Origin of the sequence: Caldalkalibacillus salinus (assembly GCF_016745835.1) — a bacterium.
Lineage (GTDB): Bacteria > Bacillota > Bacilli > Caldalkalibacillales > JCM-10596 > Caldalkalibacillus_A > Caldalkalibacillus_A salinus.
On record NZ_JAERVL010000036.1, the window covers coordinates 1 to 55,265 of the forward strand.

A 55,265-nucleotide genomic window follows, 5' to 3' on the forward strand; every position below is an offset into this window, starting at 1 on the left:
TGTCAAATAATGAATAGACTTTTATGCAACGCTAGTGATATTTGCTATAGAAAAAAACGCTGTCGATTCCGACAGCGCACTCACGGGGTCGTCTTACTATAATTTCAATCGTGTGGTGATAAAGGCCATTAATCATTAAGGTCATACCGCTTACCATTGATTAAATAAATAATACTTTCAGATATATTTGTACAATGGTCTGCTGTTCGTTCCAAATAGCGGCAAACAAATGCAAGTTGCGTAATTTGTTCTATTGCGTCAGCGTTATGGCTCATGAGCACTAGTAATTCTTGAACTGTGATCCCATACATAGTGTCCACTTTATCATCCGTTTCAGCAACATCTTTTGCCAGTTGCAAATCTTCGTCGTAATAGGCTTGTAAGGACTGTGTCAGCATTGTTTGTGAAATGCTAGCCATCTCAGGGATGTCAACGAGAGGTTTAATTAACGGCTTCTGGCCGATCATTTGCACTGACTTGGCAATATTAACGGCATAATCCCCTATTCTCTCGACATCACTTGAGATTTTTAATGCAGCGATAATCCGCCTCAGGTCCGATGCGACAGGGGATTGTGTGGCAATCATTAAAATAGCTTTTTCATTAATTTCTTCTTCTAGTCGATTAATCTTAATGTCTTGATCTATAATCTTTTCGGCGAGTACGACATCTTGTTCTTTTAAGGCCGTTATTGATTGGTCCAGTGCTTGCTCCGTTCGTTCACCCATTTGTAACAGTAAATCTTTTAACTCTCTAAGGCCAGTTTCAAAATGAGAACGTATCACCGACATCCCTCCTATCCGAATCTACCCGTAATATAGTCTTCCGTTCGTTTATCTTCTGGGTTAGAGAATAAATCACGTGTATCTGAATACTCAACCACCTCTCCATTAAGGAAAAAGGCCGTCTTATCTGATATACGTGCTGCCTGTTGCATATTGTGTGTCACGATCGCAATACTAAAATGCTCCTTTAATTCCTGCACGAGCTCTTCTACCTTAAGCGTGGAGATCGGATCTAACGCTGATGTTGGTTCGTCCATGAGAATCACATCGGGCTCAATAGCCAAACATCGCGCAATACACAGACGCTGCTGCTGTCCACCAGATAGCCCATACGCGTTTTCATGAAGGCGATCCTTCACTTCATCCCATAAGGCAGCTCCCTTTAAGCTCATTTCAACGATTTCCTCAAGCTGAGCCTTGTTCTTAATCCCATGAATTCTAGGGCCGTAAGCAACGTTATCAAAGATTGATTTAGGAAATGGATTGGGTTTTTGGAAGACCATGCCCACTCTCGTTCGTAACTCTTCAACCCGGAAACGAGGGTCAAAAATACTACGGTCTCGATAGATAATATCTCCAGACGTTTTGACAATGGGGACCATTTCAACCATTCGGTTTAGGGTCTTAATAAAAGTAGATTTCCCACAGCCAGACGGACCGATAATGGCAGTCACCTCATTTTCAAGGATGGAGAGGTTGATGTTTTTTAGCGCTTGATCCTCACCATACCATAGGTTTAGGCTCTTAATATCAAATGCACACTTTTTGTCTACATTATTCAATGGTGTACTAACATCGCTCACGACAGGCTGAACCGTCTCATGTTTCTCTTTAGTTAAAACAGCCATTCCTATTACCCCCTTAGATTTAAAAGCGATTCTGGAACTTATTACGGACATAAATGGCAATTGAATTCATACTGATTAGAACCACCAACAGAATGACGATCGATGCTGCTGCTAAGTTCATGTACTCATTAACAAGAGCTGAGTCTACCGTCCAATAGTAGATTTGCATCGGTAATACTGTAAATTTATCAAAAATGCCATTCGGGAACGGTATCAGTAATGCGGGAATGCCGATAACGACTAACGGTGCTGTCTCCCCAATTGCACGGGATAGAGCTAAAATCACACCGGTGATGATGCCTGGGGTCGCAGTGGGCAAGACAACCTGACGGATGGTCTGCCATTTCGTCGCGCCCATACCATAAGACGCCTCTCGCAAGTAGCCCGGTACCGAACGGATAGCCTCCTGACTGGCCACAACGACGATGGGAAGGACAAGGAGGGACATTGTCAGTCCTCCCGCAAGAACGACGTTACCAAAGTTCGTCCCACGTACAAATATCGTCAAGCCGAGCAACCCGAATACAATCGATGGCACGCCTGCTAAATTAGATATATTCGTTTGAATGAAGGTTAAAAAGCGACCTTTTTTCGCATATTCCTCCATATATATCGCTGTACCTACTCCCAGGAGCATTGTGACGGGTGCTACTACGAGCATGAGCCAAGCCGTGCCTAAGATAGCTCCCATAATGCCGGCACGTTCAGGGTTTGTTGATAGTTTCCCTGTCAGGAAACCCAAGTCAATCCAACCTATGCTTTGCATAATAACACGGTAGAATAGAATAATAAGAATGATGAGACCAAACATCGTAGCCAGAAGAAATAATAGCTTCGCAAGGTTGTTCACCATGACTCGTGAGCCCATTCTTTTTTGCACGTGTACAGGGTCAAGACGCTTCATTTTTAAACCTCCCTTCCATCTAGTACTCTTGTCTATATTTACGAGAAATATAATGAGCAAGTAAGTTCATCATTAATGTAAATACAAATAACGTCATGGCAACTGCATATAGGCTATAATAGAGCGTTGTGCCTGCTGCTGCCTCACCGCTCGCAACCTCTACAATATAAGCGGTCATGGTTTGCATGGACTGCGTAATGTCAAACGTGAAGTTTTTCGAACTTCCACTTGCAATTGTGACAATCATCGTTTCTCCGATAGCGCGAGAAATGGCCAACACGAAAGAGGCAATAATGCCAGATAAGGCCGCTGGAACAATCACCTTCCATGTCACCTCTAGTTTCGTTGAACCAAGGGCTAACGCACCCTCGCGTATTGATTGAGGGACTGAACTCATCGCGTCCTCCGACAGTGAGGCCACCATTGGAATAATCATGATGCCCATGACAATGCCTGGGCTAAGAATGTTCGTGGCATCTAAACCTGGAATAAATGTGCGTAAAAAAGGTGTCACAAACGTCAGGGCGAAGAATCCGTAAACAATGGTTGGTATGCCAGCAAGAATCTCCAATATAGGCTTTACCAACCGTCGAACCTTTTCTGACGCATACTCACTCAAATAAATGGCAGACATTAACCCGATGGGAATGGCAACCAGCATGGCGATCAAACTGGAGAGAAAGGTTCCTGTTAAGAGCGGCAGTACACCGAAGGCCGCATTTTGGCCCAGTGGCTTAAGCTCTGTCCCTGAAAAAAACGAGATGAGGGAAACATCTTTGAAGAAAGCGATGGTTTCCGATAGTAAAGTAAATAAAATACCGACCGTTGTAAGAATAGAGATAATGGCAATCATCAATAGAATCTTTGGAATAATCTTCTCTATATATCTGGAAATACTCATTGTTTTCTTATTTTGTTCAATCAGTTGTCTAACGTTTAGACCATTCTCTTGGGTATTGTGCTTATTTGGATGAGCCATGTTTTTATCCATATTGTTGACCCCCTTTTCTCTAGACACAGCACTTGACCTAAACAGGGAAAGAAGATGAAAGCCCTACTGCTCTCATCTTCTTTTGTCCTAGTTCTATACTGATGTTTTCATGTGATTGAAACTTTAATTTAAATCACTTGGATCTATTCTTTTATACTTTCAAGTGCTTGTTCTATTTATTGCTGTAGTGCCTCTAGTTCTTCTACCGCTTTTTGTAGATCTTCAGCTGGTAGTGGCGCAAATCCGGTTTCCTCTGCCACCTGTGCAGCATTCTTCATAGTATAAATCGCGAAGTCTAGTACCTGTGGTTTTTCTTTTGCTAAGTTCACATTAAGGTAAGTGAAAACCGGGCGAGTGAAGGGAGCATATTCGCCATCTTCAGCAATCGTATCGAGAGATGGTTCAACAGGGCCGTTACCGAAATCAACGTTAACAGCACTAATTTTGTCTGTGTTGTTGACATAGTAACCGTAGCCGAAAAATCCAATGGCGTATTCATCTTTTGAAACTAAATCTACTAATGTTGAATATTCTTGTTGCAAGTTAACACCCTCGACTAAATCCTGCTCATCTAGAATCTCTTCCCAGAAGAACTCATACGTTCCATGGTTTTCATTAGGACCGTAGGTATTGATCGGTTCATCCGGAAAATCTTCACGAATATCAGACCAATTCTTTTTTTCTCCAAGGAATATCTGAATCACTTCCTCTTGTGTCAGTTCAGTGGCCCAAGTGTTGTCTGGGTGGACAACGAAGGTTAAACCGTCAAGTGCGACCTTCAATTCCTTTACCTCGATACCTAACTCTTCTGCTAGAGCTGCTTCTTCATCTTTAATCTGACGTGAAGCATCGTTGAAGTCCGTTCCGTTTTCATCCACTAAGAATTTCTTAAATCCAGCACTTGTACCTGCACGGCTTACTTCTACAGATACCCCTTCTTCTTCGTTATACATATAGTTCTCAGCCATTAAGGCCATAAAAGGATATACAGTACCGGAGCCATCGATGACAACACTTCCTTGCAATGTATCATCCCCACTTGCACTTGTCCCTTCCGTGTTTCCACAAGCTGATAACGTGACCAAAACAGACAATGCTACTAGCATTGTGGTCCATTTGAATTGTTTCATTACTTATTCCCCCCACCCTTTTTGATTAAATGACATTTGATTACAAACCCAATTATAGTGGGGGTTGTTTAAGCTGAAATGAACCTTATGTTAAGGTTTTGTAAATTCTACAAAAAAAAGGCCTAACGTTGTCATAACGTCAAGCCTTTATACAAACGTAGCTTATTGAATCCATTGATCAACTAGATCACGGTTCTCTTCAATCCAAGTTCTAGCGCCCTCTTCAGGACTAGACTCATTAATCATGGTCATGAGCTCACCTAATGTGTCATCATCCATTTTCCAATTGTTCATCCATTCTACGACTTCTGGATGATCTTCTGCAAACCCTTGGCGTGTGGCATAATAAATATCGTCTGGTTCTCCGTAAACAAGGTTAGGGTCTTCCAAGTACTTTAAGTCATACTCCGAGAATACCCAATGTGGACTCCATAGTGTGACGACAATGTTTTCTTCATTATTATAAGCACTTTCTAATTGGCCTATCATAGCCGCCTCAGAGCTAGTGACTAGTTCGTACTCTAAACCGTATTCTTGTATTGTTTCTTGTGTAAGTTGAGTCAGACTAGCACCAGGGTCGATACCGATAATGCGATCAACGCCAAGTTCATCTTTCTTCTCATTCAACTCTTCGATACTGTTAATATCCATGTACTCAGGCACAGCTAAACCCAGCGTCGTGTTATCGTACCATGTTTCATGCAGTTCCAATTGTTCTCCAAATTCCTCATATAGAGGTTCATCCGTATGTGGTAACCACACCTCTGGAGCAATGTCTACGTCACCTTGAGCCGTCGCAACCCACACAGGGGATTTTTCCATTGCTTGAACATCAACTTCATAGCCTTGTTCTTCTAATAAAATCTCCCACATAGCAGATACAGCGACATTCTCAGCCCAATTGTTACGAGCAATCGTCAACTGTTGTGCCTCTCCTTCACCTTCCTGTAGACCTTCATCGTCTGTGCCAGGCGCCTCTTCACCAGCACCACAGCCAGCTAACACTACGGTGAATAAGAGCAATAAAACAAAGTAACGATGTAATTTTAATCGGTTCAAAGCAAGCACTCCTTTACATTTTTATATTTCATACCTTATGTACAATAAATTATACTATCACTTTTATAGGGTGATACACAAGCGTTTACATTCAGGCAGACTATTCAATATGGCTATCGTACCTGCTTACAAAAACAGTTAACCACCCCCTTATATAAAAATACTTCGTATATCTTTATCAATCTCCTACTTCCTAGTCCTAGAAAAAATGCTACACGTCTATCTTCCGAAAAACGAGATAAAAGTAAGCACCATTGAGCACAGTGAGCATGACTAAGCCCACAAAGATATTACTATATATCATGGCCACGCCGTCTGCTTGTGCTATAGGGTTCAATAGCATCTTCGTCTGATTCAGGTCTAGCATTTTCCCTATGATCGCACCAGCAAACGCACCGGACATGAAGTTACATAAATTATAAATACCCATACCAATGCCTATTCTTTCCTTTGGCAATACCGTTGACAGCAGGTTGGCTGTCGATGTCTGAAGAAAAGGGAAAGCGATATAACTTACGATTAACACAATACTTACCAGCCAAGGGGGAGTCCCGGCAAACGTAGATAGTAGGAAAAATCCGGTTACCATCAACCCCAGGGCAAGATAAACGATGCGTCGGCTACCGTATTGGTCCGTTAAACGTCCAGCGAGCCTCCCTATCAGGGCAGCTCCCATTGCACCTGGAAATAGAACGAAACCGATATGCATCGCATCTAGGTGATTCACCTCACTTAAGAATAAGGGCAACATAAACATCATACTAAACATAGCAAAAATACCTAAAAACCCGGCTAATATTGTGGTGCGAAAAGGAACATTAGTGAACACATCTGGACGGATAAATGGATCGTCACTGCGACGTATCTGCCAAGCAAATAACACAAAAAATATGAGACTTAATAGTAAGTATTCCCACTGAAACGTAGTGATAAACAATATTAAAGTAGTGACACCTGCCGCTATGAGCCCAGCCCCTGGCATATCAACTTTGCCAACCTTTTTCTCTTCGTCAGGCATCCATTTCTGAAAAAAGGGCACCGTCACAAGCACAAGCACGGATACAAGAAATAAGTACTGCCAGCTCAAGACACCGACTATAAACCCGCCCATAACAGGACCTATTCCCGATGCGAAAGCCATTGTTGATGAAATAACGCCTAAGACACGACCCTTTTCATTAGGGAAGTAGCGTGATGGTATGATAAACCCTAAGGCAGGGATAGCCGCTGCTCCAGTTGCCTGTACCATGCGAGCCGCGACCACCGTCACATAATTCGGTGCTAGAAATCCTAGTATAGACCCTGTTGAGAATAAAATGAGGCCTATGACGATTAATTTTTTTAGGGGGTAGATATCCGCCAATTTTCCATATATCAACGCACCGACGGCATATAAAATAATATACCCAGTCACAACCCAACTCACCTCGGACGGTAACAATTGGTAGTGAGCTTGTATATCAGGTACTGCAATCATAAACATGGTGCCGTTCATCACAGAAAAGAAAAGGATAATACATAGTAAAAAGACAATTTTTCTTTTTGTTGCCTGGTCCCATTCTACGTGTTCGTTCGCTTGATTCGTTGTGTTTGCCACTGATTCCATCTACTCCTAGCTCATACTTTTATCCCCCTTTAATTTAAAGGGGGATAACGATGACTTTTTATCATTTTAAACTGTTCACTATCATTTTAATCTTATCTAGCTTATAGTGTAGGGTTTAGACATTTATTGTTTTAGGCACTTATTTCGTCGCTCTAAAGACATTGTATCACAAGTGAGACATTTATTGAACTAAGAACCACTATAAGCAAGATTCTTACATATGAGTGTTACCCGTTGCCCCGAACTGTAGTCTTGAAGTTGTGGGCAATCCTTTATTTGTCGTGTAGACCAATCAAAGTATTGAAAACTAAATCCGGTATCTCTTAACATCATTTCTATGGCAGAACGACTTGGATGGCCTATAACAACGCGTTTGTTTCCCGTTGGGGTGTTATCAATCGCTGCACCTTCTCCACTCGAATCCTCCCACTTGAGCTTAATAATTGGTTGTTGGGATGGGCTAATGTGAGTATCTAATATCAAATGTTGAGGATTTAAGGCCTTAATTTTCAATAAAAGGGCCATGTGATGCATCGTATGATAGTAAAAACCGAAACAGAACACTGTATCAACGGTATTCGGTTTGACATGGTTCATTTCTTCAAAGATATCACCTGCTATAAACCGGTACTTTTGCTGCGCGATACCGTACCTTCTCATATTTTCATTCGTTTTTTGGACAAGATGGTCCCGTCCTTCAATGCCGATAACTTGTGTCGCGCCATTCTTAAGTGCAGCAAAGCTCCACCGCCCATCATGACTGGCTAAATCAAGTATACTCTTGTCCTTAATAATGGCTTGATTGTGAGCAATCAGTGCTTGGTAGCGATGATTTAGCCGACTTTTAGTCGCGCCTATACTGCTCGTCTGATAAAAGGCGTTATATCGATCAAAAAATGCCACAGGATGCTGAGCCACTTCTCTCATCCCCCTTCGTTACTAAAATAACTAATGATCAATCATTTCGTTAGAGTATTATATTCCTTGTTGTGAGATAGAGAAACGGCTAGTTGTCCCCTGTGAAAAAATATAATCAGACAGCCTAAAATACTAGTCAGACGTCATATAATTGATTAAAACGAAAATATTTTGACTTACTTAGAATTGACATTGGAACACATCTAAGTGCCATAATAAAGCACCACCAAACAATATGTCATTGATTGGTGGTGCCCCTATAACCTATATTATTCAGCTAGTAATTTCAAAGCCTCTCGGTTAAAGGCTGGAAGATCATCTGGTGTACGGCTAGTGACAATATTTTTACTCACAACCACTTCTAGATCTTTATAATTGGCACCAGCGTTCTTCAAGTCATTTCGTATGGATTTATAACCGGTGATATCTACACCTTTTAATAGATCAGTGTCAATGAGCACTTGAGGACCGTGGCAAATGGAAAGAACTGGTTTTTCCTTCTCAACAAAGGCTTTTGCAAATTCCCCAAAACGATCATCCCCACGTAATAAGTCAGGAGCAAAGCCACCAGGAATTAATAAGGCATCAAATTCTTCTGGATCAACTTGGTCAATGGATTGATCAATGGTGATTTCGGTGTCTTTTTTACCTTTAACCACCTTTCCGGCTTCTTTCTCGATGGTCACAACTTCATGTCCCGCTTCTTTAAAGGCCTTAGCAGGATCAGTGAATTCTACGTCCTCAAATAAATCTGTTATGATGGTGGCTACTTTTTTTCCCCATCGTTATACTCCTCTCCTTCTTTGAGTTCAAGCTTTTGTTACATGGCGTTCATGCTGATAATACCCTGCATTACAGGGTTTACGTAAAAGTATACTTTCTGTACGCTAAGAAGAAAAATAATGTGCTTAATGAATCATATACATTGAACAGTCATCAATGGACCTCATTATTTAACGGTAGCTTTAAACGTGGTCATCGAGGCTTTCAAACGACTGCCTCCTACTAATAAAATGGGCGAGCACATAGGCAATAAAATAGAGGGGAAAAGAGTAAATATGCTCCCAATGGACCGTTTGATAAAAGCCCAGCCACTCAAATAATGGCTCGGCTATCATTGACCCCCCAACACCACATATTATCCCCTTAACAACTGGGTTAACTTCAGGCCTTATTTGAAGTAAGAAGGCGATAAATACAGGAATGAGAGAAACATACCAAGGTAAAAAAGCGGGTATTATGGGTAAGACCTCATAGGAATACCGCCAAAGACCATGCGATACAGCAACCACATCAATACACACCGCTATAAACGCCACTACTGTAACAGCAAAGAGGACACGGTGTGTACTGTCCTTTTTTCTAAGTAAGAGCCATACTACCCATGGTATAACCGTTAAACATACCCCTACCCACCATTGCCAAGTCCAAAGAATGTTGTTGACCCAAAAATCATATACCTCTCGACTGTGCTGGACCATTTCCTGATGCATTTCAATTGATCTTAATTCAATGTATGCTTTATCCATTGATACCCACCTTGTGTTGCGTACACTGCTGTACTTCATTACATAATTTATATTTATTATCTTGCCTTCGACAATGCCTACACATTAATCTACATTGTTTAATACTATTTATGGTACGGCTCACCTCTCACAATCCTAAACGTACGATACACTTGTTCCAACAGTATTAACTTCATTAACTGGTGCGGGAATGTCATCTTGGAAAAAGAAAGGGTCATGTTCGCTCGCCTTAACACATCTTCAGATAATCCATTCGACCCGCCAATCACAAAGCAAATGTGGCTTTTGCCGTAGGTGGGCAGTCGGTCTAGCTCCTCTGCTAATTGCTCCGACGATAGCATTTTACCTCGCATATCCAGTGCTATAACATGATAATCAGGCTTAATATGTTGCAGGATTCTCTGCCCTTCTTTGTGCTTCACTTGCTGCACTTCTTTTTCACTCAATTGTTCTGGTGCTTGTTCATCGGCGACCTCCATTATTTGAGTCTTACAGTAAGCGGTCAATCTTTTTTCAAACTCCGCTATTCCCAGTTTTAAGTACTTTTCCTTTATTTTCCCTACACTTATCACCGATATATTCATGATTTCATACTCCTCCCCGATGTTGACACTATATATTGTTTAACCTATAAATTGAGATATCCACATGTTGACCACAGGTGTGTATAAATACTACAACATATACAAACCTCTCTGTGCCGCTTTTTATAGGCTTATGTTATATAACTTTTCAAAAATAATCCCCAAGCTATACGACCAAAAACTGAGGGGGTTTATCACAAAATTCACACCTCGCCGGCGTTTCCCACGCAGTGAAGCGGACTTCATCCAGCTTATAAATATCAGGGGCATCCTCGTACTCATCTACAAATTGGTCTATTGCTAATTCTAGGTGTTCTATACAACATACGAACATGTCTCTTCGTCCTCCACATTTAGATTACAGTTGTTCTTAGTATAACAAAAAAGGAAAGAGACCATCCGTCAGCCTCTTTCCCTTGCTATAGCTTATCATACATGATTGTTTTTTACCCTTTTACTCCGCTTTGTACATTCTTTAAACGGTTATTAAGATTCAGATGCTTCTAGTGTGACTTCGACAACTTCAGGTAAACCACCCCGATATACTTTCACCTCGATGGTTTCTCCAATAGAAGCTTTATTAAATAAGAACTTGCGTAACTCCATTGAGTTATGAATCGGTTCTCCGTTAATTTCAACGATGACATCAAGTTCTTGAAAACCGGCTTGATCAGCTGGAGACATGGCTTCAGTCCCTCTAATCACAACACCCTGGTTAATGTCCCCCGGTAGCTTAAGGGTTTCCGTCCAATGGCGGCTGTCGACATCTGTTAGATCAATGATGCTAACCCCCATATAGGGTCGCTGAACTTCTCCGTGAGCCACTAAGTCTTCAATGATAGGAATGACGTCATTACTTGGAAGCGCAAAACCCAGTCCCTCGACACCTGATTGCGCAATTTTTAAGCTATTGATGCCAATGACCTGCCCTTGTATGTTGATTAATGCGCCCCCACTGTTACCAGGGTTAATAGCGGCATCCGTTTGGATGACATTAACCTCCCAATCTTGTGATACCTCTACCGAACGTTCCCTAGCACTTATAATACCTTGAGTAACGGTACGTGAAAATTCTAATCCTAGCGGGTTCCCGATTGCGATGGCAGGCTCTCCTGGACGTATCGAATCGGAGTCACCAAACTCTGCTACCGTATCCACATGTGTGCCATCAATTTCAAGTACGGCTAAGTCTGTAAGGGGATCAGCGCCCTTTAATTGAGCATCAACACGTTCTCCGTTGGCAAGGGATACCTCAACACGCTGTGCTCCCTCGATGACATGGTAATTGGTAACAATATGGGCTCTGTCGTCTTCCTTGGCGAAAATGACACCTGATCCTGTTCCACGCTCTACATCCTGTACACTACGAGAGAAGAAATTCGTCCCTTCCTGAATGTTAACGACACCAACGATCGCATCGGAAACCCCTTCTACAGCATCGATGACATCATATTCAACTTTGTATTCTAACGTCTGTTGCTGAGCAACGGCTTGATTCACTTGTGTCGTTTCAGAGGATGTTGTGGACTCATTTTTGGGTACAACATCGTAAGGTAAAAGGTTTAACGTGGCTAACCCAGGTACCAAGACAGCGACGATTAGACCGCCAATGATGGACGATACTAACATTTGAAGCCAGGGCCTTTGGTTTTTTTGACGCAAATCACGTTTCAATTCAGGATGAGAACCAGTTGAAGTGGATGGTTCTCTTTCTTCGTCATAATATCCCATGTTAAAACCCCCTCTGTATAAAAGGATTGTATTCTACCTATTCCTAAAGATATAACAGCGAAGTTAGGGTAAACTGCCAAATTTAGATTACAAAACAGTAACATTACTATGCCATCAACAATTTTAACCACTTTAATATTATTATAACGATCAAATATGATATCTCAATGATCGTTCCTTGAACGTTTTATTACAAAATATAGCGACCGACTCTTAAACGGCTGTTAGCTTGGTCGGTTTGTCCGGAAAAGTATCATGTAACGTTAACCCGTGTCCCACACCGATATCATGATGCTCTAAAGTCTGTTGTACGGTCATTCTGGCCAGGTCAATCATGTTATTATCCTTACTCAAATGTGCCAAGTAAACTTTACGCGTTCGATCGGAGATGATATCAACGAGTGCTTCTCCCGCTGCCTCGTTTGACAAGTGACCTGTATCACCTAGTATTCGACGCTTAGTATTCCATGGGTACCGGCACATTCTAAGCATCTCAACATCGTGATTGGATTCAAAAATCAATACATCTGAGTCTTGTAAGGTATCCTTAATCTTTTCGCTCACGTAGCCCATATCTGTAGATAAGCTTAACTTCTTCCCCTGGTAGTGAAAACAAAAAGCCATAGGCTCTATCGCATCATGAGATACTCCATAGGAAAGGATCTCCAAATCCTCTAATTTTATAACTTTGTCCCGTTCAAATTGAAACTTTTGCTCCGTCTCGATTTGGCCACAAAGCCTGTCAATCTCAGTCCAGGTCTTTGAGTTGGCATAAATCGGTATATGATATCGTCTGGCTAGAACGCCTAAGCCTTTGACATGATCAGAATGCTCGTGTGTCACTAAAATGGCGTCAAGGTTCTCAGCCCCTTCGCCTATTTGCTGTAATAGCTTTTCCAACTGTTTACCGGTCAAACCGGCATCCACAAGCACCTTCACTTTGTCTGTACACACGAATGTGGCATTCCCTGTACTTCCACTGGCTAAGACGGAATAACGTAAACTCATAAATAAATAACCCCTTTTACTGTTGCATAAAATCAGACTCTATAGCCCCTGTATAGGCGTTAACGAATGCCTGCATGCGTTGGTCGTTGACTTCAATAATAATACGCCACACAGGTGTTAGCACTTGGTTTTCTCCTTCATGGACCTGGCTGTAATAACCCAGCTGCGCCTCCTTTATCGTGGAAAAAGGAGGGATAACCTGGTTATCGAGGAGCGTCCGAATGCTGTGAAACAGAGGTAATACGGTTTGTTCTGTCCCAGAGTTCACAACGTGATAATAGACTTGTTCATACCCTGTCACAACCGTAGGACCGCCACTCTCCATATTAAAAGATAGCGTCCCTAGGAAAATGGGAAAATCATTATAATATTGAACATACTCTATGCTTTGATGATTGGTGTGATCATAGACGTATTGGTCGCCATAAGTGACAGTAGACAGGATATCCTCTTCAAACGCGTCCTCGTCAAAAGGATCAAAGATATCAATAGTATCCGTAAAGGAAGCAGTAAGTTGGTCCTTTTGCACGTGAATCTGCTGCCCCTCGTTCCCCTTAATCTCAAGTAGCTCATGTGTGAGGACCGTTGCATTGAGCTGGGGCATATCCAAAGGCTCACTCGTTAATTCTATTTCCGTTTCGATGTCGCGAAGACTCAAAACCTCCTCTATCGATCCTTCATTCAGATAGGCAAGCTCCATCACACGTGTTTTCTTTTCCCATAACTGATAACCTAGGAAAATGTTGAGGACAAGGAAGGCAGCGATTAGAATCGTTTTCGTTCTACTCCAATCCATCAGGCGCCACCTCCTCTGAAGATGGAATTTGATCGTAAAATTGCGTATCCCCATCGACAAGCTCTACAACCCAGTAAGGTTTATAGCTGATAAATTGATCGTTGATGTCACACAAGTACGCAATAAACATATTTTGTATATCTTCACGTTGGACATGATGGGCTTCTCTTAGGTGTGTCAGTAACGCTACGCCTGAAGGAAGCTCCCTATCCATTTGTTCCATGACTCTATCTAAGGTAAACAAAGAACGATAGTACCCTGCGATGCGATCCTGTTGCCACTCCAATTTGATAGAATTGAGGTCCATATCCTGACTGTCGTGAGGCAACACAGGAAAGCTTCCTATATACCTCCTGAATTCTACATTGGCTTCAGCCCTAAATGGAAATGGTTGATAGTCATAGAGATGATAGGTTTCGTCCCAGCCACTATGTTGATTCACAAATTGGATACTTCGTTGTATAGCTGAATTGAGAGGAGCTGGTAACGATGACGTATCTGTCACAGGGTGTAAGTAATACATACTTAGCTCGTCCCTATGTATCTGTAGACCTCTCGTCCCATCCGTATAGAAATAGTCGCCTGTACGGTCTTCCATCTGTCTTACAAGTGCACGGTCTAAAAAGAGGTAAGAGATCATGGGCTCTGGAGATATCCTCTGATAAAAGTAACGATACTCCGTCACGTTGATTGGCGACAATGGTACGTAGCTTACAGGGTGAATGTCTTCAGCTGGACCGAGCGTTACGAGCTCATATCGACCTAAATTTTCCCCCAAAGTAAGATAATGATTCAACTCCGACACACTGATATTTGTGTTCGCCCGAAACATCTTTTGTTCCTCATATGACGTAAATAGAGCAAAAACCTCTGTGGTGATCGGATTACTGTAAAGCAATACGTGATCTATACTGGACATATCACTATTATCCAAATTCATATGAATCATTTCCGATAAAATACTCGCCGGAATACTGGTAGCAAAGGATAACCCTAGCCCTTGATAACGAGTGGCCATATTTTTCAACTGGTCCCCTTGGGCGTGTTCGACCTCCCGGAAACCATAAAACTCCCAATGCTTAATTTGACTGTGAATCACAGAGTACTGAAACATATCAGGATAAGCAACAGCGTGATGATTTTCACCGAAATGGTAAGCCAATTGACTAGGTTTGACCACTTCACTTAGTTCCCGCTTATCTGCCAATCCTTGATGAACCACGTCCTCAGGCGGTAAAAGGTAATCATAGTCTGGTTGGTATGTCCAAATTTGCCACGTCAAAAAAATACTCAAAAGCACTAATAAAGTTAAAAGACCTGTTTTTATTCGTTCTTTTATCATGCTAGATCACGCCCTTGCGTATGCCTATGTGCCACAGGTAGGCGTATGAAGACAGTCGTTCCTTGACCTAGTTCACTATCGATCCAGATCTCTCCTCCGTGTACCTCAATGATATCCTTTGCGATGGAGAGACCTAATCCCGTTCCTCCCATTTCTCTAGACCTAGCTTTATCCACCCTGTAGAAGCGCTTGAACAAATGTTTGATATCCTCTTGTGGGATGCCCACACCCTGGTCAATGACTTGTAATAGAACCGTCTCACCTTCGTCTTGGGCATAAACCTTAATGTCCCCTTCAGGGTTGGAGTACTTAATCGCATTTGAAATGATGTTATCAAATACTTGAATCATTTGGTCACGATCGCCCTCAACCAGTATCTTTTGGTTTAAGTGGAGATCTGCTGATAGACGTCTTTGACTTAATGCAACGGAAAAACGGTCAATGACTTCGTCGAGTAGTTGCGTCACGTTGATGGCTTGACCCGCACCCAATTGTTCTTGGGCGTCCATTTTAGATAATTGTAAAAGGTCGTTGACCAAACGAATCATTCTATCCGTTTCCGTATGGGTGACTTGTACAAACTTCGGCGCTAGTTCCGGGTCTTCTATCACGCCATCCTCTAGGGCTTCAAGGTAGCTTTTTACCGTCGTAAGCGGCGTTCTTAATTCATGGGACACATTGGCTACGAAATCCTTTCTCTCCCGTTCTAGCTTCTCTTGTTGGGTCACATCAAGTAAGACAACAATCACGCCTTGAAAAGGCTCTCCTTCTTTTTGTAAGACGGACATGTTCACTTGCAGGAGCTGCTTTTTCTCTTTTTTTGTCCCCACTTCAACAATATAAGGTCTATGTGAAAACTTTTGAGGCTGATAAAAAGCTTCAGGTAACGGAAGAATATCACTTAAATAAAGCCCTGACACTTCTTCCTCTTTCACCTCTAACATGCCCAGTGCAGTGGGATTGATCAGCATGATTCTCCCTTCATGGTCCGTCGCAATCACACCATCACTCATATGAAATAATATTGAAGCCAATTTACTCCGTTCTTCCTCGTTCTCATTGAGGGCTTTACTTAAGCGATGAGATAAATCATTAAACGCATGAGCGAGCTGCCCTATCTCATCCTGGCCATAAATATTAACCTTCCGAGAAAAATCCCCATCTGCCATAGAGGTTGCTTGTCTGGTCATTTCTTTTAGGGGGGAGGTGATGGTTCGAGCTAAAGTCACACCTAATGCGGCAGTCAGCACTAACGCAATGGTTGTACCGGTCACTAGAATTTTATTAATGTCCTGTACTGTCTGATAAACCTCTTCCATTGAGGCCATGACGTAGACTGCACCTACCACACCATCTGCAACCTTAACGGGCAGGGTCAGTATTCTAGTACGATGTCCATTGTTTGGATTCACTCTAATGTCATCATCTCGCGTGCCTGAAAGAGCACGCATCACTTCTCTTTGTGTATTTCTCTGTCCAAGTGTGCCTTGCTGATCAGACGTTGCGATGACAATACCGTTCTGGTCTAAAACCTGCACATCAATATTTGGCGTTGAGAAGATCTGATCCATCATCAGATGAATATTGTCTTCATCCGTCCCCTCTGATGTTGTATCCATTCTCTCAATAAAATGACCCTGTATGCTGTAAGCGAATAAGCTTGCTTGTTGTTCGATCATCTTTGTGAAGTTATTGACATAATGCGTTTCTAGTGACTTCATGAAGTACGCACTAATGACTTGCATCGCCATAAGGATAAGGAGTGTATAGATAACGATAATTCTCCAGTGGATACTCTTATAAAAAGTGAACCGCTGACTTAGGGGTTTCTTCATAAGCCTGTAGTGCCTCGTACTAGGGAGTATCCAACGCCTCTCCTCGTCAAAATATACACCGGTTGACTCGGATCATCCTCCACCTTTTCTCTCAATCGCCTTACAGTAACATCCACGGTGCGGGCGTCTCCATAGTAATCAAAGCCCCATACTTGCTGTAAAAGATGTTCTCTTGTCAACACATGGTTAGCATGTTTAGCCATATACAACAGTAGTTCAAATTCGCGATGCGTGAGATCTATAGGCTTTTCATTTTTATATACGGTGTAAGATTCAGGTTGGATTCGTATATCCCCTATTTTAACATTCTCATGACTCTCTGTTTCGCCTTGAGGGTGGCGTGTACGTCTTAAATTTGCCTTGACTCGGGCCATTAGCTCGCGTGTACTAAAAGGCTTTGTGACATAATCATCAGCCCCTAATTCTAAACCTAGTACCTTATCAACTTCGGAGTCTTTTGCCGTGAGCATAATGATTGGGACATTAAGCTTATCTCGTACGGCACGACACACTTCCATACCGTCTAACTTTGGTAGCATAATATCTAGTAATATAAGATCAGGTTGCTCTTGATACGTTAATTGAACTGCCTCTTCTCCATCAAAGGCACAAAAAACGTCATATCCTTCTTTCTTTAAGCTAAATTGTAATATGTCAGCAATCGGTTTTTCATCGTCAACGACTAGGATCTTGTTCCCCATAGCAGCTCCCCCTTTTTTGCCGTTCAAAAAACCTACTCTATGTCTCATTATACATGAAACACAGAGTAGGTTTACACTAGAAGATATTCACTTACCTGCCTACGTATCTCAAAGGGTTAACAGATGTGCCATTTCTGATGACTTCAAAGTGTAGGTGCATACCTGTAGAACGTCCTGTTGTTCCCATCACACCAATTCTTTCCCCTTTTTTAACGACGTCCCCGACGCTCACACTCATCGATGACAAATGAGCGTATAACGTTTTATAGCCATTACCATGATTAATCACAATAAGGTTTCCGTACGTGCTGTGGTATTCAGCCTTCTCAACGCGGCCATTATCAGAAGCCAATATCCCTCTGTCACTTACACCGGAGATATCGATCCCTTTATGCATTCGTCCCCAGCGTTGACCAAAACCACTCGTTAAAGTTCCACCTATGGCAGGCCATTGGAACTTCCCAGATCCTCTTGAAGGCTTTTCCTTGGTCCCCACCAGTATGATCTCTTCGACAGGTTCTTCTAAAATTTCTTCTTCTATTTCTTCTGTACGAATCGTCTCACCGTTCACTTTCGTCAGTTCAAACAGGACTAGACGTTTACCATTTTTACCTTCTTGCTTCGTTTTTCTCTCTCCACGGTACAGATCAGACGTCTGTTCCGTTACCGTTTCATACTCGATCACTTTTTCCTTCTTCAATCTCTCAGTGGTTTCCACCGTTAAAACGGGCTCTTCTCCCACAACCACAATGTCTTGATCAATTTGTAATACAGTATCTTCATTAAGATCAGGGTTTAAATCGAGCAACTCTTGTAGACTAAGGTCATGTTTACTCGCTATAGAGCCTAACACGTCACCTTTCTGGACGTGGTAGATTTTCTCTTCTGACCTCGCCCCCTTCACCCTCGTTTCTAACTCATCTTCACTAATGACCTGGCTTGGATGAACGGTCGTTGTTTCAAGCTGTATATCTTGTTTGATTTGAGCCTCTATCATCTTAGGACGATTGAGCTCCAAATCTTTTAATGCTACATGCAATTGAAAGTCTTCATCAACTATCGAATCATCCTTTTGCATGAGTGGACGACTCTCTACCGCCTTATCTTCTTGTTCTTCATCCTCAACGGAAGCAACGGAGAGAACCGGTTTTTTCGTTTCTCGTGTGCTTTCTTCCTGTAATGCTAAAAATTCTTGCGAAACAAACTGTCCTTTGTAATCGTCTATTACTGTAGAAAGCGCTTCCTCATCTGAAACATACCCTATCAATTCCCCGTCAATCACCACCTTAACGGCGGTTGCCTTTAATGAAAACTGTTCTTCTAAAGCTTGAAGAGCTGCTTCGTTGTCATACTCAGGGCGATATAATGTTTCTTCTTCAAAATATATATCATCATCTCGTTGCAGATTAACGTGAGCATATTTTGATGCTTCCTCATCCATTTTCTTCTCCAGCCAATCATAAATAACATCCTCATCAGTGACGATACCTATCTTCTGGTCATGCACATATACATGATAAACCGTATCTACTTGAGATTGATAATATGTATATCCTATACCACTTCCGCCTAATGCCACAGTTAAACTGGTCAGTGCGATAAGTGACCTTTTTTTATTTTGGTTCATCTTTGCTCTCGTTTGGTCATACTTGTCTGCAGCCCAGCGCTTTATGCTAGACATGTAATCTTGAAGGGTAGACATAGTGACCTCCTTTCGGATATTAGGAAAGAACGTGTGTCAAATTATGCCTTTGGACGACAAACGTCTGTATTATTCACTAAGACTATTATCCTACTAACCCACCTTTGATAACTTTAGCATAGAGATTTTGAACAGACAAGGTAAAAATTTGAAAAAAAGTGCATTAAAAAGGCCCCTCTTTCTAAATGACACACTTTGGACATAGATAGAAAGAGGGGGTTTGACTGATAATAAAGCGTCAGAAATTTTTTCATTTTTTATTTTGTGTCTGCAACTTAAGACTTAATTTCTTACTGGACATGTGGCAAAAATGGCACTAGTAAAGCCTGACTCTAGCTATGCGTATACGCCTCGGATAAGATTCGTCTGTGCACGGTCTGGCCCCACAGAGAAAATGGACAGCGGAATACCTGTTACTTGGGATACCCGCTCAACATAATGACGTGCATTCTCCGGTAGGTCCTCTAAACTTTTTGCCCCTGTAATATCCTCTGTCCAACCCGGCATCTCTTCGTATACGGGCTTACACTCTGCAAGTATGTTGAGGTTCGCAGGAAAATGCTCAATAATCTCCCCTTTATATTCATAAGCCGTGCATATCTTCAGGGTTTCAATTCCTGTTAATACATCAATACTGTTGAGAGACAAGTCAGTGATGCCACTAACACGGCGGGCATGACGGACGACAACACTGTCAAACCAACCGACTCTTCTTGCTCGGCCTGTGGTTGTACCGTACTCCTTACCAACCTCGCGAATCTGGTCACCTATTTCATTATCCAGTTCTGTTGGAAAAGGCCCGTCTCCTACACGTGTCGTATAAGCTTTAGCGACGCCAACGACATGTCTGATTTTGCTCGGCCCAACACCAGAACCGATACACACACCACCTGCGATCGGATTAGACGACGTCACAAACGGGTATGTGCCCTGATCAATATCTAACATGACTCCTTGCGCTCCTTCAAAAAGCACACGTTGACCATCATCGAGCGCATCATTTAAAATAACAGACGTGTCAATGACGTAAGGCTTTAGGATTTCAGCGTAGTCCATATACTGCTGATAAACGTCATCCAAATCAAAGCCTTCCTCATCATACATACGTTCGAGCACTCTGTTTTTATCCTCCAAATTCCTCTTTAGCTTTGCTCTGAATGCTTCGGGATCAAGTAAGTCCGCAATTCGTATCCCCGTTCTGGCCGCTTTATCCATATAGGCAGGCCCTATCCCTTTACCTGTTGTCCCTATTTTTTCCTTCCCTTTACTCTTTTCTTCCGCTTGGTCCAATTTAATATGATAGGGCAGAATGACGTGAGCACGATTACTGATTTTCAAATTATCAGTCGAAAAACCATGATCATGGATGTAATTGATCTCTTCCACCAATGCTTGCGGATTAATCACCATGCCATTTCCAATGACACATATTTTATCATCATAGAATATACCCGAAGGAATAAGATGTAATTTATATTTTTTCCCCTCAAAAATAATGGTGTGTCCTGCGTTATTACCACCCTGATAACGTGCAATAACCTCTGCTTTTTCTGAAAGGTAATCTGTAATCTTACCTTTTCCTTCATCTCCCCACTGTGTTCCTACAACAACAACACTTGACATGGGAGACACCTCCAATTCTATTGTGAGCATTTTTGACCTCTTAAGTGTATCAAATACACCCTCATACTTCAACAAAAACACGAACGTTACCCTCAATATGTATCATATTTGTTCGCTTTACAAATACTTTTGGGCAATAAGGACAACATAATCCCCCTTCCGCATAAGTGAATTGATGGGAAGAGGGAAACAGCTAGGCCCCCATCGGAGGCGCTTGTGGTTCATCTTGTCTACTTAAATTAACGAATTTATTATATTCCTTGAGAAAAGCCAGCTCTACTTTTCCTACAGGGCCATTACGTTGCTTAGCGATGAGTATTTCAATCACATTCTTATTTTCTGTTTCCTGATCGTAATAATCATCCCGATACAAAAAGGCGACAATATCCGCATCCTGCTCAATCGAACCTGATTCACGTAAATCAGATAACATCGGTCGTTTATCTTGCCGCTGTTCTACGGCACGACTAAGCTGAGACAATGCAATAATGGTACAATCTAATTCCCGGGCAATATTTTTCAATGTACGGGATATAGCCGAAATTTCTTGTTGTCGATTTTCTTTTCCTGAGCCGTGTATGAGTTGCAGGTAATCGATAAGGATAATACCAAGCCCATGTTCTGCTTTTAAGCGTCGACACTTAGACCGAATTTGACTGACCGTAATTCCTGGCGTATCGTCAATGAAAATATTAGCCTTTGACAGGGTGGCAATAGCCATCGTCATCTTTTCCCAGTCTTCCTCCATAAATGAGCCCATACGCATGCGATTGGCATCAATATTACCTTCAGCACATAACATACGTTGAACAAGTTGAGAGGCAGACATCTCCAAGGAAAAGATAGCAACCGTCTCATTTGCTCTTGCGGCGACATTCTGGGCTACGTTAAGCGCAAAGGCCGTCTTACCTACTGAGGGACGTGCCGCTAATATAATCAAATCTGAGCGTTGAAAGCCTGAGGTCATCTCATCAAGATCCCTATAGCCTGAAGGAATGCCCGTTAAGTCACTGGTGCTATTGTGTAACTTTTCTATCCGTTCGTAAGTTTCAACGAGGACATCTTTAATGGCTAAAAAGCCATCATGAGTTTTACTCCCCGCAATATCTAATATACTTTTCTCAGCTTGGTTCAGGATTTCCTCAACCTCATCCTGTTCAGCATACCCACTGCTTGCAATTTGTGTCGCGACTTTAATTAAGCGACGTAAGAGGGATTTTTCCTCCACGATTTTAGCGTAGTACTCCACATTGGCAGCTGTAGGGACGGAGCCAGCCAGATCACTTAAATAACTAAGCCCACCGACTTCTTCTAGCTGTTTACGGTCCTGTAGTTCAGAAGTGACAGTGACCAAATCAACGGGTTGGTTCTCTTCAGACAAGTCCACCATAACCTGAAATATCCTCTGATGACTGGTCCGATAAAAATCCTCAGCACTGATTGACTCAAGTGCCCTTATGAGTGCATCAGGTTCTAGAAATATCGCACCTAAAACCGCTTGCTCCGCCTCAATATTTTGCGGAGGTGTACGATCTAAAAACAGTTCACTCATGACTGTTCCACCACATGAACATGTAGGGTTGCCGTTACTTTAGGATGGAGCTTAACGGGTACTTGAGTCACGCCTAGGGCCTTAATCGGTTCATCTAATTCAATTTTACGTTTATCTATCTTATATTTCTTTTTCTTTAACGACTCGGCGATTTGCTTATTCGTGACTGCACCGAACAATCTGCCGCCATCCCCAGCTTTGGCCGGTATACTTATTTTTTCATTTTCTAATTGTTTGGCTAGCTCTTTCGCTTGCTGTAACTCTTCTTCTTTTTTCTTCTTCTCACTGTTCATTTTTGCTTCTAGTGTACTCATGTTACCTTGTGTCGCTTCTACAGCTAGCTTTCTTGGTAACAGGTAGTTACGAGCATGACCTTCAGCTACCTCTTTTACTTCCCCTTTTTTTCCGATTCCTTTCACGTCTTTTTGTAAAATAACCTTCATTCTGTCTCTCCTCCTTCTAAGTAATCATCTATAACTGATTTAAGTGATTGTAGGGTTTCCTCTATTGTAGCATCTTCTATTTGGGTAGCAGCATTTGTAAGGTGCCCACCGCCCCCCATTCTTTCCATGATCACTTGCACATTCATTTCCCCTAAAGAACGTGCACTTATAGCGATCAGACCGTCCTGCCGTTGATTAATTACGAACGAGGCACCGACATTTTTCATCGTTAACAGGGTGTCAGCAGCCTGCGCCATCAGGACCTGGCTAGATACAGGCGTTTCAGCCACTGCTATAGCGATATGGTCTCTATAAAATTCAGCGCCTGCCACAATCTTAGCACGTTCAACAAAATGATCAATGTCTTCCTTCATTAGTTTCTGTACCAAACTCGTATCGGCACCATGATGTCTCAGGTATGAAGCGGCTTCAAATGTACGCGACCCTGTTCGGAAAGCAAAACTATTCGTATCAACTACAATCCCTGCCAACATGGCAGTCGCTTCTAACTTGCTCATGCTAATATTGCGGTCCTGATACTCTAACAGCTCACTGACAAGCTCACTAGTCGAAGATGCATAAGGTTCCATATAGACGAGTAAAGGCTCTGAGATAAATTCTTCCCCTCTCCTGTGGTGATCAATCACCACTTTCCGGTGAATATGCTCCACCAAACGATCTTCAATCACAAGGGATGGCTTGTGAACATCAACAATGACCAGAAGACTGTGCTCCGTTTTCATATCTAGGGCTTCGCTAGGGGTCACGAAGTATTGGTAAATCTCTTCATGTTCCTTAATTTCATTCAGAAGCCTTTCAACCCCTGGTGCGGATTCGTCTAAATCCAACACAACGTAAGCATCTTTATGATTCGCTTGTACAGCCTTTACAACGCCAATAGCTGAGCCAACAGAATCCATATCAGGATTGGTATGCCCCATGACAAAGACCTTATCGCTTTCCTGTATGAGATCACTCAGCGCATGAGAGATTACCCGTGCGCGGACTCTCGTGCGTTTTTCTACCGCGTTTGACTTACCCCCAAAGAACGTGATCTTTCCTGTTCCACGCTTCACTGCAGCCTGATCTCCGCCACGTCCTAAAGAGATATCAAGACTGGACTGAGCCAAATGGCCTAGGTCAATGAAGTCATCCGAACTCGCGCCCACCCCAATACTAAGGGTAATCGGAATTTTGCTGTTTTTATTGGTTAATTCCCGAACGATATCAAGTATTTCAAATCTATTCTCTTCTAATTTTTTTAGCTTCTGCTCCGTTAATACACCAAAGAATTTATCAGCACTCGTGCGTCTGAGATAGATCCCATTGTCTTTTCCCCACTGGTCAATCGTTTGGGTGACATCACTTAATAATAGGGTTCGACTCTGTTCGTCTAACCCTTGAGACACTTCATCCAAGTTATCTAAATGCAATTGTAAAAAAACCGTTTTGCCTTGTCTGTGTTTAATTTGTAATTGATAATACTGCGTTTGGTCGTATAAATAGATTCTTCTTTCCTCTGGATGATGTCGGAGCGCTAAGCTCATATCACCAAACCGTACATAAGTTTCTCTTTCTTCACTGTCAACGACTTGTTGCAATTTAGGAAGCACGTCATGTAATTCATTCCCAATCGGTGACTGTTCTAGCTGTAACAATTCGTTTAAATATTTGTTATGCCACTGTATCGTACGATCTTCGTCATACAAAATAATCCCCACGGGGAGATCAGATACGATGTCCTCGCCTACTTTTTTAACACGGTATGTGAGCGTGGTAATATAATTCTCAAACTCATCCTCAATGTTTTCTTCAGCTTGGTACAGCTTGTACCCTATCCCCGCTAGTATAGCGATAAGCGTGAGTCCTATATACACAAGATGCCATGTTAGGAGGAGTAGTCCAATGAGGGCTATGGCTCCGAATGCTATGACATACACATACCGCTTACGATGTAAGAGGAACTTCGGCATATCTTTCAGCTCCCTATTCTTTTGGTTTTATTCTCTTTCTTAAACCAAAACCAATTTCTAAAATTCCTATTAAGCGAACAAAGATGTTAAGAGGGATGAGAGCAATAATGGTGATAAAAATCAGTAAAAAACGGTTCATCTTCTTAATATATCCATAATAAGATATCACAGCCAAACCTTGTATTAAAAGTAAAAATTCTAGGATGGGTGTAAGGTTAATAGCCATGATGTACAACGTTCCTCCCGGTTCACCAAGGCTAAAAAGCATAATGGATAATGCCGCTAGATAATAAAAAAGCACTGACTTAGGCAATGTCCATTCTCTTAAAGGAGGTAGAGAAGAAACCGGATGCCCTAATCTTTCATAGATAGGTCTGCCGATCCAATGATGGATGAAAGCAAGCCCTAGTGAGGACATGATAAGGATAGCCGGATAGATATATCCAATGGTTTCTATACTTTCTTTATATAACGATATTAATTCCTCATCAAGTGGCACCTGCAAAAACGGACTGGTACTTTCCGGAGAAAGTAACTGATTTTCTATATCATCCTGTATCACTTGGATCACATTCACATCGAAAACCATATATAACATCACGAGTATCAGAAGGTAATTAATCAGATAAGTGACCATGCCGGACGCAATTGTGCCAAAAGCACTCTGACCCTTCCGATACCAAAATCCCATCACAATCCCTACGAGCGATGACACCCATGTAATTAGAAACAGAACAGGGGTGAGCAGGACGCTCAGGAGTAGTAATAAACTCGTCAAGATGACTGATGATGAGACACCATATCTTAACGTGTATAAAATTATGGGGACAGGTAATATGAGAAATGTCAGCATGCCTACCATAGGCATAAATAAGATCATAAAAGCTAAAATCATAAAAATGATAGTCACAATAAAACCATGTTGTATCGGTTGATCATTTTGATTCATTATTTCACTCCACATTTCCGAACACTGATATGTTTTGTCTAGACAATTATATTAAATGCTGAGCGATAAAGCAAAAAGCGCCCGCCTATCAAGCTAAGAAAAAACGGACAGGGGAGAGAATGATAACCTCCTCCTGTCCGTTATTCAAAAATAAGAACTTAGTCCATACTATATGGTAATAACGCCATTTGGCGAGCACGCTTAATGGCTCTAGTTAGTTGACGTTGATATTTCGCGGATGTTCCAGTTACACGGCGAGGTAAGATTTTACCACGCTCGCTGATAAATTTCTTGAGTAGATCCGTGTCTTTGTAATCAATTTTTTCGATCTTATTGACCTTAAAGAAACAAACCTTACGACGCTTACCGCGACCTCGTTTTGCCATCGTAAACCCTCCTTTTTATAGACCTTGTTGTATCACATGATTAAAATGGTAGGTCGTCATCTGAAATATCAATCGGTTTGCCATCATTAGCAAAAGGGTCATCGTCAAATCGAGTATTTTGATTTTGGTTTCCTTGTTGATTGCCGGATCCGCCACTAAATCCTTGAGGTTGAGCACCTTGGCCTTGATTCTGTCTATTTTGACCCTGACCAGATTCTAAGAACCTGACATTGTCGGCCACGATCTCTGTCATGTATATTCTACGTCCCTCATTATTTTCGAAGTTTCGGATTTGTAAACGGCCCTCAACAGCAGTTAAACGTCCTTTTTTTAGATAATTGGCACAGGTCTCAGCTAAACCACGCCAAGTGACAATATTTATAAAGTCCGTTTCTCTTTGCCCCTGCTGGTTGGTATACGGGCGATCAACGGCTAAGGTGAAAGTCGTGACTGCAACGCCATTCGGTGTATACCTTAGCTCCGGGTCCTTAGTCAAGCGTCCGATTAAGACCACTCGATTCAACATATGTTTTCCCCTCCTACTTCATTTATAAAAGCAACCGATTGTTGAATTATTCGTCTTCTTTAACAGCGATATGACGAATCACGTCTTCACTGATGTTAAATAAACGTTCTAACTCGCTAACTGCCTCAGGTCCTGCTTGAATGTACATGAGTACATAGTAACCTTCACGGTAGTCATCAATTTCATATGCGAGACGACGTCGGCCCATTTCTTCCACTTTTTCTACTTCGCCACCATTGTCAGTTACCACGCTTTGGAAACGTTCAATCGTTGCTTTAGTAGCATCCTCTTCAAGGTCTGGGCGTACGATATACATCACTTCATATTTACGCATTCTATCTTCACCTCCTCTTGGACTTAAGCGGTCCCTTCCTAACGTAAGGGACAAGGAGCAGGAATGCAAAAAACACTCATTACAATTCCTTCAATGCTCACAACTAGACATTATAACAAATGCTTGATATCAATACAAGCATACAAGGTTGGTAGATGCTGTTTATTTCAAAAGAACAGTCTATGATTTATTTTAAGTTCGAACCAATGGTGGATGTTCTAAACATTAAAACGGAAATGCATGACATCTCCATCCTGTACGACGTAATCTTTACCTTCTAGACGTAGTAAGCCTTTCTCTTTGACACCGTTCATTGATCCTATTTCAGCAAGATCGTTGTAATGCACGACTTCAGCTCGAATGAAACCACGTTCGAAGTCTGTATGGATCACGCCTGCCGCTTGGGGTGCTTTGGTTCCCTCTCTAATCGTCCACGCTCGAACCTCTTGTTCTCCTGCTGTGAAGTACGTCTGTAGGCCAAGTAGTTGATACGCCTCACGGATTAATTGATCTAGTCCAGATTCATCAATGCCGAGTTCCTCTAGAAACATGGTTTTTTCTTCACCTTCAAGCTCAGCGATCTCAGATTCGACTTTGGCACTGATAACAACGACACCAGAACCTTCTTCAGCGGCGTACGCTCTCACTTTTCTAACGTATTCATTTTCTGCTACGTTTGTAATCTCTTCTTCGCTAATGTTGGCCACATAAAGGACAGGTTTTTGTGTTAGTAGATGAAATTCCTTAATCAACTTTTCTTCGTCTTCACTGAGCTCGACACTTCTAGCAGGCTTTTCATTTTCAAACGCTTCTTGTAAACGTTCTAGTATATCCAGCTCCTGCTTTGCTCTTTTTTCTCCCGACTTCACATTCTTCTTTACACGATCAATGCGCTTTTCCACAGATTCTAAGTCGGCTAAAATAAGCTCCAAATTAATGGTCTGGATATCGCGTACAGGATCTACACTTCCTGACACATGTGTCACATTTTCATCTTCAAAGCAACGTACGACATGTGCGATCGCATCAACTTCTCTTATGTTGGCTAGGAACTTGTTTCCCAGTCCTTCACCTTTACTTGCCCCTTCTACTAGTCCTGCAATATCAACGAACTCGAACGCTGTAGGGACGGTCTTTTTCGGTGTAACAATCTCCGTTAATGTCTGTAAGCGATGATCAGGTACTTCAACGACACCGACGTTCGGATCAATCGTACAGAAAGGATAGTTTGCAGATTCCGCACCCGCTTGGGTTATAGCATTAAATAAAGTGGATTTCCCGACGTTTGGGAGACCTACTACACCACATGACATGCCCATTCTATGTCAACTCCTCACTTATATTTAAATGTTTCATGACAATGTTAAACACTATTTAGAAGTATATCTCTCATGTTTAATGAAATCAATATGAGAACATTTCCCTTCTGTAGATAAGCCTAATTTTGGCCCTTTTGCCTATTGGTCTGAATAGGATAATACCGTATGAACATACACACACTTTGGAGGAGGTTACATGAAAATGCATCATCATCATCATCAGCCACAGCATCACTTAGCGTGGCATGAAACATTAGAGTTACACGAACTTTTAGCGTTTCAGTCCGTAGGCGTATTTAAGTTAAAAAACAGCATTGCACAGGTCCGTGACCCGCAACTGAGACAGCTATACCAAGCTGCGATTCAGGCCATGAGTCAGAATCTGCAAGAGTTGCTCCCATTCGTATCGCTTGCCCCTCGCCAAGATGAGCGTCATAAATTTGATGACACAGGCTTTTTTGCAGGGGATTTGTTAGCTTTGGCTAAGACACTCGTACGTAATTATGCCATTGCCATTACAGAGACAGCCACGCCTCAACTTCGAGAGGTTCTAACCAAACAACTACTAGGCGCTATTCAGTTGCATGAACAGGCTTTCCTATATATGTGTGAGAGAAGCTACTACCCCGCTTACGATTTAGAGGCACTCCTCGCCAACGATGTGAAAAATGCCACAATGGCCCTTGAGCTTCCTTATTAATCATGAAGACCCAAGAGCTCTCCTCCTTTACGAGGGGCTCTTTTTTTATGTTTTTTTGCTTTAATAAACATTGTGTTACAATGATGTCGGGGTGAATAACATTGAATAATACCGTCAATAAAATAAAAACATACACTCGGCCTGTCGTGAAGCATTTGACTTTTAAAAATATCGTTTTTTCATTGATGTTAGTTATTTTCTTCACTGTGGCCTTTGTTTATTTACGCTCTATATGGGACGTCTTTATAACTGATGTTTTACAGAAGGGCTAAAAAAAGGAAAAAGGACATGAGAAAAAAGCGTCATTGTAGCTCCCTGGCCTTACAGGCAAGAGCAGCTTCTTACCTATATAAAAGGTACACTGTGCCACCCTGCTAATTGAACAGTTATCCAAACAGAAAAGAGAAACACCCCCTTAGAAATGGGGGTACATCGGTAAGTATATATGATATAGAACAGACTATAGATTATAGCTTTTCAATCCCCACCAGACAATCATATAACGTACTCCCTAAACCAACGTCTGATATCGTATCAGGTGTAAGTTGGTTAGGTGAGCCACCATAAGCGCCCCATCTCCCTTCATCTACACGAATAGTATCTGCATGTATCCCCGGTACGATCTTGACGATTCCCTCAATGCTTCCTCTATCGTTATAAAGCCTGATGAGATCACCTTCGTTTAAGTTTTCACGTTCAGCAATTGACGTTGATATGTCTATTCTTGGCTCTTGTAGTGCAGAGACAAGATGAAAGTGCTGAGAATGTAAAGATTTTTGTGGGTGAATACTTAACATCGTATACGGATACTGAGCATAGCGCTCGGGATCACGCCATTTTGATTCATGAGGTAGTTGCAGTTGGACCATCGGTTCTTTTCCTTCTCTTTCAAGCTTAAGCGAATAAAATTCATACTTGCCCGAAGGGGTTGTAAACTGCTTATTAAACCAAGGCACATCACTAATAGGAAGCTTAACCGCCCCTTTTTCTTTCATCACTTCCAGTGTGACACCTTGTTCATTTAATAAGGACAGCCCCATCTCCAACCACTCATCCACTGTATAATCAAACTCATCTCCAAACCCTAAACGGTTGGCGAGCTCCGTCCATATCCAGCGATCAGGTTTAGCCTCTCCATAAGGCGGCACACTCGCCTGACCGTAAGTGACGACGTTGTGAAACATGGAAGCATAATAGAGATCCTCTTCTTCAAATACGGTCGTACAGGGCAAGACATAATCTGCTAACTGCGCCGTGTCAGTCAAGAACTGGTCCACAACAACCTTGGTTTCGATCTGTTCAAAAGCCTTTTTGACGAGATTCGTGTTAGGGACCTGTACAACAGGATTTCCTCTGGTGACAAAAAGCATCTTAATGGGTGGATCATTAGCTGCTAGAATATCCTCTGCCTGTGTCATACGCGTGAAGGTACGATGTTGTTTTCTTTTATCAGGTCGTGTTAACGCTGTCGTGTTAAAGGACTCTCCCACTGCAAGCTGCGCATAGTTTGCCCCTCCACCTTGAATACCGATATTTCCTGAAACGGCCACGAGTGCATCGATGGAACGTATGGTTTGACCACCATTACTATATCGCTGTAACCCTAAGCCCATTAAAGTGCATGTGGGCTTCCCTTCACTGTAGGCTTGTACAAGTGTTTCAAACATGTCAGGTGTCAGCCCTGCCTGCTCTAAGATCGTATCCGTCTGTACAGTTGCCAGAACATCCTTATTAAAAGTATCAAAACCGTACGTATATTGACTAAGGAAAGCATCATCTGCTTGACCATCGTCAACGAGTCTTTTCGCTATCGCTAGTGCGACCGCACCATCCATTCCTGGACGAAGCGTGATGTGTGTATCCGCCATTTTAGCAATACCCGTTTTTAACGGATCAATCACAATTAACTGGGCGCCCCTTTTGCGCGCTTTTTTTACAAAAGGAAGAATATGCATGTTCGTTGCAGTGATATTACGTCCCCAGACGACGATCGAGCGGCTATGAACGATATCCTCAGGTGAATGGCTATAGGCGCTCCCGAAGTCCACCTTCTGGGCCTCAATCCCTGCGCCCCAGCACAAACTTCCTACCAATTCTGTGATACCGCCATAACAGTTGAAAAAACGCTGGTCTAAGTTTTTTAATAAACCGTTATTGGAATAATCATGGCTGTGTAAAACCGCCGTGGTTCCCACCTCTTCTTTAATCGTTTGCATCTTATCTGCGATGTCATCTAACGCTTGGGACCAGGTTACCTCTTGAAAAACACCGTCTACCTTCTTCAGAGGTGTTAGAATGCGTTCTGTATGATTCACACGGTCCCCTAACATCATGCCCTTGCCACAAATTTTCCCCTTTGTCATAGGATGGTCTGGATCTCCCTCAACCTTAACCACCTTTTGATTTTGTGTTGTGACAACAAATCCACAAGCGTCCCAACAGTTTAACGGGCAGCCTGTTTTGACTTTCTTCTCTCTTTGAGTCAATCTCCCAACTCCTCTCCACTCCACTCACCAAACTTTTAGTATGCCGCTGTTTTTAATCTCCCTGATACGGTTCAAGTATTTTTTTTAGCTTTTGAACGAATTTGGCTCGTGGGAGTAACACACTGTGCTCGCATTTCATGCATTTTATACGAATATCCATACCCATGCGGACAATCTTCCAGCGATTTTCCCCACAGGGATGTGGCTTTTTCATTTGGACGATATCGTAGAGTTTAAACTCTTTTTGCTGCATCGTTCATCCCCCTACCTTTTACGAACTTTTTATCATCTTACCGCATTTTGCGCTGCTTCGCCAACGGATAGAGTAGGATTGTCATCAGGATGAATAGATTCAGCACACCGTAGAGAGGATATAAGACTTTTATTAAGTTTGTAAAACCAAAGACCGTTAAAGGGATAATACATAGGATAAAAAAAGCAGCTGTTAACCACTGCGGTCGTTCCTGGCTTTTAAAGCGAGTCACAAGTCCGAACATGCCACTAATCGCCGTAGTGAAGATGGCCAACCATAATATAAAGGTAACCCCGATCATAAGCTCATCCGAGAAATACCGCAGAATGGCAAAAAGAGGCACTTCATACAGCATAATTTCATTACCCAGGTTTAATAGAGACTCGTTATATAAGAGCGCGATGCTACACAGCCCAACCGCACTCCCTATGCTAGCCACCTTTATTTCTTTGGCTTGCATGCGTGAACCGATAGCAGACAACACAGCAATGAGCGGTAAGATATTTAGCGCCGTGAAAGCTATAGCGGAAGGAAAAATCTGCTCACCAGCGGACACTTCGGCTCTCTCACCAAATCCTCCCCAAATAAATAACCCGCAAACAAGCATCAGAGTCATAATCATGATTGGAATGAGAATACTATTTAAGGAAATCATCACTTCAACATTTCGTAGAAACACGAGCCATACCAATACACTTATCAGGGCCACGCCAACCCAATATGATATAGACCAGTATTGTAAAGTTGCCCCGCTTCCAGCGAACATCACCACCGTCGTAGAAAGTAAATAAAAAAAGATGAGGACATCATACACTCTACCCAATGTTTTCCCGATTAACGCCTCTAGCACGTGGACATAATGTGGGGCTTTCAGTTCATGGCTAATACTCATGATAATGTAACAGCTGATTGAGAATAGCAACATGGATAACAAAACATAGATACTACTCCCTGTACCATAAGAGGTGAAAAATTCCCATATCTCTCTACCTGAAGCAAATCCTGCCCCAATCGTTGTCCCAATAATAAGGAAAGAGACCTTCAATCCGTTCCAAACATATGCATGGTTATTCACCCAAGTTTCTCCCCCTTTGTCTTGTCCTTGAATACAAATAGACTAAAGTATAATTTTTCTTTCCCCGTCCTATACTGGTTAATAAACCATATAAGATTGCTATTCTCTTAGTAATCAAAAGGAGGTCTTATGAGTATCCAGATGCACCCTCCTACACCATTGTTCCGAGACTCTTACGACAGTCATTACATGGTTCACCGTTTGTCTCAAACGTTATATTCAACTTTATTAAACAAGCATGATTTTTATGACATTGTTATCGTTTGTATTGGTACAGACCGCTCTACTGGCGATGCTCTTGGACCGATCATTGGATCAAAACTATCATCACTGACACCGGCCAACATGAGTGTTTATGGCACACTTGATGAACCCGTTCACGCCATGAACTTAGATGACACATTGCAGCAAATTAAAGAAAACCATCGTTTTCCTCTCATCATTGCGATTGACGCTTGCCTTGGTGATCTCAAGAGTGTAGGAAAAATCACCTTAGCCAAAGGCCCTTTAAAACCTGGAGCTGGCGTACAGAAAAAACTCCCCGAAGTGGGCGATTATCATTTGACTGGTATCGTGAACGTGGGAGGGTTCATGGAGTATTTTGTTTTACAAAACACAAGACTATCTGTCGTCATGAAAATGGCAGATAAAATAACAACGGCAATACACACAACATCAACGTTACTTGCCCAAAAAAAAGAAGCTTCCCCTACAGAAAGCTTCAACCGACGTTGGTCAAACGTCTTCACAGATCAATAATTCAGTCAAGCTGACACCCCAAGGCCCTTCTCGCTTTACAAGAGAGGGTCTATTTTTTATCCTCGGCATCTCCATTCTGGTCTAGCGTTTTAGACAAGCTAATAAAGATAAAACACGCCGGATAATACAGTGGCGACGAGCAATGCGGGTAGAAGATTCCCGACCTTAATCTTCGTTAATTCTAATAAATTTAAAGCTATGGCAATGATTAAGATACCACCCGTAGCTGTGATATCAATAACCACTTGGTCAATTAAAGCCTGGGGAAACACCCTATTAATAAAAGTTGCACCAAACGCGATAGCTCCCTGATACAGAAAAACTGGGATGGCTGAAAAGATGACGCCAATGCCAAGTGTTGAGGAGAAGAGTATAGCCATAAATCCGTCTAACATTGATTTTGTATATAGCACATTATGATCCTGTCTTAGGCCACTATCTAAAGCCCCTACAACTGACATAGCGCCAATACTATATATCAGCGTGGTTGTGACAAACGCCCGTGCGATGTTCCCCTTTAGTCTCTTACCCGCTTTCACTTCAATCCATTTTCCTAATTGTTCTAAACGCTGTTCTAACTTAAGTGCCTCACCTATGACCGCACCAATAGCTAAGCTGAATAAAACGATAATAAAGGAATGGCTTTCAAAAGCCATCCCTAATCCCAGAACGACAATCGCGATGCCCATCGCTTTCATGATGGTCTCTTTCATACTCTGATTAATATTCGTAAACACCTGTCCTAATAGTGCGCCAATGATGATGGCAATGGTGTTAGCGATAACGCCTAGTAAAATCAATTTTCTTCGCTCCTGTCCTTTACTCCCCTAATAATCCCTCTTTTATTTCCATAAGAGCATCTATGAAATGGTCAACCTCTTCTGTTCTATTAAAATAACTGAAGCTGATACGCAACGCCCCCGTTCTTTCTGTTCCATGGGCATGATGCGCAAGAGGTGTACAGTGCATGCCCGCCCTAACCGCTACACCATAATAATCATTCAATATATGGGCCACTTCGTGAGAGTGAACCCCTTTAATATTAAAAGCAATCACAGGTCCTCTCGGTACATCTACAGTCGGCCCGTACACAGCTATGCCCGACATGTCGTTTAATTGACGCAGAGCATAAGTCGTCAATCCTGCTTCATGCTGCTGTATCTTATCTATCCCTTCATTCAATATAAAGCGAACCCCTTCTCCTAACCCAGCAATACCTGGCGTATTAAGGGTCCCTGCCTCCAAGCGTTCAGGCATTTGTCCAGGCATGTTAACGTCTTCTGAAAAACGGCCTGTCCCGCCATGTAACAGAGGTGTCAACGTAACACGAGGTGAAACGTATAAACCACCGGTCCCCTGCGGGCCATATAGACCTTTATGCCCTGGAAAAGCCAACAGATCTATTTTCAATTCCTCCACATCAATAGGAAGGTAACCTGCCGATTGAGAGGCATCCACAAGAAACAAAAGATTATGCTCATCCGCAAGTTGGCCCAATAAAGACACCGGCATGACTTGCCCCGTTAGGTTAGACATGTGGGTACAGGCGATGAGTTTTGTGTGCTCGGTAATATAAGGACAAATGTCGTCGGGTTTGATCTCTTCATTCGGTTTTAGATCAAGATATGTCGTTTGAACGCCATAGGCGTCTTTTAGTTTTTCAAGTGGGCGGCGAACAGAGTTATGTTCCAAGCTTGTCGAAATAACATGATCGCCCTCTTTCCACTGTAATCCAAATAGTGCTTGGTTTATAGCTGCTGTAGCATTAGTTTGAAAAACAATGCTATTTGAATCTTGCACGTGGAATAGTGCCGCTAGATTACGCCGCGTTTCGTTCACCACTTGAGAGGCCTTTTGTGCTAAACGATGCCCCCCTCTTCCAGGGTTGGCCGCATAGTTTTCGACAGCTTCAACCATCGCTCGAGACACTTCTTTTGGTTTTGGCCAAGTTGAAGCGGCATTGTCTAGGTAAATCATATTTTCACCTACTATCTATAGCAATGTATCCTTTTACAGATTGTAAAAGAGGATAACACCCTGCTATCCTCTCGAGTTAATCCTTTTAACTTTTTTGCTGAACAAGTTCAATTATACGATTTAAATCTTGATCTGTAAAAAATTCTATCTCAATTTTCCCTTTTTTGCTCCCCTTTGTGATTTTCACAGAGGTGCCAAATACACCTTTTAGATCCTCTTCTATTCTTTGCAAGTGAACGTCCTTCTTCACTTTCTTCCGCTCTCTTTTGTTTGTTCCACGTGAAACATCTTCTATCCGTTGAATGAGTTCCTCTAATTGACGAACACTTAAATTTTCTTCTATACATTTTTTAGCTAGCTGGAGAAGTGTTTTACGGTCCTTTACTCCGACCAGTGCACGAGCATGTCCCATTGATAATGTTCCACGTGAAACATAGTTTTGTACGTTCTCAGGTAAATGTAGAAGCCTTAAAAAGTTAGCAATATGTGAACGGCTCTTACCAACCTTTAGGGATAGCTCCTCTTGTGTCAGTTCAAACTTTTCCATGATTTTTTTGTAAGCTAAGGCTACTTCCATCGCATTTAGGTCTTCTCTTTGGATATTTTCAATTAAAGCGATTTCCATCACTTGGGGCTCTGAGAATTCCTTAACCACAGCAGGGATCGTACTGAGGCCAGCTTCTTTTGATGCTCTGAAACGACGCTCTCCTGCTATAATTTCAAACCCCTTAATGCTTTTTCTGACGATAATGGGCTGAATCACACCATGTTCTTGTATGGATTGTTTAAGTTCCTCAATGGTGTCTTTTTCAAATTCTTTTCGTGGTTGATATGGGTTAGGTCGTAACTCATTTAGCTTGATTTGAATGACTTTTTCATCATCTGATACTTCTAATGATGGAATTAAGGCATCGAGGCCCTTTCCTAAACGTTTAGACATCCTCTACCACTTCCTTTGCAAGGTCAAGGTAAACCTCAGCCCCCCTTGATTTTGGATCATAGGTCACTATGGACTGGCCATGACTCGGTGCTTCGCTGAGCCTAATATTACGTGGGATGACGGTCTGATATACTTTTTCTTGAAAATACTTTTTCACTTCTTCAATTACTTGCAAACCTAAATTGGTTCTGGCATCTAACATAGTGAGTAGAACACCCTCAATAAGCAAAGACGTATTAAGATGCTTTTGGACTAAACGCACTGTATTCAATAGCTGACTTAATCCCTCGAGGGCATAGTACTCACATTGAATTGGGATTAAAACTGAGTCTGCTGCCGTCAATGAGTTAATGGTAAGTATACCAAGGGACGGTGGACAATCTATAAGGATATAATCATATTCATCCTTAATCGGCAGTATAGATTTTTTTAAACGTATCTCACGAGAAATGGTCGGAACTAATTCTATCTCGGCCCCTGCTAATTGAATGGTAGCTGGGATAATAGACAGGTTATCGACACTCGTCGTTATAACTGTATCCATTGGATCTACTTCATCAATGAGAACATCATATATACACTGTTCAACGTCAGCTTTGTTGATACCGATGCCACTCGTTGTATTTCCTTGCGGGTCAATATCAATGAGCAGGACTTTCTTCCCGAGCGTCGCTAAACTAGCCCCCAAATTAATGGAAGAAGTCGTCTTACCAACACCGCCCTTTTGATTCGCAATCGCGATTATTTTCCCCATGGCCTTTCACCTCTTCTATTCATTTCTGTTACGGTCTAAGATGTCTATCAAACTGATTTCGAAGGTCCTAATTGACAAGGTTGCACTACAATATTGCTTAGGTTGGCCGTCATTTCACAATTGGCCGTCGTTTCACGCCATACTGGTTATATTATTTTTCTTTTTTCCTAGGTTGTTGACAAGAAGAAAACTTGGCTCCTAAGCCAAGCCTTGTTTTAGCCTTTTTTCAACGTGATATACACTATTTGTTCTTTGGTATCTTAATGGTCACTTCGTAAAATTCATCGTGATCTTTTTCATCCGTTTCGATCGTTAAACCACTCTGTACGACCATATCTACTGATTGACGTATGGTATTAAGAGCTAAGCGAACGTCCTTAGAATAAGATTTACGTACTGGTCGCTTTTTCGTCTTCTCGCCTTGTTGATCAAAATATTGTTTGATTCGTGCTTCAGCCTGTTTGACGTTCAAATCCTTTTCAATAATTTCTTTTAGAAATTTGAGCTGTAGCGCCTCTTCTTTCAAGCTTAGAAGTGCACGTGCATGCCGCTCTGTGATCAACCTTTTCTTTAATGCTTCATGACATTCTTGCGGAAGATGCAACAGCCTAATTTTATTCGCGATGGTTGACTGCCCTTTGCCTAAACGTTGAGCCAAACTTTCTTGAGTCAAACCATGCAACTCTATCAATCTTTGATAGGCCATAGCTTCCTCTATTGAAGTTAAATTCTCGCGTTGTAAGTTCTCTATCAGTGCTACTGAAGCCGACTGAGAATCATTAAAATTACGTATCACAGCCGGAATCGTATGTAATTCAAGTTTGGTAGCCGCACGCCATCTCCGCTCACCCGCAATTAGCTCATAGTGATCCCCTTGTTCGCGTACAACAATCGGTTGTATAATGCCGTGTGTTTTGATGGTTTGACACAATTCATCAATTTTTTCATCATCAAACTCTGTCCGCGGCTGATAACGGTTGGGGATAATCTGGTCTAAAGGAATAGATACAACCGCATCCTGGGTGTTGCTCATATCGAGCGCTTCTGCCTTTTCCTTCAGATCCTTGTGTTCCTCTGATTCCTGCTCGTGTTGTTTCTCTCCGATACCTAACAAACGAGTAAACTGCTCTTTCATGGCTTACACCACCCAATATATTCTCTTTATAACATTCTTTATTCTATCACTTTTCTCCTGCAAAAAAAATAAAATGTTCCACGTGGAACATTTTATTTGTAGAAAGCTGTAGACTATCGTATCGGTTTCTTGTTCGGTATACCCGGTTTTCTTGGGTACTGTTTCGGTGTGGGTTTTATTTTATCAATCAATATCATTGATCGATGTCCTTCTTCCTGTGGGAGAGTAATAGTATGGTGTTCCTCAACCTTTCCACCTAATTGACCAATGGCATTCCGTGCTTCTTGTTGTTCTTCTTCTCCTTTAGCCCCCTTCATAGCGATAAACCGTCCTTCAACTTTGACAAGGGGCAAACACAATTCGCTAAGCACGTTCAATCTTGCTACAGCTCTAGCCATTGCGATGTCGTACGCTTGGCGGTGTTCAGGCTGGCGACCAAATTCTTCTGCTCTCTTGTGGTGCAAGTGGACGTGATTCAGATCTAACGTTTCGACTAGGTGCCCTAAGAATTTAATCCTTTTATTTAAGGAATCAACGATTGTCACCGATAAATGCGGAAAGCATATTTTGAGGGGCAAGCTAGGAAATCCAGCCCCTGCTCCAATATCAACAATACTCATCGATTGATCAAAATCGTGGTAAAAAGCTGCTGTCAATGAATCATAAAAGTGTTTAAGATACACGGCTTCTTGATCTGTGATAGCGGTGAGGTTCATTTTTTCATTCCATTGTACTAACTCATTATAATATTTACGGAACTGATATAACTGTTCCTCTGATAAGGTGATGCCCTTCTGCTCTAGTGCTTCAACAAATGTTTTTTCATTCATATGTGATGACTCCTAGACTTCCTTTTTTTGCGACATTTGTTCTAAATAAACGAGAAGAATAGAAACGTCAGCAGGCGATACACCTGAAACTCTAGACGCTTGAGCGATACTGAGTGGTTTAACCTCATTGAGTTTTTCCACCGCTTCCATAGACAACCCTTTGATCTGTGTATAATCTAGGTTTTCAGACAGCTTCTTGTTTTCCATGCTTTTCAGTTTTTCGACCTGTTGTAACTGTTTTTCTATATAGCCACTGTACTTGACTTGAATCTCTACTTGTTGTTTCACTTCGCTAGACAACGAAACAGGTGAAGGGGAAATCTTCTCAATGTCTACATATGAGATCTCAGGCCTTCTTAAGATCGTGGCTAAATCGAATGAATTGGTCAATTCCTTCGACCCTTTGGCACGCATGACAGCTTGGGTGTCTTCATTCGGTCGTGCCTTTTCTTTGTTCAATCGTTTGATTTCCACTTCAATTTGTTCCTTTTTTTGTTTAAAACGCTCATAGCGTTCTTCTCGAATTAAGCCAATATCATAGCCGATGTCAGTCAGCCTTAAGTCAGCATTGTCATTTCTTAAGAGCAGACGATACTCAGCTCTAGACGTTAACAAACGGTACGGCTCCTGCGTGCCTTTGGTCACCAGGTCATCGATGAGTACCCCAATATATGCTTGCGAACGGTCTAGGATGACAGGACTCTTCCCTTGTACTTTTCTGGCAGCATTAATCCCCGCCATAATTCCTTGACCTGCGGCCTCTTCATAGCCACTAGTCCCATTAATCTGACCCGCTGTGAATAAGTTTTCAATCGTCTTGGTTTCAAGTGATGGCCATAATTGTGTCGGCACGATAGCATCATATTCGATCGCATATCCTGGCCGCATCATTTTGACATCTTTTAGCCCCGGGACGGACTTGAGTATTTGTAATTGAATATCCTCTGGCAAGCTTGTTGACAGACCTTGCACATAGACTTCTGACGTCGTCCGCCCCTCGGGTTCTAAGAATATTTGATGGCGTGGTTTATCAGCGAAGCGTACAATTTTATCCTCAATAGAAGGACAGTAACGGGGGCCTTGCCCTTCAATTTCTTTAGAATCGCCATACATTGGTGAGCGAGATAGATTATCCTGTATCACTTTATGTGTTTCTTCACCAGTGTACGTTAACCAACATGGCAGCTGATCTTCAAGGTATTCGGTCGTTTCAAAAGAGAAGGATAGCGGCTTATCGTCCCCAGGTTGAATTTCGGTTTGATCATAATCGATGGTGTCTCCATGCACACGCGGTGGTGTGCCCGTTTTGAATCGAACCATGTCGAAACCAAGCGCTTGCAAGTGTTCTGATAGACGAATAGATGGCTGTTGGTTATTCGGTCCACTCTCATAAGATAAGTCTCCTAAAACCACGCGCCCTCGTAAATAAGTCCCCGTTGTCAAAACGACTGTTTTAGCGTAATATTCTGCCCCGGTCTTCGTCGCTACCCCTCGACAAACACCATCTTCCACGATCAACTCTTCGACCATTGCTTGGCGTAAAACCAGATTAGGCTCTTTTTCAATGGTTTCTTTCATCGTTTGTTGATATAGGAATTTATCCGCTTGCGCACGTAAAGCCTGAACAGCTGGACCTTTTCCTGTATTCAATAAACGCATTTGGATATAAGTTTTGTCTATATTTTTTCCCATTTCACCGCCTAGGGCGTCTATTTCTCTTACCACATGCCCTTTAGCTGGACCTCCAATGGAAGGGTTACATGGCATATAAGCCACAGCATCTAAATTTAATGTAAGTAAAAGTGTGGAACATCCCATACGAGCTGCAGCCAAGGCTGATTCACTGCCCGCATGTCCTGCTCCGATGACGATCACATCAAAGTCATCCCCACGGTATCTCATCTGTGTACTCCTCCTAACTCACTATCAGCTTTATTTACCGAGACAAAATTGAGAGAATAACTGATCAATTAAACTCTCGTTTACTGCATCCCCTATAATTTCACCTAAGGTTTCCCACGCTTTCTGTAAATCTATTTGAACGACGTCAACGGGTACACCAGCGTGAATACCATTAATTGCTTCTTCAATAGAACGTTGGGCTTGTTTTAACAAAGAGATGTGACGTGCATTACTAACATAGGTAACATCGCCCCCCTGCACGTCTCCAGTAAAGTAAAGTTCAGAAATGGCTTGCTCCAATTGATCTAGCCCTGCGTCCTCTATCAATGACGTCGTCACAATCAATGCCTCATCATGTAATGATTTCAACTCTTCCATATCTATTTGCGGATCTAAGTCTGTCTTATTAATAATTAAGATGCTTTTCATATCCTGTACGAGATTTAGTAACTGACGATCTTCATCACTTAACGGTTCAGCATAATTAAGAACCAGGAGAATGAGATCCGCTTGTTTAAGCACCTCGCGAGACCTTTCTACCCCGATCCTTTCCACGATATCCTCTGTTTCTCTGATACCTGCCGTATCAACCAACTTTAACGGGACACCACGAACATTTACATACTCCTCTAGGACATCCCTTGTCGTACCAGGTACATCTGTGACAATCGCTTTGTTTTCATGCACCAATGCATTCATTAATGATGATTTACCCACATTAGGACGTCCAATAATCACTGTGGATAAACCTTCTCTTAAAATTTTACCCTGTTCAGCTGTCTGAAGTAAACGTTCAATTTCCTCTTTTACCTTTGTGGACTTGTTTAAGAGAAGTTCATGTGTCACTTCCTCTACGTCATGTTCCGGATAGTCTATAGTGACCTCAATATGAGCTAATGTTTCTAGAATCTCCTGTCGCAGGGACTGTATCATCTTTGATAACCTTCCCTCCACCTGCTGTTGGGCCACATCCATAGCTCTATCCGTCTTAGAACGAATCAAATCCATGACCGCCTCTGCCTGCGATAAGTCTATCCGTCCGTTTAGGAATGCTCTCTTTGTAAACTCCCCTGGTTCCGCCAGTCTTACACCTTGATCCAAGACAAGCTGCAATACCCGCTTGACTGAAGCAATCCCTCCATGACAGTTTACTTCGACCACATCTTCTTTTGTATATGTGCGTGGCTCACGCAAAACCGTAACCATCACTTCCTCTATATTTTCTCCACTTTGTGGATGAATCAGATGACCATAATGTATGGTGTGACTTTCCACAGTGGACAAATCATGTTTACCTTTATATATATTATCCACAGCATCGACGGCATCTTTACCACTTACACGAACAACGGCGATGCCACCCTCACCCATAGGTGTGGATATCGCTGCGATTGTATCGAAATGATCCATGATATATTCACCTCAGCATTATTTAGGTTACCCCTAAATTAATACAATAACACATATTTCCTATCTGGAGCAAAAGAAAAAGAGCCTCTATGTAGAGACTCTTTGAGATTCAATATTAAGTTATCCACATGTGGACTATTTAGGTAGGATCACAACATGACGGTTCGGTTCTCTTCCTTCACTTTCGGTAAGCACACCGGCATATGATTGCAGATGAGTGTGAATAATTTTACGCTCTGCGGCATTCATAGGTTCTAAAGACACCTTAGCCCGTGTTGTGATCACTTTCTTAGCCATACGATCAGACAGTTGCTGGAGGGTTTCTTTTCTTCTTTTCCGATAATTTTCGGCATCTAGAATAATACGTACATAATCTTCTGTATATCGATTAGCAACAACATTAGTGAGATATTGGAGTGCATCTAATGTTTGCCCACGACGACCAATCATGAGGCCAATTTTGTCACCAGTCACATCGAATGTCCATTGATCTGACTCCTCTTTCACCTCAATCTTTGCGGGTATATTCATCTTAGCCAACACTTCCTCTAAAAAGGCCTGCCCTTCCTGCACCGCTAATGTCTGGCTCTTTTCACTGGTGTGAGATGTTAATTCATCTGTATTTTCCGCTAGTGAATCTGATTGCTTTAATGGTACTGTTTCTGTTTCTGTTTCTGTATGCACAAAAGCGGAAGTATACTCGACTTCCGCTGTGCGTTCTGTGCTGTTAGGTTCTCCTTGTTCATCGGATTGCTTCATTTCGACTTCAATAACGGCTTCTTTTGCTCCTAAACCAAAAAACCCTTTTTTTGGCTCCTCAATAACGTTAACGTTAACTGCATCCGCTGAAGTTTCAAGTTGATTGAGGGCCGTCCTGACAGCCTCTTCGATCGTTTTTCCCCTAACAGTCACTTTACTCACTTAGCAGCACCCTCCTGATTAAGATTATACATATCTTTCATAAAGTAAGTCTGCGTAATTGTGAATAGGTTACCGATCACCCAGTATAGCGATAAAGCTGCTGGGAAGTAGAAAGCAAACACTGTGATCATCACAGGTAAAATCACCATTAAAATTCGCATTTGTGGGTTACTTTGAGCCCCCATCATTTTCTGCTGCCCATACGTAGTAATACCGGCAAGAATCGCAAGCCCCCAGAATGGTTCGCCTAGCTCAATACCAAGAAACGTGTGACCTGGTATCAGTTCATGGCGGAAAATGGCGTGATAAAATGCGATCAGAATCGGCATCTGAACTAGAATTGGAAGGCATCCTGCTAACGGATTCACATTATGCTTTTGGAATAATTTCATCGTTTCTTGCTGAAGTTTTTGCTGGTCCGTTTTATACTTCTCTCGTATCTTCTGCATTTCCGGCTGTAAGGCCTGCATCATTTTAGAACTTTTCAACTGTTTCACCATCAATGGGAGGGTCAACAAACGAATAATAATCGTCACGACAATAATGGACCATCCATATCGATCTAACATGCGGTCATCAGTTGAGTTGAATAACTCTGCAAAGTATTCTAACGTCCAAGCGAGTGGATAGACGAAATACCGGTCCCATATCCCATTTTCAGGGTTAATCGGTTCCTCGATATTACATCCTGTTAACATAAATAAAAACATAAATAAAATTGCAACCAGTAATATTCTACGAGCCAAATTCTACTCCTCCTATCTTACAGCTGACAACTATGGTACAGGATCAAAACCACCACGGTGGAAAGGATGGCACTTCAATATTCTTTTAATGGCAAGATATCCTCCCTTGGCAGCCCCATGCTTTGTTATCGCCTCATACGCATAATGCGAACAAGTCGGTGCGAAACGACACGTGGGTGGTGTCAATGGAGAGATATATTTCTGATAAAAAAGAATAAGTCCTATTAAGATCCTTCTCATCTCTAGCCTGTCTCCTCACCTTATCTAAGTATACCCAAGAATTATGTCTGTCGTTTGTGAGGGGCTCTATACCTATGGGAGTTACCATTACGTTGTTTATCACGTCCATACACAAACGCATCCGTCTTCTTCAAAACATGTTTGAAACTGTTCTGTAATCCGCTGAAGTCCAGGTGCAAAGCTGGTTTTCGAACAATAATAATCATGTCGTATCCATTTGAGATGAGATGCTCTTGCGATTTGACAGCTTCTTTTAGCTGACGTTTCAGACGATTACGAACCACAGCATGTCCCACCCTTTTACTAATGGACACACCTAAGCGAAAGCGATCCGTCTCCTTGTTAGGGCATACATATAACACGAGTTGCCGATTGGCTACTGAACTTCCTTTTTTGAACACCTTTTGAAACTCTTCATTTTTTCTTAACCTTAAATCTTTCTGCATGGGTGCTCCTCCACGTCTATTAAAAAGAAACCTATCTCTATTTTAGCTACTCTTTTAATGTCGTAAACACCCTTTTTCCATTTTACAAGAAAAAGAGAAAAAAGACCACTACCGAGAGTGGTCTTTTATGCAGATATTACTTTTCTTCCTTTTTTACGACGACGAGCTAACACTCTACGTCCGTTCTTTGTGCTCATTCTCGCACGGAAGCCATGAACTTTTTTGCGCTTACGGTTATTTGGTTGGAATGTTCTTTTCATTATTAAGCACCTCCTCGCGAAGATCCTGTTCCTCGCTCTTAACTAAACACATCTTAATATTATAAGAGTCTCCAGCTCAAATGTCAAACACTCGACACCATTCTTCCTCTGTGCATAAATTTTCCACAGCCTTCGACAAGATTCCACTTCTTGTTGACAAGTTGTTCACAAAATATAGTCATGTGAATAAAAACTAAACACAAGATGTGCACATTGTGGATAAGCATAATAAAAGCATTGAAATAACCCTCTTTTTTTGATATTATATTTTTGCTTTACTCTTGTGGACAAATTCACCCACAATAATTTTATCCACACGTTGTTGATAGAAATGTGGACATCTTCTAACATTGTGTATAACTTGAAGTTTCAATTTTCCACAACATTCCGCAGAACGTTCCAAAACATCTATCATTACGGCATTTTTTATACACATAAACACCTGAATAACAAAGGGAGAGATACGAGAAGAGAAAGGGAGTTATTATGGAAAACTTGAATGAACTCTGGAGCCAGGCACTCGGTGTGATCCAGAAAAAGGTCAGTAAGCCTAGCTTCGATACTTGGCTCAAAGCCACAAGCGCCCACTCTCTTAAAGGAGATCAGCTAGTCATTACAGCGCCGAATGAATTTGCGAGGGACTGGCTGGAATCTAGGTACTTAGAACTAATATCTGACACGATATATGACATTACAGGTTCTCAATTAGATGTGAAATTCATCATCCCCCAAAATCAGCAAGTGGATGATTTAGACCTTGATCTTGCGTTTCAAAAGAGTAAGCAGCTAGAGCAAAACCAACCCCAGGAAGACCAGCATCAAAGCATGTTAAATCCAAAATATGTATTTGATTCCTTTGTCATTGGGACAGGGAATCGTTTTGCTCATGCAGCCTCATTAGCAGTAGCTGAAGCCCCAGCCAAGGCTTACAATCCTTTATTTATTTATGGGGGAGTAGGGTTAGGAAAAACCCACTTAATGCATGCGATTGGTCATTATATTGTTGAGCATAATCCCAGTGCGAAAGTGGTATACCTATCATCTGAGAAATTTACTAACGAATTTATTAATGCCATCCAAAATAACAAAACCGTTGAATTTCGGAATAAGTATCGGAACGTTGACATTCTTCTCATTGATGATATTCAATTCCTAGCTGGAAAAGAACAAACCCAGGTTGAATTCTTCCATACCTTTAACTCACTACACGAAGATCGAAAACAAATTGTCATTTCTAGTGATCGTCCCCCAAAAGAAATTCCTACACTTGAAGACCGCCTACGTTCACGCTTTGAGTGGGGGTTAATAACGGACATCACACCACCAGACTTAGAAACGAGAATCGCCATACTGCGTAAAAAGGCTAAGTCAGAGCAGCTAGATATTCCAAATGAGGTACTCGTATACATCGCCAACCAGATTGACACCAATATTCGGGAACTAGAAGGCGCATTGATTCGAGTTGTGGCGTATAGTTCACTTGTGAATCAAGATATGACAGCAGACCTTGCAGCAGAAGCACTAAAAGATATTATTCCTAGTAACAAACCTACCTTCATCACGATTCAGAAGATCCAACAGATCGTGGCGGAGCAATATGAGTTAAAGATAGAAGATTTCAAGGCTAAGAAAAGAACCAAAGCTGTTGCTTTTCCTAGACAAATTGCCATGTATTTGTCCCGTGAATTGACTGACGCGTCTCTCCCAAAAATCGGTGAAGAATTTGGTGGTCGAGATCATACGACAGTCATACACGCCCAAGACAAGATCAAAAAAGCGTTACAGACAGATCCTAACCTAGAAAAAACGATGCAAGATCTAACGGATGCCATTAAAAATCAATAAAGTATTTCACTCACAGGCATGTGCATAGTTAATAGGCCTATACACACACTTACTCACATGTGTATAGGCTTGCTTTATGTCCGCTTTTTGAACTTATCCACATATCAACAGCCCTTATTACTATGACCACGCTTTTAAAATATTACTTATATAAAGAGTTATATGCTAAAATAGAATAAATATGTTTATTTTTTGTTGGAGGTCGGTTGCTTTATGCACATAGTCATAGATCGAGAATATTTAGCAGAAGCAGTAGGTCACGTTTCTAAAGCTGTATCTACTCGTACAACAATTCCAATACTAACAGGTATAAAAGTAGCGGTCCTTGACGGAGAATGTGTACTAACTGGTAGTGATTCTGATATCTCTATCCAATCCGCTATTCCTTTTGAAATAGAAGGTAAAGAAATTGTAAAAGTGGTTAAACTAGGTAGTATCGTACTCCCTGCTAAATATGTCACTGATATTGTTAAAAAATTACCGGATCAGAAAGTTGAAATTGAGGTCGTTGATCAATTTATCACGACAATTCGTTCAGGTAGCGCTGAATTCAACCTTAATGGACTGAATGCAGACGAGTATCCTAGATTACCCGAAATTGAAACGGATAAGCAGTTTAGTATTTCCAGTGATCTATTTAAAAGCATGATACGCCAAACGGCATTCGCTGTATCAACGCAGGAATCACGTCCAATTCTTACGGGAGTACTTTGGAATCTAGATAACCAGGATCTAAAGTTTGTGGCAACAGATAGCCATCGATTAGCTCAACGAGAAGTCACTGTTGAAACGGGGGATCAGCTGAGTTTTTCAAACGTGGTGATACCGGGTAAAAGTTTAAATGAACTCAACCGTATCCTTGATGACGAAGCTGAAAAGATAGATATCGTTGTGACAAACAATCAGATATTGGTTAAAGCGAACCACATCCTATTCCTCTCTCGTTTACTAGAGGGGACTTATCCTGATACGTCTCGTATCATTCCACAACAAAATAAAACAAAAATATTAGTTGAAACGAAACAATTATTACAAGCGATTGAACGTGCTTCCTTACTCGCAAAAGACGGTAAACATGTTGTTCAACTTTCAACAATTGATCAGTCGCAGGTTCAAATCTCATCAAACACCCCTGAAGTAGGTAAAGTAGTTGAAAATGTGACGGTCAGTGATGTTTCAGGCGAAGAAATAAAGATATCGTTTAACGCCAAATTTGTTCTGGATGCCCTAAAAGCAGTAGACCATCCGGAAATCACGATCGAGTTCACAGGTGCAATGAGTCCTTTTGTTATTAAGCCTAAAGACAATGATCGCATTCTTCATCTTGTCTTACCGGTCCGCACATATTAATCTTATGTATGTTCTCATCATCATATTCCTTCAATTCATTTCATGAGTAGACCAGAAACACCGACAGAAAAGGAGAATGAACATTGGCCAAACAAATCCCCATTACCACAGATTACATTCCCTTAGGGCAATTCCTCAAACTTGCAGATGTCCTACAAACAGGCGGTCAAGTAAAATGGTTCCTTGAAGAACATGATGTCCTCGTCAATGGAGAGAGTGAGAATCGCAGAGGGAAGAAGCTCTACCCAGGTGATATCATAGAAGTTGAAGAAATGGGGAGTTTTGAGGTTGTCCAAGAAGGTTAAGGGGGATTCTTGTGTATGTAAAAGAATTGCATCTAACGCATTATCGGAATTATGAATCCCTTTCTCTACAATTTGATCCTTATATCCACTTATTTATTGGTGATAATGCACAAGGGAAGACTAATTTATTAGAATCCCTTTATGTTTTAGCCCTAGCTAAATCACATCGTACCAACAAAGACAAAGAGTGGATAAGCTGGGAGGAAGGTTACACGCGATTACAAGGCACTGTTGAGAAGCGGCACGCCACAATTCCCCTTGAATTACAGATATCATCAAAAGGGAAAAAGGCAAGGCTCAATCGTATAGAACAACAAAAATTAAGTGACTATGTTGGGGTATTAAATGTCGTCATGTTTGCACCTGAGGACCTTGAAATCGTAAAGGGTAGCCCTCAGGTGCGACGTCGTTTTATAGATATGGAATTAGGACAAATGAGTCCACATTATTTATACCAACTCACTCAATACCAAAAGCTTCTCAGTCAGCGTAATGCCTTACTTAAACAATGGGATAAACGCCAGCAACACCGCCCTATGGTTGATATATTTACCGAGCAGCTCATCGAAGTGGCTGTTAAAATTATAAAAAAACGAGCGCACTTCGTTCAGCAAATAGAAAAATGGGCCAATGAAATCCATCAAGGGATTACAGAACAGAAAGAGACGCTTAATGTTCATTATGTCCTTTCTACACAGATGGACGATTGCACAGATGAACAAGAAATGACCCGTACATTAAGTGAAAAATTTGATAAAATAAGAGAACAGGAAGAAGCTCGTGGGACAACTTTAGTTGGCCCACACAGAGATGACCTACAATTTATTGTGAACGGGGTTAACGTACATACTTATGGATCGCAAGGACAACAGAGAACAACCTCTCTGGCATTAAAGTTAGCTGAGATAGAGCTCATCCGCAAAGAGGTAGGCGAATACCCTATATTGTTACTAGATGATGTTCTTTCAGAACTTGATGATCAGCGGAGATCGCACCTTCTACGAGCGATTCAGAATAAAGTACAAACATTTGTGACCAATACGAGCTTAGAAGGCATTCATCAGTCTATACTGGACCAATCGACGGTATATCGCGTACAACAGGGGAAGATCACAAGAATGAAAGAGGGATCATAACCATGTATATTCATTTAGGTGGAGATATCGTTGTACAGGCTAAAGAAATTATCGCCATTCTCGAATACAGCCCAAATGATTTAGATCTGAAAAGTTACCCATTTATCGATCAGCAGGAAGAGGCTGGCTCGATTACATGGATTGCAAAGGATGCAACAAAATCCATTGTTGTCACGGAGGATCATGTTTATGGTTCTCCTATCTCTTCGTTAACACTTAACCGAAGGGCACTAGGCGACCACAGTGGATATTGAAGAAACGAGGTGAGGAACCATGACGATCAAAGAACATTCATACGATGAAAATCAAATACAGGTCTTAGAAGGATTAGAAGCAGTAAGAAAGCGTCCCGGGATGTATATAGGTTCCACTGCTGCCCGTGGTTTACACCACTTAGTATGGGAAGTGGTCGATAACAGTGTAGACGAAGCGTTGGCAGGCTATTGTGATACGATCGATTTAACCATTAACAAAGACAATAGCATCACAGTTCGCGACAATGGTCGTGGAATTCCTGTTGGTATTCATGAAAAAGCGGGTAAACCGGCAGTTGAAGTGATAATGACCGTTTTGCATGCCGGGGGTAAATTTGGCGGTGACGGTTACAAAGTATCAGGTGGACTTCATGGTGTGGGGGCCTCAGTCGTGAATGCACTATCCTCTTGGTGTGAGGTGAAAGTTCACAGAGATGGACAAATTTACTACCAACGTTATGAGCGCGGCGTCCCTCAAAATGAATTAAAAGTGATAGACAAGACGGATCATACGGGAACGGAAACGACCTTTAAACCCGATCCGGATATCTTTACCGAATCAACCGTTTTCGACTATGAAACTCTTCGAGGACGTTTAAGAGAGATGGCTTTCCTAAACAAGGGTCTTAAGATGAATATCAAGGATGAGCGTAGTGAAGACGAGCAACAAGAAACCTTCTTTTATGAAGGGGGCATCGCCTCTTTTGTTGAGTACCTGAATCGCAATCGAGAAGTTCTACACGAGCCCATATATTTAGAAGACATTAAGGATGGGCTCACCATCGAAGTGGCTCTTCAATATAATGACAGCTTCGCCACCAACTTATACTCTTTTGCTAATAATATTAATACGCATGAGGGTGGAACCCATGAAGCAGGATTTAAGAGTGCATTAACGCGTGTTTTAAATGATTATGCACGTAAGCATCATTTGCTGAAGGAAGCCGACACCAATCTCACTGGTGATGATGCCAGAGAAGGTTTAACAGCTATAGTGTCCGTGAAAATCGAGGATCCTCAATTTGAAGGACAGACCAAAACGAAACTAGGGAATGGTGAAGCCAGAAGTGTAACGGAGTCTGTCTTTGCAGAGCATTTCTCTACGTTTTTAAATGAGAACCCATCTACGGCAAAGAAAGTCATTGAAAAGTCACTGATGGCACAGCGTGCTCGTGATGCAGCACGTAAAGCGAGAGAGTTGACCAGGAGAAAGAGTGCCTTAGAAGTCAGTTCCCTACCTGGTAAACTTGCCGACTGTTCTAGTCGTGATGCATCTATTAGTGAGTTATACGTCGTTGAGGGTGACTCAGCAGGTGGATCTGCCAAACAAGGAAGGGATCGTCACTTCCAAGCTATTCTCCCCCTTCGAGGTAAGATTATTAACGTAGAAAAAGCGAGACTAGACAAAATTCTTTCTAATAATGAAATTAGGGCTATCATAACAGCTTTAGGAACCGGCATTGGGGAAGAATTCGATATAGAGAAAGCGAGATACCACAAAATTGTCATCATGACTGATGCAGACGTGGATGGTGCCCATATCCGTACATTACTCCTTACTTTCTTATACCGTTATATGAAGGAATTGATTGAAAAAGGGTATGTCTATATCGCTCAACCACCGTTGTATAAAATATCTCAAGGTAAGAAGGTCTTTTATGCCTATAACGAAAAAGAACTGCACACCATTTTAGGCGAATTAGGTCAAAGTCCAAAACCATCATATCAACGATACAAAGGTTTAGGTGAAATGAATCCGACTCAATTATGGGAAACAACGATGGACCCAGAAAGTCGTACTCTTTTACAAGTATCACTCAAAGATGCGATGGATGCGGATATGATATTCGAGACATTAATGGGAGATAAGGTAGAACCTCGAAGAGATTTTATACAAGAACACGCTCAATATGTGCGTAACCTAGATATATAAAAATAATATACAGTACTATAAGGAACCACGAATCGAATCCACTGTTACCTATTTGAGGTAGCTTTTACGTGTTTGATGGTTGAACGGAGGGTATGATATGGCAGAAATGGGACAATCCAGAGTACAAGAAGTAAATATAGGGCAAGAGATGCGTAACTCCTTTATGGATTACGCTATGAGTGTTATTGTCAGCCGTGCTTTACCTGATGTTCGTGACGGACTAAAACCGGTACACAGGCGCATACTTTACGCCATGAACGAGCTCGGAATGACACCAGATAAGCCTTATAAAAAATCGGCACGTATCGTAGGGGAAGTCATCGGTAAGTATCACCCGCACGGGGATTCAGCCGTATATGAGACGATGGTCCGCATGGCTCAAGACTTTTCCTATCGTTATATGCTCGTCGATGGACATGGTAACTTTGGTTCTGTTGATGGTGACGCCGCTGCGGCCATGCGTTATACAGAAGCCAAAATGTCCAAAATATCAACGGAGTTACTAAGAGACATCAACAAAGATACTATAGATTATCAGGAAAACTATGACGGCTCAGAAAAAGAGCCCAAGGTGCTCCCTGCGCGTTTTCCAAATTTACTTGTCAATGGCGCCGCTGGTATCGCGGTAGGGATGGCCACTAATATCCCTCCTCACCAGTTGGGAGAAGTTATTAATGCCGTGCAGTATCTCATTGAGGAGCCGGAGGCCTCTATTGCAGATCTGATGGAGCATCTCCCTGGTCCAGATTTCCCAACCGGTGCACAGATTTTAGGTAAATCTGGTATTCGTAGAGCTTACGAAACGGGAAGAGGAACCATTACGTTACGTGCCAAAGCTCGCATTGAAGAAACAGGGAGTAAATCTCGAATCATAGTAGATGAAATCCCTTACCAAGTAAACAAAGCCAAGCTCATAGAAAAAATTGCGGAACTCGTGAGAGATAAGCGAATCGACGGTGTCACTGACCTCCGTGATGAATCAGATCGAAACGGCATGAGGATTGTAATAGAAATCCGTAGAGACGTTAATCCAAACGTTTTATTAAATAACCTATACAAACAAACAGCATTACAAACCACTTTTGGTATTAATTTACTCGCATTAGTAGATGGTGAACCGAAGGTACTCAATTTAAAACAAGTGCTCGCGCATTATATTGATCATCAAAAGATTGTGATTAGGAGAAGAACAGAGCATGAGCTCAAAAAAGCAGAAGCGAGAGCACACATTTTAGAAGGTTTACGTATCGCTTTAGACCATTTAGATGACGTAATTGAGCTGATTCGCTCCTCACAAACAACGGACGAAGCTAGAGATGGGCTGATGAATAACTTCAGCTTAAGTCATGACCAAGCACAAGCAATTTTAGATATGAGACTACAGCGACTAACGGGTCTTGAGCGTGAAAAAATTGAATCAGAATATAGTGAACTTGTCGCTAAAATAGCTGAGTTAAAAGCCATTTTAGGGGACGAAGATAGAATACTTGCCATTATAAACGAAGAGCTAGAGGACATTAAACTTAAATACAACGATGAACGCCGTACAGAGCTTACGGTAGGGGAAGATATGATTGAGGATGAAGATTTGATCCCACAAGAAGATGTACTTATTACATTGACACACCAAGGCTACATCAAGCGTTTACCTGTAACGACGTACAAAAGCCAAAAGCGTGGAGGTCGCGGTATTGCCGGAATGGACACTAAAAACGATGATTTTGTTGAGCATCTATTTGTGACCAACTCCCACCATTATGTGATGCTATTCACGAATAGAGGGCGTGTGTATCGTCTCAAAGCTTACGAAATACCAGAGCTTGGGCGAACCGCCCGAGGCGTACCTGTCATTAATCTGATTCAAATTGAAAAAGAAGAGTACATCTCCGCCATTATTCCTGTCAAAGAATATGTCGACGACTGGTATCTATTCTTTGCAACAAAGAATGGTATTGTCAAACGCACAACCCTATCCGCCTTTGGTAATATTAGACGTGGGGGTTTATTTGCCATAAACCTACGCGAGGATGATGAGTTAATCGGTGTTCGTTTAACAGATGGCAACCAAGAGATTATCATGGGTACTAGTCAAGGCATGTCTATTCGTTATGAAGAACAAGATGTACGTGTTATGGGTAGAACCGCAGCAGGTGTTAAAGGGATTTCCCTACGTAGTGACGATGCGGTCATTGATATGGACACCATTAGTGAAGGACATGATGTCTTAATCGTCACGAGCAGAGGTTACGGGAAACGAACAACAATGAGTGAATATCGCCTACAAACAAGAGGTGGTATCGGGATTAAGACAATGAACCTCACAGAAAGAAACGGACACGTTGTCGGCCTAAAGACCGTTTCACCTGAAGAAGATCTTATGATTGTGACGGCGACTGGTATTATCATTCGAATCCATGTTGGAGATATATCAACCATGGGAAGAAACACGCAAGGTGTAAGGCTCATACGGGTCCAAGAAGATGAAGAAGTAGCTACAGTAGCCAAAGTAGACATTAATGAAGACATAGAAAATGAAATAGAAAACGAAGAAACAGACATTAAAGTAATAGAAGAAAATAAAACTGAAGTGGATGATAATGAGCAAGATCTAGATAATGATTCTGAAACTTAACGTACCCACTCTGTACACGAGGGGAAGGACGTAAGTCATAAGTTATATACAGATGTTTTAACTGAAAAGGTCTCGTAGAGAGGCCTTTTCTTTTTAACCCATTAAAATGAACAGCCAATACATGATAAAAAATCTTAAAAAGAGGGTTGCATGTCATATGATAGGCATGTTATATTATTATTTGTCGCCGCAAAAAAGCGACACTCCGAGATAACAACAGCAAATAACAACGTCATTTCATACACTTTGTCTTAAAAAAAGTGTTGACGAAGCATCCGTTGTTTGTTACAATTAATTTTGTTGGCGCGAAAAAACGCCGCTATCATAACTTGATAATGTCGCTCCTGTGACAACGCAGATGCTTGTCCATCCTGGACATCGGAACCTTGAAAACTGAACAAA

52 protein-coding genes and 1 pseudogene are annotated in these 55,265 nt (G+C 41.8%); 9 read left to right on the plus strand and 44 right to left on the minus strand.

Annotated features, from left to right (window positions below):
* Positions 1-128: 128 nt before the first annotated feature.
* From phoU to ychF, 28 genes and pseudogenes are all read right to left on the minus strand, one after another.
* A complete protein-coding gene (gene phoU, locus JKM87_RS16780) occupies positions 129-791 on the minus strand; it encodes a phosphate signaling complex protein PhoU (protein ID WP_202081530.1) in 663 nt (220 codons plus the stop codon).
* Between the two features lie 5 nt (positions 792-796).
* Positions 797-1,567, minus strand: coding sequence for a phosphate ABC transporter ATP-binding protein PstB (gene pstB, locus JKM87_RS16785; protein WP_419761872.1), 771 nt, complete (start codon positions 1,565-1,567; stop codon positions 797-799).
* An 85-nt stretch (positions 1,568-1,652) separates the two neighbouring features.
* Positions 1,653-2,537: a phosphate ABC transporter permease PstA gene (gene pstA / locus JKM87_RS16790; protein WP_202081532.1), complete on the minus strand. Its 885-nt coding sequence runs from the start codon at positions 2,535-2,537 to the stop codon at positions 1,653-1,655.
* Between the two features lie 19 nt (positions 2,538-2,556).
* Positions 2,557-3,528, minus strand: coding sequence for a phosphate ABC transporter permease subunit PstC (gene pstC, locus JKM87_RS16795; protein ID WP_202081533.1), 972 nt, complete (start codon positions 3,526-3,528; stop codon positions 2,557-2,559).
* Positions 3,529-3,704: 176 nt separating this feature from the next.
* Complete coding sequence (locus JKM87_RS16800; RefSeq protein ID WP_202081534.1) at positions 3,705-4,658, minus strand: PstS family phosphate ABC transporter substrate-binding protein; 954 nt, start codon at positions 4,656-4,658, stop codon at positions 3,705-3,707.
* Between the two features lie 162 nt (positions 4,659-4,820).
* Positions 4,821-5,717, minus strand: a complete 897-nt coding sequence (locus tag JKM87_RS16805) for a glycine betaine ABC transporter substrate-binding protein (protein WP_236838920.1) — start codon at positions 5,715-5,717, stop codon at positions 4,821-4,823.
* Between the two features lie 211 nt (positions 5,718-5,928).
* Positions 5,929-7,323: an MFS transporter gene (locus tag JKM87_RS16810; protein ID WP_202081535.1), complete on the minus strand. Its 1,395-nt coding sequence runs from the start codon at positions 7,321-7,323 to the stop codon at positions 5,929-5,931.
* Positions 7,324-7,512: 189 nt separating this feature from the next.
* Positions 7,513-8,241 (minus strand): methyltransferase domain-containing protein, encoded by a 729-nt coding sequence (locus JKM87_RS16815; RefSeq protein ID WP_202081536.1) that lies wholly within the window; start codon positions 8,239-8,241, stop codon positions 7,513-7,515.
* Between the two features lie 269 nt (positions 8,242-8,510).
* Positions 8,511-9,017 (minus strand): annotated as a pseudogene (locus JKM87_RS16820) (type 1 glutamine amidotransferase domain-containing protein); the annotation flags it as partial.
* A gap of 189 nt (positions 9,018-9,206) precedes the next feature.
* A complete protein-coding gene (locus tag JKM87_RS16825) occupies positions 9,207-9,770 on the minus strand; it encodes a CBO0543 family protein (RefSeq protein WP_202081537.1) in 564 nt (187 codons plus the stop codon).
* A 104-nt stretch (positions 9,771-9,874) separates the two neighbouring features.
* Positions 9,875-10,354 (minus strand): 23S rRNA (pseudouridine(1915)-N(3))-methyltransferase RlmH, encoded by a 480-nt coding sequence (gene rlmH, locus JKM87_RS16830; RefSeq protein WP_202081538.1) that lies wholly within the window; start codon positions 10,352-10,354, stop codon positions 9,875-9,877.
* A 166-nt stretch (positions 10,355-10,520) separates the two neighbouring features.
* Positions 10,521-10,688: a CxxH/CxxC protein gene (locus JKM87_RS16835; RefSeq protein ID WP_202081539.1), complete on the minus strand. Its 168-nt coding sequence runs from the start codon at positions 10,686-10,688 to the stop codon at positions 10,521-10,523.
* A gap of 152 nt (positions 10,689-10,840) precedes the next feature.
* Positions 10,841-12,085, minus strand: coding sequence for a S1C family serine protease (locus tag JKM87_RS16840; RefSeq protein ID WP_202081540.1), 1,245 nt, complete (start codon positions 12,083-12,085; stop codon positions 10,841-10,843).
* A gap of 213 nt (positions 12,086-12,298) precedes the next feature.
* Positions 12,299-13,093: an MBL fold metallo-hydrolase gene (locus tag JKM87_RS16845; protein ID WP_202081541.1), complete on the minus strand. Its 795-nt coding sequence runs from the start codon at positions 13,091-13,093 to the stop codon at positions 12,299-12,301.
* Positions 13,094-13,109: 16 nt separating this feature from the next.
* Positions 13,110-13,889, minus strand: a complete 780-nt coding sequence (locus tag JKM87_RS16850) for a two-component system regulatory protein YycI (RefSeq protein ID WP_202081542.1) — start codon at positions 13,887-13,889, stop codon at positions 13,110-13,112.
* Positions 13,876-15,231 carry a YycH family regulatory protein gene (locus tag JKM87_RS16855; RefSeq protein WP_202081543.1) on the minus strand — a complete coding sequence of 452 codons (1,356 nt, stop codon included), beginning with the start codon at positions 15,229-15,231 and terminating at the stop codon, positions 13,876-13,878. The genes JKM87_RS16850 and JKM87_RS16855 overlap by 14 nt, the downstream gene beginning before the upstream one ends.
* Positions 15,228-17,066, minus strand: a complete 1,839-nt coding sequence (gene walK / locus JKM87_RS16860; RefSeq protein ID WP_202081544.1) for a cell wall metabolism sensor histidine kinase WalK — start codon at positions 17,064-17,066, stop codon at positions 15,228-15,230. Before walK ends, JKM87_RS16855 begins: the two co-directional genes overlap by 4 nt.
* A complete protein-coding gene (gene yycF / locus JKM87_RS16865) occupies positions 17,063-17,767 on the minus strand; it encodes a response regulator YycF (RefSeq protein ID WP_202081545.1) in 705 nt (234 codons plus the stop codon). Before yycF ends, walK begins: the two co-directional genes overlap by 4 nt.
* Before the next feature lie 91 nt (positions 17,768-17,858).
* Positions 17,859-19,448, minus strand: coding sequence for a M23 family metallopeptidase (locus JKM87_RS16870; protein WP_202081546.1), 1,590 nt, complete (start codon positions 19,446-19,448; stop codon positions 17,859-17,861).
* Between the two features lie 357 nt (positions 19,449-19,805).
* Positions 19,806-21,092: an adenylosuccinate synthase gene (locus JKM87_RS16875; protein WP_202081547.1), complete on the minus strand. Its 1,287-nt coding sequence runs from the start codon at positions 21,090-21,092 to the stop codon at positions 19,806-19,808.
* 193 nt (positions 21,093-21,285) lie between these two features.
* A complete protein-coding gene (gene dnaB, locus JKM87_RS16880; RefSeq protein ID WP_202081548.1) occupies positions 21,286-22,644 on the minus strand; it encodes a replicative DNA helicase in 1,359 nt (452 codons plus the stop codon).
* The gene (gene rplI / locus JKM87_RS16885; protein ID WP_202081549.1) at positions 22,641-23,087 is read right to left on the minus strand and encodes a 50S ribosomal protein L9; all 447 of its coding nucleotides are present in this window, start codon (positions 23,085-23,087) and stop codon (positions 22,641-22,643) included. The genes dnaB and rplI overlap by 4 nt, the downstream gene beginning before the upstream one ends.
* On the minus strand, positions 23,084-25,060 hold the full coding sequence (locus tag JKM87_RS16890; RefSeq protein WP_202081550.1) for a DHH family phosphoesterase: 1,977 nt from the start codon (positions 25,058-25,060) through the stop codon (positions 23,084-23,086). The genes rplI and JKM87_RS16890 overlap by 4 nt, the downstream gene beginning before the upstream one ends.
* A gap of 13 nt (positions 25,061-25,073) precedes the next feature.
* On the minus strand, positions 25,074-26,009 hold the full coding sequence (locus JKM87_RS16895) for a YybS family protein (protein ID WP_202081551.1): 936 nt from the start codon (positions 26,007-26,009) through the stop codon (positions 25,074-25,076).
* A gap of 158 nt (positions 26,010-26,167) precedes the next feature.
* Positions 26,168-26,395 (minus strand): 30S ribosomal protein S18, encoded by a 228-nt coding sequence (rpsR, locus tag JKM87_RS16900; protein WP_202081552.1) that lies wholly within the window; start codon positions 26,393-26,395, stop codon positions 26,168-26,170.
* A gap of 40 nt (positions 26,396-26,435) precedes the next feature.
* Entirely contained in the window at positions 26,436-26,921 is a 486-nt protein-coding gene (ssb, locus tag JKM87_RS16905; RefSeq protein ID WP_202081553.1) for a single-stranded DNA-binding protein, read from the minus strand.
* 46 nt (positions 26,922-26,967) lie between these two features.
* Positions 26,968-27,255: a 30S ribosomal protein S6 gene (gene rpsF / locus JKM87_RS16910; RefSeq protein WP_202081554.1), complete on the minus strand. Its 288-nt coding sequence runs from the start codon at positions 27,253-27,255 to the stop codon at positions 26,968-26,970.
* 218 nt (positions 27,256-27,473) lie between these two features.
* On the minus strand, positions 27,474-28,574 hold the full coding sequence (gene ychF, locus JKM87_RS16915; protein ID WP_202081555.1) for a redox-regulated ATPase YchF: 1,101 nt from the start codon (positions 28,572-28,574) through the stop codon (positions 27,474-27,476).
* Between the two features lie 202 nt (positions 28,575-28,776).
* Between ychF and JKM87_RS16920 the strand changes: the two genes are divergently transcribed.
* Positions 28,777-29,274: a spore coat protein gene (locus JKM87_RS16920; RefSeq protein ID WP_202081581.1), complete on the plus strand. Its 498-nt coding sequence runs from the start codon at positions 28,777-28,779 to the stop codon at positions 29,272-29,274.
* A 467-nt stretch (positions 29,275-29,741) separates the two neighbouring features.
* On the opposite strand, the gene JKM87_RS16925 is transcribed toward JKM87_RS16920, so the two are convergent.
* Genes JKM87_RS16925 through JKM87_RS16935 form a run of 3 tightly spaced genes read right to left on the minus strand, consistent with a single transcriptional unit; the run spans position 29,742 to position 33,088 of the window.
* Positions 29,742-31,760, minus strand: a complete 2,019-nt coding sequence (locus JKM87_RS16925) for a molybdopterin-dependent oxidoreductase (protein WP_202081556.1) — start codon at positions 31,758-31,760, stop codon at positions 29,742-29,744.
* Positions 31,761-31,812: 52 nt separating this feature from the next.
* Positions 31,813-32,013, minus strand: a complete 201-nt coding sequence (locus tag JKM87_RS16930) for a DUF951 domain-containing protein (RefSeq protein WP_202081557.1) — start codon at positions 32,011-32,013, stop codon at positions 31,813-31,815.
* 37 nt (positions 32,014-32,050) lie between these two features.
* A complete protein-coding gene (locus JKM87_RS16935; protein ID WP_202081558.1) occupies positions 32,051-33,088 on the minus strand; it encodes a hypothetical protein in 1,038 nt (345 codons plus the stop codon).
* A 129-nt stretch (positions 33,089-33,217) separates the two neighbouring features.
* On the opposite strand from JKM87_RS16935, the gene yyaC reads away from it, so the two are divergent.
* Positions 33,218-33,847 carry a spore protease YyaC gene (yyaC, locus tag JKM87_RS16940; protein WP_202081559.1) on the plus strand — a complete coding sequence of 210 codons (630 nt, stop codon included), beginning with the start codon at positions 33,218-33,220 and terminating at the stop codon, positions 33,845-33,847.
* Between the two features lie 98 nt (positions 33,848-33,945).
* Here yyaC and JKM87_RS16945 read toward each other — a convergent pair whose 3' ends face one another.
* The 13 genes from JKM87_RS16945 to rpmH form a co-directional block, all read right to left on the minus strand.
* Positions 33,946-34,647, minus strand: coding sequence for a DUF554 domain-containing protein (locus JKM87_RS16945; RefSeq protein ID WP_202081560.1), 702 nt, complete (start codon positions 34,645-34,647; stop codon positions 33,946-33,948).
* Positions 34,648-34,666: 19 nt separating this feature from the next.
* Positions 34,667-35,824: an aminotransferase class V-fold PLP-dependent enzyme gene (locus tag JKM87_RS16950; protein WP_202081561.1), complete on the minus strand. Its 1,158-nt coding sequence runs from the start codon at positions 35,822-35,824 to the stop codon at positions 34,667-34,669.
* An 85-nt stretch (positions 35,825-35,909) separates the two neighbouring features.
* On the minus strand, positions 35,910-36,764 hold the full coding sequence (locus JKM87_RS16955) for a ParB/RepB/Spo0J family partition protein (RefSeq protein ID WP_202081562.1): 855 nt from the start codon (positions 36,762-36,764) through the stop codon (positions 35,910-35,912).
* Positions 36,757-37,518: a ParA family protein gene (locus tag JKM87_RS16960; protein WP_202081563.1), complete on the minus strand. Its 762-nt coding sequence runs from the start codon at positions 37,516-37,518 to the stop codon at positions 36,757-36,759. The genes JKM87_RS16955 and JKM87_RS16960 overlap by 8 nt, the downstream gene beginning before the upstream one ends.
* Before the next feature lie 241 nt (positions 37,519-37,759).
* A complete protein-coding gene (noc, locus tag JKM87_RS16965) occupies positions 37,760-38,653 on the minus strand; it encodes a nucleoid occlusion protein (RefSeq protein ID WP_202081564.1) in 894 nt (297 codons plus the stop codon).
* Between the two features lie 113 nt (positions 38,654-38,766).
* Positions 38,767-39,483 carry a 16S rRNA (guanine(527)-N(7))-methyltransferase RsmG gene (gene rsmG / locus JKM87_RS16970; protein WP_202081565.1) on the minus strand — a complete coding sequence of 239 codons (717 nt, stop codon included), beginning with the start codon at positions 39,481-39,483 and terminating at the stop codon, positions 38,767-38,769.
* A 12-nt stretch (positions 39,484-39,495) separates the two neighbouring features.
* Positions 39,496-41,385 (minus strand): tRNA uridine-5-carboxymethylaminomethyl(34) synthesis enzyme MnmG, encoded by a 1,890-nt coding sequence (mnmG, locus tag JKM87_RS16975; RefSeq protein ID WP_202081566.1) that lies wholly within the window; start codon positions 41,383-41,385, stop codon positions 39,496-39,498.
* A 30-nt stretch (positions 41,386-41,415) separates the two neighbouring features.
* Positions 41,416-42,795 (minus strand): tRNA uridine-5-carboxymethylaminomethyl(34) synthesis GTPase MnmE, encoded by a 1,380-nt coding sequence (mnmE, locus tag JKM87_RS16980; RefSeq protein WP_202081567.1) that lies wholly within the window; start codon positions 42,793-42,795, stop codon positions 41,416-41,418.
* A 135-nt stretch (positions 42,796-42,930) separates the two neighbouring features.
* The gene (gene jag / locus JKM87_RS18110; RefSeq protein ID WP_202081568.1) at positions 42,931-43,716 is read right to left on the minus strand and encodes an RNA-binding cell elongation regulator Jag/EloR; all 786 of its coding nucleotides are present in this window, start codon (positions 43,714-43,716) and stop codon (positions 42,931-42,933) included.
* The gene (yidC, locus tag JKM87_RS16990) at positions 43,713-44,462 is read right to left on the minus strand and encodes a membrane protein insertase YidC (protein ID WP_236838922.1); all 750 of its coding nucleotides are present in this window, start codon (positions 44,460-44,462) and stop codon (positions 43,713-43,715) included. The genes jag and yidC overlap by 4 nt, the downstream gene beginning before the upstream one ends.
* A gap of 30 nt (positions 44,463-44,492) precedes the next feature.
* Positions 44,493-44,702: a membrane protein insertion efficiency factor YidD gene (gene yidD / locus JKM87_RS16995; RefSeq protein ID WP_202081569.1), complete on the minus strand. Its 210-nt coding sequence runs from the start codon at positions 44,700-44,702 to the stop codon at positions 44,493-44,495.
* Between the two features lie 41 nt (positions 44,703-44,743).
* A complete protein-coding gene (rnpA, locus tag JKM87_RS17000; protein ID WP_202081570.1) occupies positions 44,744-45,148 on the minus strand; it encodes a ribonuclease P protein component in 405 nt (134 codons plus the stop codon).
* A 125-nt stretch (positions 45,149-45,273) separates the two neighbouring features.
* Positions 45,274-45,408: a 50S ribosomal protein L34 gene (gene rpmH / locus JKM87_RS17005; protein ID WP_202081571.1), complete on the minus strand. Its 135-nt coding sequence runs from the start codon at positions 45,406-45,408 to the stop codon at positions 45,274-45,276.
* A 486-nt stretch (positions 45,409-45,894) separates the two neighbouring features.
* Between rpmH and dnaA the strand changes: the two genes are divergently transcribed.
* The 7 genes from dnaA (at position 45,895) to gyrA (ending at position 54,863) form a co-directional block, all read left to right on the plus strand.
* Positions 45,895-47,253 carry a chromosomal replication initiator protein DnaA gene (gene dnaA, locus JKM87_RS17010; RefSeq protein ID WP_202081572.1) on the plus strand — a complete coding sequence of 453 codons (1,359 nt, stop codon included), beginning with the start codon at positions 45,895-45,897 and terminating at the stop codon, positions 47,251-47,253.
* Between the two features lie 213 nt (positions 47,254-47,466).
* The gene (gene dnaN / locus JKM87_RS17015) at positions 47,467-48,603 is read left to right on the plus strand and encodes a DNA polymerase III subunit beta (protein ID WP_202081573.1); all 1,137 of its coding nucleotides are present in this window, start codon (positions 47,467-47,469) and stop codon (positions 48,601-48,603) included.
* An 83-nt stretch (positions 48,604-48,686) separates the two neighbouring features.
* Positions 48,687-48,908, plus strand: a complete 222-nt coding sequence (gene yaaA, locus JKM87_RS17020) for a S4 domain-containing protein YaaA (protein ID WP_202081574.1) — start codon at positions 48,687-48,689, stop codon at positions 48,906-48,908.
* An 11-nt stretch (positions 48,909-48,919) separates the two neighbouring features.
* The gene (recF, locus tag JKM87_RS17025; RefSeq protein ID WP_202081575.1) at positions 48,920-50,044 is read left to right on the plus strand and encodes a DNA replication/repair protein RecF; all 1,125 of its coding nucleotides are present in this window, start codon (positions 48,920-48,922) and stop codon (positions 50,042-50,044) included.
* Between the two features lie 2 nt (positions 50,045-50,046).
* Positions 50,047-50,298, plus strand: coding sequence for an extracellular matrix regulator RemB (gene remB / locus JKM87_RS17030; protein ID WP_202081576.1), 252 nt, complete (start codon positions 50,047-50,049; stop codon positions 50,296-50,298).
* Between the two features lie 19 nt (positions 50,299-50,317).
* The gene (gyrB, locus tag JKM87_RS17035) at positions 50,318-52,231 is read left to right on the plus strand and encodes a DNA topoisomerase (ATP-hydrolyzing) subunit B (RefSeq protein ID WP_202081577.1); all 1,914 of its coding nucleotides are present in this window, start codon (positions 50,318-50,320) and stop codon (positions 52,229-52,231) included.
* 97 nt (positions 52,232-52,328) lie between these two features.
* Positions 52,329-54,863 (plus strand): DNA gyrase subunit A, encoded by a 2,535-nt coding sequence (gene gyrA / locus JKM87_RS17040; protein WP_202081578.1) that lies wholly within the window; start codon positions 52,329-52,331, stop codon positions 54,861-54,863.
* The last annotated feature ends 402 nt before the right edge of the window (positions 54,864-55,265 follow it).

What these genes read in the sequence shown, in the direction of transcription:
- gyrA (WP_202081578.1), top strand. Translation starts at nt 52,329, where the DNA reads ATGGCAGAAATGGGACAATCCAGAGTACAAGAAGTAAATATAGGGCAA.
- rnpA (WP_202081570.1), bottom strand. Translation starts at nt 45,148, where the DNA reads ATGCAGAAAGATTTAAGGTTAAGAAAAAATGAAGAGTTTCAAAAGGTG.
- pstC (WP_202081533.1), bottom strand. Translation starts at nt 3,528, where the DNA reads ATGGATAAAAACATGGCTCATCCAAATAAGCACAATACCCAAGAGAAT.
- rplI (WP_202081549.1), bottom strand. Translation starts at nt 23,087, where the DNA reads ATGAAGGTTATTTTACAAAAAGACGTGAAAGGAATCGGAAAAAAAGGG.
- phoU (WP_202081530.1), bottom strand. Translation starts at nt 791, where the DNA reads ATGTCGGTGATACGTTCTCATTTTGAAACTGGCCTTAGAGAGTTAAAA.
- JKM87_RS16800 (WP_202081534.1), bottom strand. Translation starts at nt 4,658, where the DNA reads ATGAAACAATTCAAATGGACCACAATGCTAGTAGCATTGTCTGTTTTG.
- gyrB (WP_202081577.1), top strand. Translation starts at nt 50,318, where the DNA reads ATGACGATCAAAGAACATTCATACGATGAAAATCAAATACAGGTCTTA.
- rpmH (WP_202081571.1), bottom strand. Translation starts at nt 45,408, where the DNA reads ATGAAAAGAACATTCCAACCAAATAACCGTAAGCGCAAAAAAGTTCAT.
- yycF (WP_202081545.1), bottom strand. Translation starts at nt 17,767, where the DNA reads ATGGGGAACAAGATCCTAGTCGTTGACGATGAAAAACCGATTGCTGAC.
- remB (WP_202081576.1), top strand. Translation starts at nt 50,047, where the DNA reads ATGTATATTCATTTAGGTGGAGATATCGTTGTACAGGCTAAAGAAATT.
- dnaB (WP_202081548.1), bottom strand. Translation starts at nt 22,644, where the DNA reads ATGAGTGAACTGTTTTTAGATCGTACACCTCCGCAAAATATTGAGGCG.
- walK (WP_202081544.1), bottom strand. Translation starts at nt 17,066, where the DNA reads ATGAAGAAACCCCTAAGTCAGCGGTTCACTTTTTATAAGAGTATCCAC.
- rpsF (WP_202081554.1), bottom strand. Translation starts at nt 27,255, where the DNA reads ATGCGTAAATATGAAGTGATGTATATCGTACGCCCAGACCTTGAAGAG.
- JKM87_RS16890 (WP_202081550.1), bottom strand. Translation starts at nt 25,060, where the DNA reads ATGCCGAAGTTCCTCTTACATCGTAAGCGGTATGTGTATGTCATAGCA.
- JKM87_RS16955 (WP_202081562.1), bottom strand. Translation starts at nt 36,764, where the DNA reads ATGTCTAAACGTTTAGGAAAGGGCCTCGATGCCTTAATTCCATCATTA.
- dnaA (WP_202081572.1), top strand. Translation starts at nt 45,895, where the DNA reads ATGGAAAACTTGAATGAACTCTGGAGCCAGGCACTCGGTGTGATCCAG.
- JKM87_RS16875 (WP_202081547.1), bottom strand. Translation starts at nt 21,092, where the DNA reads ATGTCAAGTGTTGTTGTTGTAGGAACACAGTGGGGAGATGAAGGAAAA.
- JKM87_RS16870 (WP_202081546.1), bottom strand. Translation starts at nt 19,448, where the DNA reads ATGTCTAGCATAAAGCGCTGGGCTGCAGACAAGTATGACCAAACGAGA.
- mnmG (WP_202081566.1), bottom strand. Translation starts at nt 41,385, where the DNA reads ATGAGATACCGTGGGGATGACTTTGATGTGATCGTCATCGGAGCAGGA.
- ssb (WP_202081553.1), bottom strand. Translation starts at nt 26,921, where the DNA reads ATGTTGAATCGAGTGGTCTTAATCGGACGCTTGACTAAGGACCCGGAG.
- JKM87_RS16920 (WP_202081581.1), top strand. Translation starts at nt 28,777, where the DNA reads ATGCATCATCATCATCATCAGCCACAGCATCACTTAGCGTGGCATGAA.
- pstA (WP_202081532.1), bottom strand. Translation starts at nt 2,537, where the DNA reads ATGAAGCGTCTTGACCCTGTACACGTGCAAAAAAGAATGGGCTCACGA.
- rpsR (WP_202081552.1), bottom strand. Translation starts at nt 26,395, where the DNA reads ATGGCAAAACGAGGTCGCGGTAAGCGTCGTAAGGTTTGTTTCTTTAAG.
- dnaN (WP_202081573.1), top strand. Translation starts at nt 47,467, where the DNA reads ATGCACATAGTCATAGATCGAGAATATTTAGCAGAAGCAGTAGGTCAC.
- JKM87_RS16825 (WP_202081537.1), bottom strand. Translation starts at nt 9,770, where the DNA reads ATGGATAAAGCATACATTGAATTAAGATCAATTGAAATGCATCAGGAA.
- yyaC (WP_202081559.1), top strand. Translation starts at nt 33,218, where the DNA reads ATGAGTATCCAGATGCACCCTCCTACACCATTGTTCCGAGACTCTTAC.
- JKM87_RS16840 (WP_202081540.1), bottom strand. Translation starts at nt 12,085, where the DNA reads ATGGGATATTATGACGAAGAAAGAGAACCATCCACTTCAACTGGTTCT.
- yidD (WP_202081569.1), bottom strand. Translation starts at nt 44,702, where the DNA reads ATGAGAAGGATCTTAATAGGACTTATTCTTTTTTATCAGAAATATATC.
- JKM87_RS16855 (WP_202081543.1), bottom strand. Translation starts at nt 15,231, where the DNA reads ATGATAAAAGAACGAATAAAAACAGGTCTTTTAACTTTATTAGTGCTT.
- JKM87_RS16810 (WP_202081535.1), bottom strand. Translation starts at nt 7,323, where the DNA reads ATGGAATCAGTGGCAAACACAACGAATCAAGCGAACGAACACGTAGAA.
- JKM87_RS16845 (WP_202081541.1), bottom strand. Translation starts at nt 13,093, where the DNA reads ATGAGTTTACGTTATTCCGTCTTAGCCAGTGGAAGTACAGGGAATGCC.
- JKM87_RS16950 (WP_202081561.1), bottom strand. Translation starts at nt 35,824, where the DNA reads ATGATTTACCTAGACAATGCCGCTTCAACTTGGCCAAAACCAAAAGAA.
- rlmH (WP_202081538.1), bottom strand. Translation starts at nt 10,354, where the DNA reads ATGAATATATCGGTGATAAGTGTAGGGAAAATAAAGGAAAAGTACTTA.
- ychF (WP_202081555.1), bottom strand. Translation starts at nt 28,574, where the DNA reads ATGGGCATGTCATGTGGTGTAGTAGGTCTCCCAAACGTCGGGAAATCC.
- noc (WP_202081564.1), bottom strand. Translation starts at nt 38,653, where the DNA reads ATGAAAGAGCAGTTTACTCGTTTGTTAGGTATCGGAGAGAAACAACAC.
- JKM87_RS16930 (WP_202081557.1), bottom strand. Translation starts at nt 32,013, where the DNA reads ATGCAGCAAAAAGAGTTTAAACTCTACGATATCGTCCAAATGAAAAAG.
- JKM87_RS16960 (WP_202081563.1), bottom strand. Translation starts at nt 37,518, where the DNA reads ATGGGGAAAATAATCGCGATTGCGAATCAAAAGGGCGGTGTTGGTAAG.
- JKM87_RS16835 (WP_202081539.1), bottom strand. Translation starts at nt 10,688, where the DNA reads ATGTTCGTATGTTGTATAGAACACCTAGAATTAGCAATAGACCAATTT.
- mnmE (WP_202081567.1), bottom strand. Translation starts at nt 42,795, where the DNA reads ATGGATCATTTCGATACAATCGCAGCGATATCCACACCTATGGGTGAG.
- JKM87_RS16895 (WP_202081551.1), bottom strand. Translation starts at nt 26,009, where the DNA reads ATGAATCAAAATGATCAACCGATACAACATGGTTTTATTGTGACTATC.
- JKM87_RS16850 (WP_202081542.1), bottom strand. Translation starts at nt 13,889, where the DNA reads ATGGATTGGAGTAGAACGAAAACGATTCTAATCGCTGCCTTCCTTGTC.
- rsmG (WP_202081565.1), bottom strand. Translation starts at nt 39,483, where the DNA reads ATGAATGAAAAAACATTTGTTGAAGCACTAGAGCAGAAGGGCATCACC.